Here is a 55,996-nt window from a genome sequence, read left to right as displayed (position 1 = left end):
GTTTGAGCTCAATGATGTGCGCAGCCTCAGCCGACCTCTCGGGAGCAAGCCCCCTCACCACAGGGTTGCTGGGCCGGTAAGGTGAAACAGCACTATCACCCTCTGTGGGATGCCAAATGGATTTGAGCTCAAAGATTTGCGTAGCCTCAGGCGGCCTCTCGGGAGCAAGCCCCCTCACCACAGGGTTCTGGGCCAGCAAGGTGAAACAGTTCTGCCCTCGGGGTCGTTAGTGCCCCGGCCAGGCACTCAGGAAGGGGATTAGCAATCACACCCGCCCCTCAACAGGATCGAACCGTATGGCAGGCAGCGCAGAAGTGCATACATCCCCGTAGTGAGGGGGCTTGCTCCCGAGGGTCATCACTGACGAAGCATCTCTCAACAACCACACACCGCCTGATCCAGCAGCGCGCGCAGCTCCAGGGGGTGATCCACCACCGCATCCGCACCCCAGTGGTTGGGGTTGTCATCCGGGTGGATATAGCCGTAGCGCACCGCCACGGTCTTGGTGCCGGCATCGCGGCCCGATTCGATATCGCGCAGGTCATCGCCGACGAACAGCACGGCGGCGGGATCGAGCTTCAGCAGCTTGCAGGCCAGCAGCAATGGCTCGGGATCCGGTTTGCTGCGGGTCACGTGATCCGGGCAGACCAGCACGGCCGAGCGTTCAGCCAGCCCCAACTGCTGCATGATCGGCTCGGCGAAACGCACTGGCTTGTTGGTCACCACGCCCCAGATCAGCCCGCCTTTTTCGATGTCCGCGAGCAGTTCGGCCATGCCGTCGTACAGATGACTGTGCACGGCGCAGCCGACCTGATAGCGCTCCAGGAACTCCAGGCGCAAGGCCTCGAACTCCGGCGCCGCATCGGTGATCTCGAAGCTGGCGCAGACCATCGCCTTGGCACCGCCCGACACCACGTCACGGATGCGCTTGTCATCGATGGGCGCCAGCCCGCGCTCGGCGCGCATGGCCTGGCAGATGGCGATGAAATCCGGCGCGGTGTCGAGCAGCGTGCCGTCCATGTCGAATAAAACCGCTCGTAACCGCATGCCGCTTACTCCTCGCGCAGGGTCTGGATCATGTAGTTGACGTCGACGTCGGACGCCAGCTTGTAGTGCTTGGTCAGCGGATTGTAGGTCAGGCCGATGATGTCCTTGACCTGCAGACCGGCTTGACGGCTCCAGGCACCCAGCTCCGAAGGGCGGATGAATTTCTTGAAGTCGTGAGTGCCGCGCGGCAGCAGCTTGAGCACGTACTCGGCGCCCAGGATCATCAACGCGTAAGCCTTGGGGTTACGGTTGATGGTGGAGAAGAACACCTGGCCGCCGGGCTTGACCATGGCGCAGCAGGCGCGGATTACCGAGGAAGGATCCGGCACGTGCTCAAGCATTTCGAGGCAGGTGACCACATCGAATTGCGCCGGCATCTCTTCGGCCAAGGCCTCGGCGGTGATCTGCCGGTATTCGACGCTCACGCCCGACTCCAGCTGGTGCAACCGAGCCACGGCCAGCGGTGCCTCACCCATGTCGATGCCCATGACCGTAGCGCCGCGCAAGGCCATGGCCTCGCTGAGGATGCCACCGCCGCAGCCTACGTCCAGGACCTTCTTGCCGGCCAGCTTGACACGCTCGTCGATCCAGTTGACGCGCAAAGGGTTGATATCGTGCAGTGGTTTGAACTCGCTCTCGCGGTCCCACCAGCGATGGGCCAGGGCCTCGAATTTGGCGATTTCCGCAGTGTCGACGTTGCTCATGTTGTTTCCTCTGAAGCTTGAAAATTCGGTGTTCTGTACTCAACCCTGTAGGGAGGGGGCTCGCCCCCGAGAGGCCTGAGCTGACCGGCTGCGGTATTTCAGCCCCGGCCTTTCGAGAGCAGCCCCTCTCACCACAGGGTTGGCCTTGACGGCTCGATATCGGCCAATCAATCAGCGGCCTCGCGGCGATGAGTCTTTGATACGTTGCCCCCACTGCACCGCGCTGGCATGCAGGCGGCTTTCGTCCAGGCTGGTCAGGCGACGATCGTCGAGCAATTGCCGGCCCTCCACCCAGACATGGCGCACGCAATCGCGGCCAGTGGCGTAAATCAGTTGCGAAACCGGATCGTAGATCGGCTGCTGCGCCAGCCCGGACAGGTCGAAGGCGGTGATGTCCGCCGCCTTGCCCAGTTGCAGCGAGCCGATCTGCTCTTCGAGGCCCATCGCCCGAGCACCATTGAGCGTAGCCATGCGCAACGCGCGGTGGGCGTCCAGCGCCGTAGCCGAGCCGGCCACGGCCTTGGCCAGCAGCGCGGCGGTGCGCGTCTCGCCGAGCAGATCGAGGTCGTTGTTGCTGGCGGCGCCATCGGTGCCCACCGCGACATTGACGCCTGCCTGCCAGAGCCGCTCCACCGGGCAGAAGCCGCTGGCCAGCTTGAGATTGGATTCGGGGCAATGCACCACGCTGCAGTTGTGCTCCACCAGCAGGGCGATGTCCGCGTCGGTGATCTGGGTCATGTGCACGGCCTGGAAGCGCGGGCCCAGCAAGCCGGCGCGGGCAAGACGAGCCAAGGGGCGCTCGCCGGTCTGCTCCAGGCCTTGCTGCACCTCGAAGGCTGTCTCGTGCACGTGCATGTGGATGGCCGCGTCCATTTCGTCGGCCAGCACGCGGATCTTCTGCAGATTCTCGTCGTTGACGGTGTAGGGTGCGTGGGGACCGAAGACGATGCTGATGCGCGGATGGTGGCGCATCTCGCCGAACAGCTCGACGCCCTGATGCAAGGCCTCGTCGGTGCTGCGCGCCCCCGGAATCTCGAAATCCAGCACCGGCACGGTGATCTGCGCGCGCATGCCGCTGAGGTTGACCCGCTCGCAGGCCACCCAGGGATAGAAGTACATGTCCGAGAAGCAGGTGATACCGCCCTGCAGCTGCTCGGCGATGGCCAGATCGGTGCCGTCGGCGACGAAGCTTTCGTCGACCCAGCGGCCTTCGGCGGGCCAGATGTGGTGTTCGAGCCAGGTCATGAGTGGCAGATCGTCGGCCATGCCGCGGAACAGGGTCATGGCCGCATGGCCGTGGGCGTTGACCAAACCGGGACTGAGCAGCATGCCGGGCAGCTCGCGCACCTCGGTCGCGGTTTGCCGCAAGGCTTCTTCGCGAGGGCCGATAAAGGCGATGCGGCCATCGCGGATGCCCAGGCCATGATCGTGCAGCACCACCCCGGCCGGCTCGACGGGCACCAGCCAGCTTGGCAGGAGCAACAGGTCGAGAGGGGCGGCGCGGTTGGGCATGGTCAGGTTTCCAGGGCATTTGATCGATGATGGCGAAGTATACCCGAGCGTCTGCGGCGGGGGCTCGCTATAATCGACGGCTTTTGATGTCCGAGTACGGGGTGTGGCATGCGCGATCGACTGTTGGCTGCAGAGAAAGTGAAAGCCATCGATTGGCGGGACGGCGCCTTGTACCTGCTCGATCAACGGGTTCTGCCGTTCCAGCAGATCTGGCTACGCCATGAAGATGCCGCCGCCGTGGCCGAAGCGATTCGGTCGATGGTGGTGCGTGGTGCTCCGGCCATCGCTATCAGTGCTGCCTATGGGCTGGTCCTGAGTGCCCGCCAGCGCGTGGCGGCCGGCGGCGATTGGCAGACGGCGCTGGAACAGGATTTCGCTGTGCTGCTGCGCTCGCGTCCGACTGGGGTCAATCTGTCCTGGGCCTTGAACCGCCTGCGTGAACGCCTCGAACGCCTGCGCCCGCAGGACGACCCGCTGGCGGTACTGGAGGCCGAGGCCGTCACCCTTCATGAAAGCGATCGCGAAGCCAACCTGACCATGGCCCAGTTGGGCGTCGACCTGATCCGCCGTCACCAGGGCAATGTGCAGGCATTGCTGACCCACTGCAATACTGGCGCTCTGGCCACGGGTGGCTTCGGAACTGCGCTGGGGGTGATTCGCGGCGCCTGGCTCGAAGGCATGGTCGAACGGGTGTATGCCGGTGAAACCCGACCTTGGCTGCAAGGCTCGCGCCTGACAGCCTGGGAGCTGGCCAACGAAGGCATCCCTGCGACCATCCATGCCGACTCGGCGGCGGCGCACTTGATGAAAACCAAGGGCATCACCTGGGTGATCGTCGGCGCCGACCGCATCAGCGCCAATGGTGATGTGGCCAGCAAGATCGGTACTTATCACCTGGCGGTCGCGGCCATGCACCACGGCGTGCGCTTCATGGTGGTCGCGTCCAGCTCGAGCATCGACATGAGCCTGGCCAGCGGTGAGGACATTCTGCTCGAGGAGCGTGACACCCGGGAGTTGCTGGATGTCGGCGGGCAGACGCTGGAGCTGGACGCCATCAATCCGGTATTCGACGTCACCCCGGCGGACCTGATCGATGTCATCGTCACCGAGAAGGGGATCGTCGAGCGGCCGGATACGGCAAAGTTGACCCAGTTGATGTGTCGCAAACGGTTGCATTGAGTTTGCCTGTAGCGAGGGGGCTTGCCCCCGATTGCGGTGTGTCAGCAAGAGCGGGGTCGCCGGCACTATTTTTCGGGGGCAAGCCCCCTCGCTACAGTATTGGCGGTGTGTCTTAATAATAGAGTGAGGATTCCCCATGTTCGATTACACCCCCCGCCCCCACCTGCTCAAGGACCGCATCATCCTGGTCACCGGTGCCGGCCGCGGTATCGGCGCGGCGGCGGCGTTGAGCTTTGCGGCCCATGGCGCCACGGTGTTGCTGCTGGGCAAGACCGAATCGCGCCTGAGCGCCGTCTATGACCAGATCGAGGCCGCAGGCTATCCGCGCCCCGCGGTGATTCCGTTCGACCTGGCCACGGCGCAGCCGGACCAGTACCAGGCCTTGGCGGCGATGCTCGAAACCGAATTCGGACGCCTCGACGGCCTGCTGCACAATGCCTCGATCATCGGCCCGCGCACGCCGCTGGAACAGCTGGGTGGTGAGCAGTTCATGGAGGTGATGCAGGTCAACGTCAACGCCATGTTCATGCTCACCAGCGCGCTGTTGCCGTTGCTCAAGCGCTCGCAGGACGGCTCGGTGGTGTTCACATCCAGCAGCGTCGGCCGCAAGGGGCGGGCCTACTGGGGTGCCTATGGCGTGTCGAAGTTTGCCACCGAAGGCCTGATGCAGACCCTCGCCGACGAATTGCAGGGTGTCGCGCCAGTACGCGCCAACAGCATCAACCCGGGAGCGACCCGAACCGATATGCGCGCGCAGGCTTATCCCGCGGAAGATCCGAGCAACAACCCGAGCCCGGAAGCGATCATGCCGGTGTATCTGTACCTGCTTGGGCCCGACAGCGCCGGGGTGTCCGGCCAGGCGTTCAATGCGCAGTAATCAGCGTTCGCCCCTCAACCTGTAGCGAGGGGGCTTGCCCCCGATCGGGGTGTCAGCCATTGCGATGCAGCCAGGAACATTTTCGGGGGCGAGCCCCTCGCTACAGGGCATCGGCAGTCGCGTTGACGTGCGCTACCTTGGCTCCGCCACGCTCGATCTCCATGCAGTGCTCCAGAAACAGGAACATGTAGTCATAGCTCTTGCACACCGCCTTGCGGATATCCGCCTGGATGATCCGCGACGGATTGCGGCCCGCCAGGGTGCAGACGATTTCCAGCGCTTCCCACGGGTGGGCGTCGTCATACTGGGCATGCATCTTCAGCCACTTCATGGCGCGCTTGCGGCCCTCCTCAGGAAAGGCGTTGGCATAGGTGTCCTGGCTGCAGACAATCGCCGCCCATTCACCGGTCGCCCCTTCGATGGCGTAGTTGGTGGCGGCCATGGCGATCATCAGAGGGTCCGTCGAACAACTCTGCCAGCACCAGTGGCTCAGCGCATGCAACTGCGGCGAGACTTTCTGCGCCTGCAAATCCTCCAGGCTGACACCATGAGCGTTGGCCCAGTGCACCCAGTAATCGGCATGGTTGAGTTCGACGCGAATGTTGCGCATCAGCCAGCGCCGCGCCATGTCCTCGCCCTGGTGGCGGGCAAAGCGCGTCTTGGTCAGGTTTTGCGCCATGTACAGGGCGAACTGCTCGACCACGGGCCAACCGCCGATCAAGTACTGACGCATCGTCCTCGGGCTGAGCGTGTTATCGCGCATGCGTCGGTAAAGCTCATGCTCGACCACCCGGCGCTTGCTCTCGGCACAATCGCTGATGAGCTGCTGCACCCACAGCGGGTAGCTGGCGGCTTCCATGAGTGGACCGGTTCGGGTGAAACCTTCAAAGACATCGTTCATCGACTACTTCCTTTGCGTTGGAAAAAACCCGCGCCATGGCAGTCTTCAACGGAAAGTACCCGGAGCCTTGAAAAGTAAGGGCCTGAGGCGTTCATCGATCCGTCGCAAACTGTCACAGGTAAAAGGTTGGGGCCGCTCGATAAGGTACCCCTGCGCATAATCGACCCCGATCTCCATCAGGGCTTGTTCAATCAATGGTGTCTCGACGAACTCGGCGATGGTGCGTTTGCCCATCACATGACCGATATGGTTGATCACCTCGACCATCGCACGGTTGATCGGGTCGTCGAGCATGTCCTTGACGAAGCTGCCATCGATCTTCAGGTAATCCACCGGCAAGTGCTTGAGATACGCAAAAGACGACATGCCCGCGCAGAAATCGTCGAGGGAAAACTGGCACCCCAGCGCCTTGAGCTCATTGATGAAACGGATGGCACTGCCCAGATTGGCGATGGCGCTGGTTTCAGTGATCTCGAAGCAGATCATGTTCGGTGGTATCGAGAAGCGACGGAACTGTTCCTGCAGGTAATCGAGGAATTCGTCATCGCCGATGCTGCTGCCCGACAGATTGATGGCACACAGTGCCAGCGGCGTGGCCGAATCGGAGGGCGTTTCACTGATGCACTGCGCAATGACCTTGAACACGTTGTGCACCACCCAGCGGTCCAGCGTGGTCATCAACCCGTAGCGCTCGGCCGCCGGAATGAAACTGTCCGGCAGGATGATCCGACCGCTTTCGTCCTGCAGCCGCAGCAGCACCTCGATGTGCCCGCCACGCTGCGCCGAGGGGTCAAGACCGGCGATCTCCTGACTGTAGAGGCAAAAACGGTTCTCTTCCAGTGCGATGTGCAAGCGCTGCACCCAGGCCATTTCGCCGAAACGCACCGACAGTTCGGTGTCATCGGCGTGATAGACCTGGACACGATTACGGCCCTTCTCCTTGGCCATGTAACACGCCATGTCGGCGGCGCGTAGCGAGGCTTCGAGGCTGGTCGGCATCTGCGTGATATGCACCAGGCCGATGCTGACCGAGGTCATGAACGGCCGGGTCTTCCATACGAAGTGCAGGTTCTGCACGGTTTCGCGCAGGCCCTCGGCGATCTTTTCGGCAGCATCCGGCGGACAGTTTTCCAGCAGGATGCCGAACTCATCGCCCCCCAGCCGCGCCAGGGTGTCGCCTTCGCGCAGGCCCGATTGCAGCAGTGCGCAGATGTGCCGCAGCAACTCGTCGCCGGCGGCATGGCCGCTGGTATCGTTGACCAGCTTGAACTGATCGAGATCCAGAAACATCAGGGAATGGCGGCTCGGCTGGCGCATCAGGCCATTGAGCGCCTGTTCGAGGCGGTATTCGAATTCGCGTCGGTTGGCCAGGCCAGTCAGGGCATCGTGGGTGGCCTGCCAGGACAGGTTGGCGATGTACTGACGCTCTTGGGTCATGTCGTGCAGCACCAGCACTGTGCCGCCGACCTTGCCCTCGGTCATGATCGGGGCGCCGACCAGGGTCACCGACACGGTGCTGCCGTCCAGGCGCTGGATCAGTTTGGCGTGCTCGCTGCCGCCGTTGAGCTGCCCACCGTAGATGCGTTCGATCAGGGTATAGGCGTCTTTTTCGGCGTTTTCGTCCAGCAGGTTGAACAGCGCCGCCAAGGGCAGACCGCTGGCCTGATTGGCGTTCCAGTGGGTCAGGTGCTCGGCGGCCGGGTTCATGTAGACGATCGAGCCTTCGACATCGGTGGCGATCACCCCGTCGCCGATCGAGGCCAGGGTAATCTGCGCCCGGTCCTTTTCGGCCTGCAGCGCCACGGCGAAGGCCTGGCGCTGCGTCAGCAGCTTGCTGGTACGCCACAACGCCAGGGCGATCAGCACCAGGGCGGTCCCGAGATTGACCGCCATCAGCAATTTGAGCATGAACCGCGAGCCCTGCCCCAGCGCATTACTGAAGGCCACGGCGGCAGGCGTGACGCCATCGTTGATCTCGAGAATCTGCTGCTTCCAGCGGGCCAGATCCTGCACCGAGGCCTCGCCCCCCTGCAGGCTGGTATGCATCTGCTGCGCCAAGCGATCGAGCTGCACCAGATAGCCGTCGCCGATGGTCCACAGGTCGATGGCCTGGGCGAAATAACTGAAATGGCGGAAATTGAGGAAGAACCAGATCACCCCGGAAAAGTCATCGGCATGATTGCCGCCCTGAGCCAGGCCGCGACGCGCCTTGTCGATATCGGGCACCGGTTGGTCGAGGGCGATGCGCAGGTCGTGGCTGCCCTGGGGAATGGCCATCGCCTGCTGGTACTTGGCGAAGATCTGCTCGTCGGGATGGTCGGCGTACAGGCTGAGGTAATAGATCGCGTCTTTCTGGCCCTTGGACCACAGGCTCTCGCCCGCCACGTACCCACGCACCGCCGACATGGCGTACAGACTCACGCAGCCCAGCAACGCCAACAGGATGACGACGGCGATAAATGGCCAGACGATACCCAACAGGTGCGGCTTTTCGAGAGTCCGATTTTGCTTCATGAGGTCCCTTGCATCAGCACAGTCAGACAGTGGCAGGTATAACGTCGCTCACATCAGCGTAGGCTATGGGTCAAAGCACATAGCCATCCTTTTGCCATCGGCGGTGATTTTTTTTACAACTCGCAGTGCAGCGGGAAATGAATATCACACCTGCTGCAAATGTCCATACAGCTTCGCGTAGAGCCCGCCATCGGCGATCAGTTGTTGATGGTCGCCGTCCTCGGCCACATGGCCACCGTCGAACACCACCACGCGATCGGCCTGCTTCACCGCCGACAGCCGATGGGCAATGATCACGGTGGTGCGCCCCTGCAGGAAGTGGGTCATGGCCCGATGCAGGTTGTATTCGGTGGCAGCGTCGAGGGCCGAAGTGGCCTCGTCGAGGATCACCACCTGGGGGTTGGCGAGGATCATCCGCGCAATGGCCAGACGCTGGCGCTGACCACCGGACAGGCGCACTCCGGAACGCCCCACTACGCTGTCCAGCCCTTGCGGCAGAGCCCGTACCGTGACGTCCAACTGGGCGATCTGCAGGGCGTTCCAACAGGCGTCGTCGGTGCGCTCGCGGCCCATGGTCAGGTTGGCGCGGATGCTGTCGTTAAACAGCGACGGATGTTGCAGCACCACCGCGACGTGTTCGCGCAGGGTGTCCAGGCCGATTTCCTGCATCGTCGCGCCGCCAAAGCGGATGGTCCCGGCGCTCGGCGTATAGAGCCCCAGCAGCAGCTGCACCAGGGTGCTCTTGCCACCGCCGCTGGCGCCGACGATGGCGACTTTCTCGCCCGGCAAGATCGACAGGTCGAGCTGGTCGAGCACCGGTTCGTCGCCGTAGCCGAAACACAGCCCGCGCACATCGATACCCACGGTGCGATGCTGGGCGAACGGGTCGATGCCGCCGGCGTACTGCGGCTCGTCGGCGCGGGCGAGCAGCTCGTTGATGCGGGTCATGGCGCCACCGGCGGCGTAGTAGGCGTACTGCAGGTTCAGCAATTGCTCGACCGGGGTGATCATGAACCACAGGTAGCTGAACACCGCCAGCATCTGCCCGATCGACAGGTCGGAGAACAGCACGGTGAGCATTGCCGCCGCGCGGAAGATGTCGATGCCGAACTGGAACAGCAAGCCACTGGCGCGCCCCGACGCGTCGCTTTTCCATTGCGAGGAAATGGCGTAATCGCGCACTTCCCGTGCCCGCAGGCCAAGGCGACCAAGGAAGAAACCCTGCCGGTTGCCGCCACGGATCTCCTGAATGGCATCGAGGGTTTCGGTCAGCGCCTGGGTGAATCGCGAGGTGCTGTCGTTTTCCAGTTTCTTCAGCGACTTGACCCGCTTGCCCAGCTGTACCGTGGCGTAGATCACCAGCGGGTTGAACAGCAGAATCAACAGCGCCAGCTGCCAGTGCATCCACATCAGGATGGTGGCGGTGCCGGCCAGGGTGAGCATGGCCACCAGAAACTTGCTCAGGGTTTCGCCGATGAATTTGTCCAGGGTGTCCAGGTCGGTGACCAGGTGGGTGGTCACGGTCCCGCTGCCCAGGCTTTCGTACTCGCGCAGGGAGATGCGCTTGAGGCGTTCGATCAGGCGCAGGCGCACGCGATAGACGATGTCCTTGGACAACCGCGCGAACTGCCGGGCCTGGATGACGTTGAATACCAGCGAGCACAGGCGCAGCCCGAGGGTGAACACCAGCATCAAGGCGATGTAGCCCACCGGCTTCTGCGCGCTGACGGGCAGCAGATGATTCATCCATTGCAGCGCCGCGTTACCGTGGCCGAGCAGCACCTCGTCGACCAGCAGGGGCAACAGCAGCGGCACCGGCACGGTACAGAGCGTCGCCAGCACCGCCACACCGTTGGCCAGCCACAAGGCCTTGCGATGGCGCAGCGCCAGACGGCGGATCTCGGCCCAGGTCAGGCGGTCGTTTCCCATCACGAATAACGGCTCCCGACCTGATTCCCTGTAGTGAGGGGGCTCGCCCCCGATAGCGGTGCGTCTGATGCGGCGATGTCACTGATGCGGTTTTTGGGGGCAAGCCCCCTCGCTACAGTGCACAGTGACGTGGCGGTATCGAAGTCACGCATCCTTGCCACGCTCCAGCCAGCGGCTGAGCAGCGCAGCAAGCGGCTCCAGAGGTTGATAGCCATTGGTCAGCAACGCCAGCTGGCCATCGCGCTCGACGAGCATGGTCGGGAAGCCGGCGATGCCCAGGTCCTGGACCCAGGCGAAATCCTGCGCCGTGGCCTCATGTATCGGCTTGGTATCGAAGGCCCCGGCAAATTCGATCCGCGGCACACCAGCGGCTTCAGCCAGCTCCACCAGCACATCGGCGCGGGTGGTGTCACGGCCTTGGGCATAAAACGCCTGCTGAATCTGCCGTACCATCGGCCAGGCACTCTCGGCGTCCAGTTCGCGCACCGCCACCACCGCCCGGCACGCGGGCTCGGTGTCATAGACAAAACCGTCAGGCAGCGGGTCATCGAGGCTGAAGGGCTGGCCGGTGGCTTCCTTGACCGCCTGCCAGTGCTCCAGGATATAGGCACGCTTGGCTGGGTCCAGCGCCGCGCCGGCGCCCGTGCGCAAGCCGCCGAGCACCAGGTGGGTGTTGACGCCTGCAGCCTGAGCCTGCTCGATCAGCGCCTGCGCGACAGGGGCGAACCCCCAGCACCATGAACACATGGGGTCCATCACGTAGAGCAGGCGGCTGGGCATGTCAGACCTCTGAGGCTTTGCGGTAGTTATGGCCGATGGGATGGGGCTGATTACGCGCCTTGGCGAGCTCGATCTGCTTCTGCCGATCGATGGCGCTGCGGCGGGTCTTCTCGCTCAGGGTATCCCAGCAATGCGGGCAGCTGATCCCGGGAGCGTAGTGCTGCGAGGCACGATCCTCGACGCTGATCGGCGTGCGGCAGGCATGACATTGATCATAGTCGCCCTCCGTCAGATCGTGACGAACGGTCACGCGGTTGTCGAACACGAAGCAGTCGCCCTGCCACTTGCTCTGTTCCTGGGGCACTTCTTCGAGGTATTTGAGGATGCCGCCCTTGAGGTGATAGACCTCGTCGAAGCCCTCGCCGAGCATGTAGCTGGAGGCCTTCTCGCAGCGGATACCGCCGGTGCAGAACATCGCCACCTTTTTGTGCACGGCGGGGTCGAAGTTGGCCTTGATGTAGTCCGGGAACTCACGAAACGAGGCGGTCTTGGGATCGATGGCGCCTTCGAAGGTACCGATCGACACTTCGTAGTCGTTGCGCGTATCGATCAACAGCACTTCAGGATCATTGATCAACGCGTTCCAGTCCTGAGGCTCGACGTAGGTGCCAACCTTGCGGTTGGGGTCGACGCCGGGCACACCGAGGGTGACGATCTCTTTTTTCAGCTTGACCTTGGTGCGGTAGAACGGCTGCTCGTCGCAGTATGATTCCTTGTGATCGATATCGACCATGCGTGGATCGTTGCGCAACCAGGCCAGCAGGCCGTCGATGCCTTCGCGGGTGCCGGAGACTGTGCCGTTGATGCCTTCTTTGGCGATCAGCAGGGTGCCTTTGACGCCGTTGGCGGTCATGGCTTGCAACAGCGGTTCACGCAGTTGCACGTAATCTTCAAGGGTGACGAACTTGTACAAGGCCGCCACGACTATGGGTCGAGTCATGGTTGGAACGCTCCTGGTGGTCACCCTCGCAAAGGGCGGACCGGGGTAGAAAGGCTGCTGTTTTTTCGGGGGCAAGCCCCCCTCGCTGCAGGGCGGCGGCGGGGGGATTGCCCCGATTGCACACCGCCATAAAAAATGCGCCGGCTGAAAGCGCGGCGCATATTCTAGCAAACAACAGCGGATCAAGGCGTGCCCTGGATCAATGTCCCCCACCGGCGCAGGTAGGCGAAGCCGGCGCGGCGCCGGTCTGCTCCCACTCCTGCGGGGTGTAGGTGTGCAAGGCCAGGGCATGGAACTCGCCCATCAGCTCGCCCAGCGTGCCATACACCAACTGGTGGCGCTTGACGCTATTGAGCCCGGCGAAGCGCTCACTGACCACCACGGCCTTGTAGTGCGTCTGCGTGCCCCGGCTGTGCATGTGGCTCTCATCGAGCACCTGCAGATGGCTGGGCTGCAGCAAGGCCAGGGTCTGTTCGATCCGTTGGTGCATGGACATGACCGGCTCCGTTACGGCTTTTTAGCCGGTGCAGCAGCGGCCGGTGCAGCTGGCTTGGCCGGGGTGATTTCGGTGGTCATGTCCTGCAGCAGCTTGTTGACCACAGGCACGGCGCTTTCCAGCTTGGCCTGAGTCAGCTGAGCCGACTGTTGGGTGACCTGGGGCATTTTTTCCAGGACCTTCTTGCCCAGTGGCGACTGGTAGAACTTGACCAGGTCCTTGAGCTCGGCCTCGGTGAAGTTGTCGGTATACAGCTTGATCATGTCCGGCTTGAGCTTCGGCCAGCCGATGGCCTGATCCAGGGCGGCGTTTGCTTTGGCCTGGTAGCTTTCAAGTACGGCTTTCTTGGAGTCGGGCGCGTTGGCCTGCTCGAAGCGTTGAGCGAACATCTGCTGGACCTGCATGTACACCGGGGTACCGAGTTTGTCGGCATGCGCCATCATCAGGAACGATTCAGCACTGGCGTTGTGGCTGGCGGTATCAGCGAGCACCTGGCCGCTGGCGCAGACGAAAAAGGCCGCGGTACAGAGGGCGCGAAGACGTGTCATCGAGTTTCCTTAAATTAGCAGCTGAGGCAAGAGCCCCGGAATCGACCATTCTGCGCCCAACCCGGCGTGTCGCTCAAGCCCGGTAGACGCACAACGTATGGACGGCTCATCGGCAGGGAATGGAACCCAGGTCGTCAATGAGCACCTAAACTGCTCAACCTCGGCAATTGGCAACCGCCAGCGCGAGACCTTGAAAGGACAATGCACGTCTCGAGGCCTTGGCCGCGAGCACGTCGACAGGAGAAGAGCAGCATGAGCCGCACGGAAACAGACAGCATCGGTCCGGTTGAAGTTCCGGAACAGGCCTACTGGGGGGCGCAGACCCAGCGCTCGCTGGTCAACTTCGCCATCGGCGACCAGCGCATGCCGCTGGCGGTGGTGCACGCCCTGGCGCTGATCAAGAAGGCCGCCGCCAGGGTCAATGATCGCAATGGCGACCTGCCCGCCGATATCGCGCGCTTGATCGAACAGGCCAGTAATGAAGTGCTCGCCGGCGAGCATGACGACCAATTCCCCTTGGTGGTATGGCAGACCGGCAGCGGCACCCAGAGCAACATGAACGTCAACGAAGTCATCGCCGGGCGTGCCAACGAGCTGGCCGGCAAGGGCCGCGGCGGCAAATCGCCGGTGCACCCCAACGACCACGTCAACTGCTCGCAAAGCTCCAACGACTGCTTCCCCACCGCCATGCACATCGCCACCGTGCAAGCGGTTCAGGGCGACTTGCTGCCGGCGATCGCCGAACTGAGCGCGGGCCTGGCCGAGCTCTCGGCCAAGCACATGCATCTGGTCAAGACTGGCCGTACGCACATGATGGACGCCACGCCCATCACCTTCGGCCAGGAAATCTCGGCGTTCGTGGCGCAACTCGACCACGCCCAGCGCGCCATCCGTGCGGCCCTGCCCGCCGTGTGCGAATTGGCCCAGGGCGGTACCGCCGTGGGCACCGGCTTGAACGCCCCCCATGGCTTTGGCGAGGCGATCGCCGGCGAACTGGCAGCGCTGTCAGGCCTGCCGTTCGTGACTGCGCCCAACAAGTTTGCCGCGCTGGCCGGGCATGAGCCGCTGACCACTCTGGCCGGCGCCTTGAAAACCCTGGCGCTGACCTTGATGAAACTGGCCAACGACTTGCGCCTGCTGGGCTCTGGCCCTCGCGGCGGCATCGCAGAAGTGCGTCTGCCGGCCAACGAACCGGGCAGCTCGATCATGCCCGGCAAGGTCAACCCGACCCAGTGCGAAGCGCTGTCGATGCTCGCCTGCCAGGTGCTGGGCAACGATCTGGCGATCAGCATGGCGGCCAGTCACGGGCACCTGCAACTGAACGTGTTCAAGCCGGTGATCATTCATAACCTGTTGCAATCGGTGCGGTTGCTCGCCGATGGCTGCAGCAACTTCCAGACCCACTGCATCGCCGGCCTGGAACCGGATGCCGAGAAGATGGCCGAGCACCTGGAGCGGGGCTTGATGCTGGTCACCGCGCTGAATCCCCACATCGGTTACGACAAGGCGGCGCAGATCGCCAAGAAGGCCTATGGCGAAGGCAAGACCTTGCGCGAAGCGGCGCTGGAACTGGGTTTCCTCACCGAAGCCGAGTTCGATGAGTGGGTGCGGCCGGAGAACATGCTGGGCTGAAAACCTGTAGCGAGGGGGCTTGCCCCCGATTGGATGTGTCTGACACCTAATTTCTTCCTGACACACCCCATCGGGAGCAAGCCCCCTAGCCACAGGGCTTGGCGTCAGGACGGTTGGGGCGACTCAGCCGCTGCCTGGCGCGTCCGCCAACTCGCCATCAGCGTTGGGCCGAGCGCCACCATGGCCGACCCGGCCACCACCACCAGCGCGCCGAAATACGCCAGGCCATTGGCCTCCTCGCTATGCACCAGGTCCGGCCACAAGCTCGACCCCAGTGCCGCTGAAGCGAAGGTCACCAAGGGCGTCAGCGCCAAAGTCGCACTCACCCGCGAGGCCTGCCAGTGCGCCAGCGCCTCGGCGAAGGCGCCATAGGCGACCAGCGTATTCAGGCAGCACGCCAGCAGAAGCCAGCCTTGCACCGGGGTCAGGCTCAAGGCCTCCAAGGGATGTGCCCAAGGCGTGATCACCAGCGCGCACCCCAGGTAGATCACCATCATCACCTGCAGCGAATTCCATTGGTTGAGCAGTTGCTTCTGGCTCATGGCATAGAAAGCCCACACCGCCGATGCCAGCAAGACCAGCAGCACCCCAGTGGTATAGGTGCCCATGGAGCCCAGCAGCTCACCGACACGCTGATTGAAAAACAGCCCGAAGCCGCTCAGCAGCACCACCATGCCAATGCACTGAGCCAGATTGAAACGCTCCTTGAACACGTAAAGGCTGCACAGGATCAAGAAGATCGGCCCGACCTGAATCATCAGCTGCGCGGTACCGGCGCTGATCAATTGCAGAGCGAACAGATACAGCACGTAGTTAGCCACCAACCCGACCACCGCCAGCCCCACCAGGCCGAAGCCTTTGCGGCCCAGCGGGCGAAACGACGGCAGGCGCCGGGTCAGGCTCAAATAGATGAACAGGACTCCGCCGGCACCCACCAGGCGAAACCAGGTCACCGTGATCGGGTCCATGGCTTGCAGGACTATCTTGAGTTTGATCGGCAGAACGCCCCAAAGCAGCGCGGTAACCAACGCCAGCAACAGCCCGTAGGCCCAGCGTCCGGAAGTGATATGCATGTAGAGCCTCATGCCCTGTGGCGGGGGGAGCGGCAAGTGTAGCCGCGCGACGAGCGCGCAGACAGCCACATTTATGCACTATGCTGGCGCAGTATTGCCCAGTGGTGACCGCTGGTCGGCCGGCCGGCACGGACTCCAGCGGCAGATACTCATATGCTCAAATCACTGAACCTCATTTGGGGAGCTGTCATGTTCGGTAAACGCACACAAGACGCCAACGCCGCGACTCACTTCCGCGCAGAGCGTTTCAGCCTGGTCAATGGCCAGTTCTACTTCAGCACCCGCGAGAATTCCCTGGAAGGCCCGTTCGCCACTCGCGAAGAAGCCGAAAAAGAGATGGCCGCATACGTAGAGCGGATCCAGCGCCGGCATTGAACCCCCTTTACTCGCTGCACCGCATGACCCTGTGGCGAGGGGGCTTGCCCCCGAAAGATTTAGTGCCACCGGAGTGTCTGGCGCAGCGCGATCGGGGGCAAGCTCCCTCGCTACAGGGGTATCAACGTTTCTTGTCCTTTTTGAAGGCCGCCTCGATCGCCTCATTGATCGTACGCAACACCTTTACCCGCGCCGAGCGCTTGTCGTTGGCGGCCACCAGCGTCCATGGCGCGATTTCCGTACTGGTACGGTCGACCATGTCCCCCACCGCATCCCGATAGAGCCCCCACTTGCCGCGATTGCGCCAATCGTCTTCGGTGATCTTGTAGCGTTTGAACGGGATCTTCTCGCGGGCCTTGAAGCGCTCCAGCTGGGTCTGCTCGTCGATCGCCAGCCAGAATTTGACGACGATGATGCCGGCCTCGCTCAACTGCTCCTCGAAGTCGTTGATCTCGCTATACGCACGCATCCAGTCGGCTTCCGAACAGAAGCCCTCGACCCGCTCCACCAGCACGCGGCCGTACCAGGAGCGATCGAACACGGTGAACTTGCCCCGCGCCGGAATCTGCCGCCAGAAGCGCCACAGGTACGGCTGGGCCAATTCGTCCTGAGTCGGCGCCGCCACCGGCACGATGGCGTACTGGCGCGGGTCGAGGGCGGCGGCCACGCGGCGGATCGCCCCGCCCTTGCCCGCGGCATCGTTGCCTTCGAACACCGCCACAAGGGCGTGGGACTTCATGCGCTTGTGGCGCAGCAAGGTCGCCAGGCGCGCTTGCTCCTCTATCAGTTGCTGGTGATAGTCGTCCTTCTCCAACTGCTGATTGAGGTCGAGGCTACCCAGCAGGCTGCGGCCATCGATGCTCTCGCCCACCGGCGCCATGGCCTGACGCACGGGCTCGACGGGCGCCTTGAGCGCTGCCTGCAGCCCTTCGAGGAGGATATTGCCCACCACCAGGCTGCGGTAATTCGGGTCCACGCCTTCGATCACATGCCAAGGCGCGTACTCGCGGCTGGTGCGCCGCAACACACGCTCGCCAAAGCGCACGAAGCGGTCGTAGGTGTCGGTCTGCTTCCAGTCCAGCGGGCTCAGACGCCAGCTGTGCAGCGGGTCGTCCTGCAAGGCCTTGAGCCGCGCTTTCATCTGCTTCTTGGACAGGTGAAACCAGAACTTGAAGATCAATGCGCCTTCGTCGACCAGCATCTGCTCCAGGCGCTCCGCCTCACCGATGGCCTGATCGAGCACCGCGTCGTCGAAGTCGCCGTGCACACGGCTTTGGATCATCTGGCTGTACCAGTTGCCGAAAAACACGCCCATGCGCCCCTTCGCCGGCAGCTGCCGCCAGTAGCGCCAGGCAGGCGGGCGGGCCAGCTCTTCATCGGTCTGCTTGTCGAAGGTGCGCACCTCGATCAGGCGCGGGTCCATCCACTCGTTGAGCAGCTTGACCGTCTCGCCCTTGCCCGCGCCTTCGATGCCGTTGATCAGGATGATGACCGGGAAGCGCGATTGCTGCTTGAGCTCGAACTGAGCGTCGAGCAGCGCTTCACGCAGGGCCGGCAGTTGTTTTTCGTAGGTATCGTCGTCGATGGCGTGGCCGATCTCGGCGGATTCGAACATTCCCTGCTCCTGTGATGTGAATGAACAACACTCGTGGGCATCTGGACCCTGCTATCTGGCAAAATGTTGCGTCTGGTGCGTGTTGCATCGCAAGTCTTCATGGAACCCTGCCGTCATGCCTGCCGATCGGCCCCCTGTGTCCCCCGCTCCTCACGCCGCTGTTGCCCACGCCGATCTGGATTGGGACGATGAAGGCCGCCCGCGCTCCAAGGCTTTCGACGACGTGTACTTTTCCCTCGCTTCGGGCCTGGATGAAACGCGCCACGTGTTCATCGAACAGAACTGCCTGCGCGAGCGTTTCAGCGAACTGGCGGCCGGCGAGCGTCTGGTGATCGGCGAGACCGGCTTTGGCACCGGGCTGAATTTTCTGTGTGCCTGGCAGCTGTTCGAGCAATGCGCCACCAGCGCGGCAAGGCTGCATTTCGTCAGTGTCGAGAAATACCCGCTGACCGCCGCCGACCTGCACCGCGCCCTGGCGCTATGGCCGCAACTGACGGCGCAGGCACAACCGCTGCTGCAACAGTACGTGGCGATCCATCCGGGTTTCCAGCGCCTGGTGTTCGCCGCCGGCCGCGTAACCCTGACGCTGCTGATCGGTGATGCCATGGAGCAGCTGCCGTTGCTCGACGCGGCGGTAGATGCCTGGTTCCTCGATGGTTTCGCGCCGTCGCGCAACCCTGAGATGTGGACCCCGGAGTTGTTCGCGCAACTGGCCAGGCTGTCGGCGCCGGGGGCGACGCTGGGCACCTTCACCAGTACCGGCTGGGTGCGGCGCAGTCTCAAGGCGGCCGGTTTCAAGATGAAGCGGGTGCCGGGGATCGGGCACAAGTGGGAGGTATTGCGTGGGGTGTTGGTGGGGCCCGATGCACTCACCGCGCCACTGGAAAACGACCCTGTGGTGAGGGGGCTCGCTCCCGATACGCCGGTGCCGACAAGCCGCAAACCGAAGGCCAGCCCACTCGGGAGCGAGCCTCCTAACCACCGGGTTGCGCCAGACCACGATGCTGCAAAGGCAAACTCGATCAAACCCTGGTACGCGCGGCCGCTGCGGCCCAGCGGCAAACACGCGTTGGTCATCGGCGCCGGCCTTGCCGGTTGCGCCACCGCCGCCAGCCTGGCCGCCCGCGGCTGGCAGGTCAGCCTGCTGGAGCGCCACGCCGGCGTCGCCGAGGAAGCCTCGGGCAACCCGCAAGGCGTTCTGTACCTGAAATTGTCCGCCCATGGCACCGCCCTGTCGCAACTGATCGTCGCCGGCTTCGGCTACACCCGGCGCCTGCTGGAGCAACTGCAGCGTGGCGTCGACTGGGATGCCTGCGGCGTGCTGCAGCTGGCCTTCGATGCCAAGGAAGCCACCCGCCAGCAGCAACTGGCCGACGCCTTCCCTGCCGACCTGCTGCACCTGGTGGATCGGCCCACGGCCGAGGCCCGTGCAGGCATCTCGCTGCCCTCGGGCGGGCTGTTTTTCCCCGAAGGCGGCTGGGTCCATCCCCCGGCGCTGTGCCAGTGGCAAGCCGGCCACGCCAATATCACCCTGGTGCCCCATCGGCAGATCGTCACCCTGCAGCGCTGCCCCGACAGCGGCCAATGGCAAGCCTGGGACGCACAGCGCTGCATCGCCACCGCCCCGGTGGTGGTGCTGGCGGGGGCAGCCGAGGTCAGGGCTTTCAACCCGGCCGCCGGCTTGCCGCTCAAGCGTATCCGCGGGCAGATCACCCGCCTGCCGGCCACCGTCGCCAGCCGCTCGCTGAGCACCGTGGTGTGCGCCGAAGGCTATGTGGCCCCGGCGCGCCTGGGCGAGCACACCCTGGGTGCCAGTTTCGACTTCAGCAACGACGACCTGACGCCCACGATCGCCGAACACCAAGGCAACCTGGCGCTGCTGAGCGAGATTTCCCCTGCCCTGAGCGCGGCCTTGCACACTGCGGACATGGCGCCGGAACACCTTCAGGGCCGCGCGGCCTTTCGCTGCACCAGCCCGGATTACCTGCCCATCGTCGGCCCGCTGGCCGACCCCGAGGCGTTCGCCGTGACTTACTCGGCACTGGCCCGCGATGCCCGCCAGGTCCCCGACCTGCCGTGCCCCTGGCTCGACGGCCTGTACGTCAACAGCGGCCATGGCTCGCGCGGTCTGATCACCGCGCCGCTGGCAGGTGAGCTGATCGCCGCCTGGCTGGAAGACGAACCCCTGCCGGTGCCGCGTGCCATCGCCGAGGCCTGTCACCCCAATCGCTTCGCCTTGCGCCAGTTGATTCGCGGCGGCCAGGCGAAACCTGCTACAACTGCTGTTCCGCCCAACGAGCCACGCTGATGCTGAACGTCCACGACCTGCACAAAAGCTACCCCACGCCGCAAGGCCCTTTGCCGGTGCTGCAGGGTGTGGAGCTACAGGTCGAACGTGGCGCCAGCCTGGCCCTGATGGGCGAGTCGGGCAGTGGCAAAAGCACCCTGTTGCACCTGCTGGCCGGGCTCGACCGGATCGATCGTGGCAGCCTGGACATCGACGGCCATGCCCTGCACCGCCTCAGCGAGCCGCAACTGGCCGACTGGCGCCGCACACACATCGGTCTGATCTTCCAGCAGTTCAACCTGATCGGCAGTCTGTCGGTAGCGGACAATCTGGCATTCCAGGCGCGCCTGGCCGGGCGCCACGATCCCCACTGGCAGGCCGAACTGGTCCAGCGCCTCGGCCTGGGCGACCTGCTGCAGCGCTATCCCGAGCAACTCTCCGGCGGCCAGCAACAACGGGTGGCGCTGGGCCGTGCGCTGGCCTCGAAGCCAGCGTTGTTACTGGCCGACGAGCCCACCGGCAACCTTGACGAAGCCACCGCCGCTGAAGTCCTCGACCTGTTGCTCGAACTGCAACGCAGCAGCGGCTGCACCCTGTTGATGGTCACCCACAGCCCGCTGATCGCTGCCCGCCTGCAGCGCAGCGTGGTGTTGCGGGCCGGGCGCGTGGCGGATCCGACATGGTGATGCGCTGGGCCCTGGTCGCCCTGCTCAGCCACTGGCGCAAGCATCCGATCCAACTGCTCAGCGTCCTCACCGGGCTGTGGCTGGCCACCGCCTTGCTCACCGGTGTGCAGGCGCTCAACAGTCAGGCCCGGGAGAGCTACGCGCTGGCCAGTCGAACACTCGGCAGCCAGGCCGCCACCCGCATCGAAGCGCACAACGCCGGGCGCTTCGAGCAGCAGGCGTTCGTCGACCTGCGGCGCCAGGGCTGGCCCGTCTCGCCGCTGCTCGAAGGCCGCGTACAGCTGCGCGATGCCGGCACCAGCAGCAATGAACCACGGCGCCTGCAGGTACTGGGCCTGGAGCCGATCACCCTGCCCCAGGACACCGCCGTGGCCGGGCGAACCCTGCAAGCCGCCGACATCGGCGACTTCATCGGCACCCCCGGGCGTACCTGGATCGCCGCCAGCACCCTGCGCGAACAGCATTGGCACGAGGGCGAGCAGCCGCAACTGAGCAATGGCGAATCCCTGCCGCCCCTGCAGATCCAGCCACGTATGGCCCCGGGTCTGCTGATCCTCGACATCGGCGCCGCTCAACGGGTGTTGCAAGCCGAGCAACAGATCAGCGCACTGGTGTTGCCCGGCGGCTTCGATCAGACCCTGCCTGCGCCCTGGGCCGAACGCCTGCACATCGTTCAGCACGCAGCGGACAGCGACCTGCAACGGCTGACCGCGAGCTTTCATCTCAATCTCGACGCCCTCGGCCTGCTGGCGTTTGCCGTCGGCCTGTTTATCGTGCACGCCGCCATCGGCCTGGCCCTCGAGCAGCGCCGCAGCCTGCTGCGTACCTTGCGGGCCTGCGGCGTCAGCGCGCGGACCTTGATCTTCACGCTAGTGCTGGAACTGCTGGCCATGGCCTTGCTTGGCGGCCTGGCGGGTGTGGTCAGTGGCTACGGGTTGGCCAGTGTGCTGCTGCCCGATGTCGCCGCCAGCTTGCGCGGGCTGTACGGCGCCGAAGTCGCCGGGCAACTGAGCCTGAGCCCGAGTTGGTGGCTGGCCGGGCTGGGCTTGAGCCTGGGTGGCGCGGTACTGGCCGGCGCCAGCAGCCTGTGGCGGGCGGCGCGTCTGCCGTTGCTGGCCTTGGCCGGTAACGACAGCTGGTACCGTGCGCACCGTGACTGGCTGCAGCGCCAGGCCTGGGTGGCCGGCGCTGCAGCGTTGATTGCGGCGGCCGCCGCCCTCTGGGGCAACAGCCTGGCGCTTGGTTTCGTGCTCATGGGCGCACTCTTGCTGGCGGCCGCCTTGGGCTTGCCGCTGCTGCTCAGCGGCTTGCTGAGGCTCGGCGCCAAGCGGGTTCGCTCGGCATTGGGACAGTGGTTTCTGGCGGACTGCCGGCAGCAGCTGCCCGTGTTGAGCCTGGCGCTGATGGCTCTGCTGCTGGCGGTCGCCGCCAATATCGGTGCGGCCAGCATGACCGAGGGCTTTCGCCAGACCTTCCTGCAGTGGCTGGATCAGCGCCTGTCGGCAGAGTTGTATGTACGTCCAACCTCGGCCAGCCAGGCAGACGCCATCGCCCAGTGGCTGGCGACCCAGGCCGATGTGCGCACGACGCTGCCGGTGCGCGATGTCGAACTGCGTCTGCAAGGCTGGCCGGCCAGCATCAGCGGCGTACTCGATGACCCCCTGTACCGCCAGCACTGGCCGCTGCTGGAGCAAACGCCTGACGCCTGGGAGCGTTTGTTCGCCGCTGACAGCGACGGCCTGATGCTCAGCGAACAGTTGGCGCGCCATCTACAGGTCAGGCTCGGCGAGCGCCTGACGCTGACCACCGAGACAGGCCCATGGTCGCCGACCATCGTTGGCATCTACGCCGACTATGGCAACCCCAAGGGTCATCTGCTGGTAGCCGGTGATCGTCTGCATCGCTACTGGCCGAGTGCACCGATTGCCCGCCTCAATGTGCGCAGCGATCCCGCTCACGTGCCGGCGCTCAAGGAGCAGCTGCAGCAAGCCTTCAGCCTGGATGACGGGCGCCTGGTCGATCAGGCCCAGCTTAAGCAGTGGGCTACCCAAGTGTTCGAACGCACCTTCACCGCCACGGCCGCACTCAACAGCCTGACGTTGGGTGTCGCCGGGGTCGCGCTGTTCATCGCGCTGCTGACCCAGAGCCAGAGCCGCCTCGGGCAACTGGCCCCGCTATGGGCTCTGGGCGTCGGCCGCCGCCAGTTGATGCTGCTCAACCTCGGCCAGACCTGGCTGTTGGCGGCGCTGACGCTGGTGTGCGCCGTGCCGCTGGGCATGCTGCTGGCCTGGTGTCTGGTGGCGGTCATCAACGTGCAGGCGTTCGGCTGGCGCCTGCCTTTGCATGTGTTCCCGCTGCAAGTGGCGCGCCTGCTGGGGCTGGCGGCGCTGGCCACGGCCCTGGCTTCGGCCTGGCCGCTATGGCGATTGCGTCAGAGCCAGCCTACGGATCTGCTGCGGGTATTTGCCGATGAGCGTTAGTTTTCTGCAGGCCATCGCGGCCTCTTCGCGGGCAAGCCCTGCTCCCACCCCCTGTGGGAGCCTTGTTCCTACCTCCAATGGGGGCCTTGCTCCTACCCCCTGTGGGAGCCGGGCTTGCCCGCGAAGAGGCCTGCGGCAATGGCTGATCGGCTTGGTCCTGACCACATTCGGCCTGCTCAGCGCATGCGACAACAGCGCACCGCCGAGCAGCGGCTTTGCCGGACTGGCCAAACCCAGCCAGGACTACGCCCAGGTCAGCCGCGGCCGGCCGTTCGTGTTCCCGCTGGACCACGGCGCGCACCCGGACTTTCGCATCGAATGGTGGTACGTGACCGCCAATCTCAAGGACGCTCAGGGCCAGTCGTTCGGTATCCAATGGACGCTGTTTCGCAACGCTCTGCGTGCCCACGGCAGCGGCGCGGGTTGGGCCGACAGCAATCTGTGGCTGGGCCACATCGGCCTCACCAGCGCCGATCAGCAACGTTCGGCGCAGTACGTCGGCCGCGGTGGCGTCGGCCAGGCCGGGGTCAGCCTGCAACCGTTCGCCGCCTGGATCGACAACAACTCGCTGCGCAGCCTGACCGCCCAAGGCAGCCCCGATCCGCTGGCGCACATGGCCCTGGAGGGCGGCGGCAAGGACTTCAGCTATCACCTGCAACTCGTCACCGAGCACGCCCCCGTGCTGCAAGGCGACGGTGGCTTCAGTCAGAAATCCACCCAGGGCCAGGCCTCGTATTACTACAGCCAGCCGTTCTTTCAAGCCAGTGGCGACATCGAGCTGGACGGCAAGACCTACCAGGTCTCCGGCCCCGCTTGGCTCGACCGCGAGTGGAGCAGTCAGCCACTGGCCGATGATCAGCCCGGCTGGGACTGGCTGGCCCTGCATCTGCAGGATGGCAGCCAATTGATGCTCTATCGCTTAAGACAAAACGATGGCAACCATTACCTCACTGCCAACTGGATCGACCCCCACGGCCACAATCAGCAGCTGGGCGCTGATGCCCTGCAACTGGCGCCGCAGGACCACACCCAGGTGCAAGGCCATAGCGTGCCGACGCGGTGGACCTTGAGCATCCCCGGCAAGGGCCTGAAAATCGATATCGAGGCGCTCAACCCCAACGCCTGGATGGCGCTGAGCACTGGCTACTGGGAAGGACCGGTGCACTTCAGCGGTAGCCAGCAGGGCGTCGGCTATCTGGAAATGACCGGCTACTGATCGCGCCGGTCGCGCCTATCGATCCCGGCCCGGCACAGGCCAGGCAATCAACTCCAGGAGAATTGCCTGAGCCACGGCGGCCGTCTTGTTGGGCACGTCGAGCTTGGTGATCGCGCTGGAAATATGAAACTGCACAGTGCGCTCGGACAAAAACATTTCGGCGGCGATGTGTCCTGCGGTATGCCCTGCTGCGGTCTTTTCCAGCACGGTGATTTCCCGCGGCGTCAGCAGTTTCTCCACTTCTGCGATCGTCAAGCCGAGCGTCTCGTCATTGGCAATGCGCTCGACGGTGGCAACGGTAAGCTGATTGGTCAGCGACAACACAATGTCGGCTTTGCTTTGAAACTCGTCGATTTCCAGTTCCGGGCGCGAGCGTCCAAGACAGAGCAACGCCACCAGACCGCTGACGTGGTGGCAGGCTTGACTCATGCCATGAGTTACGTCGACCTCGCGCATCATCTGCCACAACTCAGGCGCCTCGCGGAATAAAGCCGGCTCCCAACGCAAGGGCTGCAGCGATGTCAGACCGTGCTGGTGACGCGGATCCTGGCTATATAGCCGCTGCCCGGCATATTGACTGACGAAAGAGTTCGCCAAGGTGGTCTTGAGTAAAAGCGGCGCTTCCATCGGATTGTGATCAAGGACCACGAAACGCCACGAGTCGAAACCTAGATCGCGCACAACAGGTGACAGGTTGCTGAATAACGGCTCCAGACGCATCCCTAGCGCAGCCAGCGCTTTGCGTCTTGCATCGCTCCAATGCCGCATTGAATCTACTCCCTCGATTCACTCATGGCAGTGCCTGAAAAAACATCACCCCTCCGGGCCGGCGGCAAAGAATGGAAACATTATATGCAGCGGATAATACAAGCGATATAAATAAAACATATTAACTTCCCTCTAAGGATAGAAGCAGGCGTTGAGAGAAGGAAAAAACAGTACATGTCATGACGCTAGCCGCAGAAGTTGTATCAATATATTAACCATATAAATCAGAAGGTTAGCAAGATATTGCACAGAAACTCCGGAGACGCTTTCCAGTCAAAATACATACAACCTGGCATATCGAATCGATTCAGGACAAACATTCCGCAATCCCCCAACAAAGTTTCCGCACTGATTTCGTAACGTGGGTTACAACCCATTAGTTGGCTACTGGTTATTTTTCATATTCCAGAACATATGCAAGTTGTAACTAAATATTTATCGGCTTGACGCCTATATTTCATCGTAACGGCGCCTGACCTGAGGTGCCGCCCGTCCTTATAACTTAATGATCTAAAACTCAGCCATCAGCCACCGGTCACTTCATAGGGTGCACAACGCACCCGACGCCGCCTCAACGCTGAGCGCAGGCCTCTCCCCAACGGAACGACCGGTAAGGACTTATGTGCGGATTAGCTGGAGAATTACGCTTCGATCAACAACCACCGGACCTCGCGGCGGTTGAACGAATTACCCACCACCTGGCCCCCCGCGGCCCAGATGCCTGGGGATTCCACAGCCAAGGGCCGATTGCCCTTGGCCATCGTCGGCTGAAGATCATGGACCTGTCCGACGGGTCCGCGCAGCCGATGGTCGATAACAACCTAGGCTTGTCGCTGGCCTTCAACGGCGCCATCTATAACTTCCCCGAGCTGCGCAGCGAGCTCGAAGCGCTGGGTTACAGCTTCTATTCCGGTGGCGACACCGAGGTGCTGCTCAAGGGCTATCACGCCTGGGGCGCCGATCTGCTGCCCAAGTTAAACGGCATGTTCGCCTTCGCCATCTGGGAGCGTGACAGCCGTCGACTGTTCCTGGCCCGCGACCGCCTGGGCGTCAAGCCGCTGTATCTGTCGCGCACTGGCAGCCGCCTGCGGTTCGCCTCGGCCCTGCCGGCGTTGCTCAAAGGTGGTGACATCAATCCGGTGCTCGACCCGATTGCGCTCAACCACTACCTGAATTTTCACGCCGTGGTGCCGGCTCCGCGCACTCTGCTGGCCAATATCGAGAAACTGCCACCGGCGACCTGGATGCGCATCGACGCCGACGGCCGCACCGAGCAGAAAACCTGGTGGACCTTGCCCTACGGCCCCAACCCGGATGAGCAGAATCTGGGGCTGGAAGACTGGGTCGACCGCGTACTCGACAGCACCCGCGAAGCCGTCGCCATACGCCAGCGCGCTGCCGTGGATGTCGGCGTGCTGCTGTCCGGCGGTGTCGACTCGAGCATGCTCGTGGGTCTGTTGCGTGAGGTCGGGGTCGAGGACCTGTCGACCTTCTCCATCGGCTTCCAGGATGCCGGCGGCGAGCGCGGCGACGAGTTTCAGTATTCGGACCTGATCGCCAAGCACTACAACACCAAGCACCATCAACTGCGCATCGACGAGCGCGAGATCATCGAGCAACTGCCGGCGGCATTCCGCGCCATGAGCGAGCCGATGGTCAGCCATGACTGCATCGCCTTCTACCTGCTGTCTCGGGAAGTGGCCAAACATTGCAAAGTGGTACAGAGCGGTCAGGGCGCCGATGAGTTGTTCGCCGGCTATCACTGGTACCCGCAGGTAGACGGCGCGGCGGACCCGTACAGCGCCTATCGCGACGCGTTTTTCGATCGCAGCTATGCCGATTACGCCGACACTGTCATGCCTGAATGGCTGACCGCCAATGATGCAGCGGGCGATTTCGTCCGCGAGCACTTCGCCCAGCCCGGCGCCGATGCCGCGGTGGACAAGGCTCTGCGTCTGGACAGCACCATCATGCTGGTCGACGACCCGGTCAAGCGCGTCGACAACATGACCATGGCCTGGGGCCTGGAAGCGCGCACGCCGTTCCTCGACTACCGCCTGGTGGAGCTCTCGGCGCGCGTTCCGGGGCGCTTCAAGCTGCCCGACGGCGGCAAGCAAGTGCTCAAGGAGGCGGCGCGCAGAGTCATCCCTAGCGAGGTCATCGACCGCAAGAAGGGCTATTTCCCCGTGCCCGGCCTCAAGCATCTGCAAGGCGATACCCTGAACTGGGTGCGCGAGCTGTTGCTCGATCCGAGCCAGGACCGCGGCCTGTTCAACCCTACCATGCTCGATCGCCTGCTCACTGACCCCCAGGGCCAGCTGACGCCGTTGCGCGGCTCGAAACTCTGGCAACTGGCGGCCCTCAACTTGTGGCTCAGTGAACAAGGAATCTGATCGATGAAAGCTTCTGCGACCGCTTACAGCCAGCGCTGGCTGCGCGGCCAATCACCGTCCTACGAGCGCCTGCAGGCACGTCTGGCCGAGGACGGCAGCGAGCAGGCGCAACCGCGGCAGCTGCACTGCGGGTGGGGCCGGCTGCTGATCGGTCATACCTACCCGACGCCCGAGGCCCTCGCTCAGGAACTGCTCAACGAGCAACCGGGCGAACGCGATATCGCCCTGTACGTGGCGGCGCCGCAAAACGTGCTGGCGCACTCCCCCCAGCAGCTGTTTCTGGACCCCTCGGATACGCTGCGGTTGTGGTTCAGCGATTACCGCCCAGCCCAGCGGGTGTTTCGCGGCTTCCGTATTCGCCGCGCCCACACCGAGGGCGACTGGCAGGCGATCAATTCGCTGTACCTCAAGCGCCGCATGCTGCCGATCGACCCGACGCTACTGACCCCGCGCCACCAGGGCGGCCCGGTGTACTGGCTGGCCGAAGACGAAGACAGCGGCCAGGTGATCGGCAGTGTGATGGGCCTCAACCACCGCACGGCTTTCGACGACCCGGAACACGGCAGCAGCCTGTGGTGCCTGGCCGTGGACCCGCGCTGCACTCGCCCCGGTGTCGGCGAGGTGCTGGTGCGCCACCTGGTGGAGCACTTCATGAGCCGCGGGCTGGCGTATTTGGACTTGTCCGTGCTGCACGATAATCGCCTGGCCAAGAACCTCTACAGCAAACTGGGTTTTCGCAACCTGCCGACCTTCGCCATCAAGCGCAAGAACGGCATCAACCAGAAATTGTTCCTTGGCCCGGGCCCGCAGGGTGAATTCAATCCCTATGCGCGCATCATCATCGACGAGGCGTTCCGCCGTGGCATCGATGTGCAGGTCGACGATGCCGAAGCCGGGATGTTCACCCTCAGCCACGGCGGTCGGCGGGTACGCTGCCGTGAGTCGCTGAGCGACCTGACCAGTTCCATCAGCGTGGTCCTGTGCCAGGACAAGAGCCTGACCCACAAGACCCTCAAGGCCGCAGGCTTGAAGCTGCCTGCGCAGCAACTGGCCGGCAGCGCCGATGACAACCAGGACTTTCTCGACGAACACCGACACGTGGTGGTCAAGCCGTTGGACGGCGAGCAAGGCCTGGGCGTGGCAGTGGATCTGTCGACGCTGGAAGAAGTCCAGCAGGCGGTGGAGGCGGCGCGGCAGTTCGATAGCCGTGTGCTGCTCGAAAGCTTCCATGAAGGCCTGGACCTGCGCATTGTGGTCATTGGTTTCGAAGTGGTAGCGGCAGCCATTCGCCGACCCGCCCAGGTGGTAGGTGATGGCCAGAACACCGTGGGCTTTCTGATCGAGGCGCAAAGCCGACGTCGCCAGGCGGCCACCGGAGGCGAGAGCCGGATCCCGGTGGATCAGGAAACCCTGCGTACCGTGCAGGCAGCCGGTTACGACTACGATTCAGTGCTGCCAAGCGGCGAGGTATTGCCCGTCAGGCGCGCCGCCAATCTGCATACCGGTGGGCATCTGGAAGACGTCACCGACATTCTCCATCCGACCCTGGCAGACGCCGCTGTGCGTGCCGCCCGGGCACTGGACATTCCGGTGGTGGGCCTGGACCTCATGGTGCCGGCCGCCGACCAGCCCGAGTATGTGTTCATTGAGGCCAACGAACGCGTGGGCCTGGCCAACCACGAACCGCAGCCGACCGCCGAGCGTTTCGTCGATCTGCTGTTTCCCCATAGTGCGCCGCGCTGAGCGGCGCATCGCCCCTGTAGCGAGGGGGCTTGCCCCCGAAAACAATGTCCGCGCCCCCATGTCGGCCGAATCATTTTCGCGGGCCAGTTCCCTCGCAACTGTCACCGTAGTTATCCAAATCAGGAGTTGCCATGACTGACAAAATTCCCGAACCGGATATTCATTATCTGCAGAAAGTCCTGCTGGAAATGCTCGCCATTCCCAGCCCCACGGGCTTTACCGACACCATCGTGCGCTACGTGGCCGAACGCCTCGAAGAGCTGGGTATTCCCTTCGAACTCACCCGTCGCGGGACCATTCGCGCCACCCTCAAGGGCCGCAAGAATTCCCCTGACCGCGCCGTCTCGGCGCATCTGGACACCATCGGCGCCAGCGTGCGGGCGTTCCAGGACAACGGCCGGCTGTCGCTGGCACCAGTGGGCTGCTGGTCCAGCCGTTTCGCCGAAGGCAGCCGCGTCAGCGTGTTCACCGACACCGGTGTGGTGCGTGGCAGCGTGCTGCCGCTGATGGCATCCGGGCACGCCTTCAATACCGCCGTGGATCAGATGCCGATCAGTTGGGACCATGTCGAACTGCGTCTGGACGCCTACTGCGCGACCAAAGCCGATTGCGAATCGATCGGGGTCAACATCGGCGACTTCGTGGCCTTCGACCCGCTGCCCGAATTCACCGAGAGCGGCCATATCAGCGCCCGCCATCTGGACGACAAGGCCGGCGTGGCAGCGCTGCTGGCGTCGCTCAAGGCCATCGTCGACAGCGGTGTGGAGCCGCCCATCGACTGCCACCCGCTGTTTACCATTACCGAGGAAATCGGTTCCGGCGCAGCGGCGGCGATCCCTTGGGACGTCAGCGAATTCGTCGGTATCGACATCGCGCCGGTCGCTCCCGGTCAGCAATCCAGCGAGCACGCGGTGAGCGTGGCCATGCAGGACTCGGGCGGGCCATACGATTATCACCTGTCCCGCCACCTGCTCAAGCTGGCGGCCGAGCATGAACTGCCGGTACGTCGCGACCTGTTTCGCTACTACTTCAGCGATGCCCATTCGGCTATCACCGCCGGGCATGACAGCCGCACCGCGCTGCTGGCCTTCGGTTGCGACGCCACCCATGGCTACGAGCGCACCCATATCGACAGCCTCAACGCCCTGAGCCGCTTGTTGGTGGCTTACGTGCTGAGCCCGCCCGTGTTTGCCAGCGATGCCAAACCGGGTAGCGCGTCGCTGGAGAAATTCAGCCACCAGATCGAGCACGATGCGCAGATGGAAAGTGATACGCGGGTGCCGACGGTGGATTCGTTGGTCGGTAAATAGCGGTAATCCCCGCTAGGGTGTATCAGTTGCCATTCAGGTAGCTGACAGACCGTATCGGGGGCAAGCCCTCGCCACAGGGGGCCAATCGTCACGCAACCTTGCCTTTGCGGTAGCATGCGCCCTTTACCCTGCGAGACGCCCCTCATGCTCATCCCCTACGATCAACTGGCCCCCGATACCCTCACCGGTCTGATCGAGGATTTCGTCACCCGGGACGGTACCGACAATGGCGACGACACGCCGCTGCAGACCCGTGTGCTGAGGGTCCGCCAGGCGCTGACCAAGGCCCAGGCCTTTATCGTCTTCGATCCCGACAGCCAACAATGCCAGCTGATGCTCAAACACGACATTCCGAAAGAGCTGTTCGATTGAGCGCAGCCCTCATCGCCCTGCCCTTGCGAATCCGCTGATAGATCTCGCCGCGATAGACTTCGACATCCTTGGGCGCGTCGATGCCCAAGCGCACGATGCCCCCGCGCACCTCCAGCACCTCGATCCAGATGTCATCGCCCAGATGGATGCGTTCGCCTGTTTTTCGTGTCAGTACCAGCATGTCCTTGCCCCCGTCAAAACCGATAAGAGCCCCAGATTGAAGGGGCTCGGGGTGGTTTTCAACCGGGTAGCGGCGAATCAGGCGGCTCCTACAGGGGCGTGGGAAATGCCCGTCAGAACGGTCCTACAACTTGTATTTCAGCCTTGGCTCAAGCGTGGGCCGAGCAAGATTATCGTGGCGCCAAGCACGCACAACAACGCGCCCCAGCCATCGCTCGCCGTCGGCCGCACGCCCTCGACCACGGCCAGCCAGGCCAGCGATGTGACGATGTAGATGCCGCCATAGGCAGCATAGGCACGTCCGGCATAGCCGGCCTCGACGCGGGTCAGCAGCAGCGCGAAGCAGGTCAGGCTGAGCAGGGCCGGCAGCACCCAGAGGGCGCTCTTGCCCAGGCGCAGCCACATGTAAAAGGCGTAGCAACCGGCAATCTCGAACACGGCGGCCAGAAAAAACCATAGATAATTCAGCACTAGCGTTGTCTCATGAGGGCAATGCCAGCAGCATACTGGGTCGCGCAGACGCTGTGGCACCCTGTAGCGAGGGGGCTTGCCCCCGAAAAATGCCCGTTCGACACATTTGTGTCGACTGACACATTTTTCGGGGGCAAGCCCCCCCGCTACAGCGGACGGATCTGCCATTGTCATTCTACTGCCAAAGAAGCCAAACACATGGGTCGAGTCGTTGCAGCAGCGGTGTACACCGCCGGGAAGAAAGTCGCCGATATCAGCCTCGAAGAAGGCAGCGAATGGGCCAGCAAGCCCAAGCATTTCGTGTGGATCGGCCTGGAGCAACCTGACTCGCAAGAGCTGGCCAATCTGCAATGCCAGTTTCACCTGCACGAACTGGCCATCGAAGACGCCCTGGAAAAACACAGCCGACCGAAACTTGAAACATTCGGTGACGCCCTGTTCATCGTCACCTATTCCCCCGTGCGCCAGGACGGCAAGCTGGAGTTCATCGAGACCCATATCTTTGCCGGTCGTGGCTACGTGATCACCGCACGCAACGGGCATTCACGCTCCTACGCCCAGGTGCGTCAGCGCTGCGAGGCGCGGCCGCTGCTGCTCGAGCACGGCGAGGACTTCGTGCTGTACGCGTTGCTCGACTTCGTCACCGAGAGCTACCAGCCGGTCACCGAATCCATCCATGCCGATATCGAACGCCTGGAGGCCAATGTGCTCGGCGGGGCGCTGCATGAGTCCGACATCCAGCACATTCACAGCCTGCGTGGTGATCTGCTGCGCCTGCGCCGCTATCTGGCGCCGATGGTGGAAATCAGCGAAGAGTTGCAACGCCTGGACTTCCCCTTTATCGACAAGAACATGCGGCCATACTTTCGCGACGTGCAGATTCACGTCAATCGGCAGATGGAAGACCTGACCACCATGCGCGAGATCGCTAGCCAGACCATCGAGATCGGCCTGCTGCTGGAGTCTTCCCGGCAGAGCATCACCCAGCGCAAGTTCGCCGCCTGGGCGGCGATCCTGGCGTTTCCCACGGCAGTGGCCGGGATCTACGGGATGAACTTCCACAACATGCCGGAGCTGGAATGGCGCTACGGGTACTTTGTGGTGCTGGGGACCATTGCTACGGTGTGTACTGGGCTGTACATCAGCTTCCGGCGTTCCGGCTGGCTTTAGCAACGGGCTGATCATACGGGTTGTCAGTCATGTCCCTGTGGCGAGGGGGCTTGCTCCCGATAGGCCGGGACTGGCACTAATCGGAGTGTCAGTCCCGGCCTCTCGGGGGCAAGCCCCCTCACCACAGGATTGATTCCATCTACCTAGTTGGCCCTTCAAGCCTGGTGCGCAACGAAGCGCATCATCCATTCGGCGACCGTGGTGCCGTGGTGCGGGCGATCGAGGCTGGCGATGCCGGCGTTGTAGATCGCCTCGCCCAGATGCTGCTGGCGCAGGTCCAGCAGCGCGCGGGAGTAGTCGTGAATGAACTCCGGATGGCCCTGGAAGCACAGCACCTGATCGTTGAGCTGGTACGCCGCAAACGGGCAGAACTCGCTGGACGCCACCACCACCGCTTCGGGCGGCAATTTCGTCACCTGGTCCTGATGGCTGATCAGCATGGTTAGGTCGTCCACCGGCGGGCTCATCCAGGGCGCATGGGCCGCGACCTGGTAGTCATGGATACCGACACCCCAGCCCTGGGTCGCGCGCTCGGCCTTGCCGCCCAGCAGCAGCGCCAGCAATTGGTGGCCGAAGCAGATGCCCAGCAGCTTGTCGCCGCGCTGGTAGCGATCCAGCAGGTAGACCTTGAGGGTCTGAATCCAGGGGTCGGTGCCGAACGAATCAGCCTTGCTGCCAGTCACCAGATACGCATCGAATTTTTCATTATCGTCCGGGTATTGCCCCTCGACGACGTTGTAGCGGGTGAATTCGGCGGGGATCGGTTGCTGTGCGAACAGACGCTCGAACATCTGACCGTAGCCTTGGTATTGATCGATCAGCTCCGGGCGCAGAAAGTCGGTTTCCAGGATGCAGATGCGTAACGACATAAGAATTCTCGACACTGGGAAGAAGGTGAAGGCGCTGGCCAAACCTTGCCTCGAAAGCTCGCCCCGTGGCAAGAGGAGCCCGGAAAAATCACCTCTGACGAACGGCAACCGGGTGCTGAATCGTTACCAGTGCCCCGCAGAGCCTCTAGGTGGCGGCTCAAGACGGTCAGCCCCGCAGGTATATTCCCTTGAAAGATTAAAATTGGAGCCATTCATACAAAATGGTTCTAAACCATAGCCCGCGTGGCTTCTACTGTTAACCCTGTACCTTCGCTGCCGGGTTTTGCCGGGGCCGGAGGTCAACGATCGATTTTGCAGTTCTGGCCGTAGCCCGGGCTATGCGGGGCAAGCAGTCGGCACATCGCTATAACAACAAAGGCACCGAGCCATGTTCAGACATCCCAAGATTCGCCAGGCCGGACTCATAGTGGTAGCAACCACGCTGCTGCTGATCATTCCCAATTTGACCAAATTGATTGGCTGACGCCTTGTAGCGAGGGGGCTTGCCCCCGAAAAATATAGCCTCCAACACATTTACCTGGGCTGACATATCTTTCGGGGGCAAGCCCCCTCGCTACAGGCTCGGCGCTACTGGCGCTGCACCTGAATCATCGGCGTCGACACCACCTTGGCGTGCATCTGCTCGAAACCACCGCCACGGCGCATGCCGCGTACCGGGCAGGCATCCAGATAATCCAGGCCCACCGCCAGCTTGAGATGACGCTCCGGCTTCGCCAGCCCGTTGGTCACGTCGAAGCTGTACCAGGCGTCGTCGATCCAGGCTTCCGCCCAGGCATGACTGGCCAGGTGTTCGCTGTTCTCGCCGAACAGATAGCCGGACACATAACGTGCTGGCACACCCAAGCTGCGAGCGCACGCCAGGAAAGCATGAGTGTGGTCCTGGCAGACGCCAGCCTTGGCCTCGAAGGCCTGGGCCGCGCTGGTATCGACCTTGGTGACGCCAGGGGTGTAGGCGATGTGCTGGTTGAGCCCGTGCATCAGGTCGATCAGCGCGTTGCGATCCCGGCGCTGATTGCACTGCAGGGCTGCGAACTCGCGCAGCGCAGCATCCGGTTCGGTCAGCCGCGTCATCCGCAAAAACGGATACGCCGACCGGCTTTCGTGTTCCGACTCGCTGTTTTCATCGATATCCACCTGACCGCGGGCCTTGATGACGATGCTCTCGTGGGGCTCGTCGAGGGTCAGCACATGGAAGATATTGCCGAACGGGTCGATCTGCGCGCGTACCTGGCGCGGCAGGTCCAGCTCCCAGCTGAGCACGTGCTGGCGATCGCTGTCGTGGGGTGTCAAGCGCAGGTACTGGATGCTGGCACGTACTTCGTCGTCATAGTGATAAGCGGTTTCGTGACTGATCGAAAGCCTCATAGAGCCTCCAGGTAAGAACTGTGAATTTCGTTGCCCAACTGAGCCATCAGCGGGATGGATTCGTTCAGCCACTCGTGCAGACCTTCTTCGAGGATCTCGTCGATCCCGGTATAGCGCAGGCGGGCATCGAGCTCTGCAGCCAGACGCTGAGCCGGCCGACCATTGGTCCCTGGCAATTGCGACAGGGTCTGATCGATCTCTTCAGTGCAGGCGCGCAGCGAACGTGGTACATCGGCACGCAACAGCAGCATCTGCGCGACGTTGTGCGCCGAGGGCGCGTCGCGGTAGATCTCGGTGTACGCCTCGAACGACGACAAAGACCGCAGCAGGGCACTCCACTGGTAGTACCCGCGGGCGGAACTGTCGCTGACGGCGTCGGCTTCATCACCGAGCATTTCGTATCGGGCATCGAGCAGGCGCAAGGTGTTGTCGGCGCGCTCGATAAAGGTCCCCAGGCGGATGAAGCGAAACGCATCGTTGCGCATCAGGGTGCCGTAGGTGGCGCCGCGGAACAGGTGCGAACGCTCTTTCAACCACTCGCAGAAACGACTCATGCCATAGCGGCTCAGGCCTTGCTCGGCGATCCCGCGAATCTCCAGCCAGGTGGAGTTGATGTTCTCCCACATGTCGGCGGTAATCCGCCCGCGCACGGCATGGGCGCTGGAGCGCGCTGCGCCCAGGCAACTGTAGATACTCGCCGGATTGGACGCATCCAGGGCAAAGAAGTGCAGCAGGCGATCGGCGTGCAGCTTGCCGTGGCGCTCCAGGTAATCGTCCAGCGTGCCGGTGATCAGCAACGGCATGGCCATCTCGTCGAGGCCTTCACGGCCATCCTGCGGCATCAGCGACAACGAATAACTGACATCGAGCATGCGCGCGAGGTTTTCGGCACGCTCAAGGTAACGCGACATCCAGTACAAATCCGAGGCGGTTCTACTTAGCATTGGCAGGCTTCCTTAATCTTCAACCACCCAGGTGTCCTTGGTTCCGCCGCCCTGTGAGGAGTTGACCACCAGGGAGCCTTCGCGCAGCGCCACTCGGGTCAGGCCACCAGGGACCACGCGGGTTTCACGACCGGACAGCACGAACGGGCGAAGATCGATGTGACGTGGAGCGATGCCGTTCTCGACAAAGGTCGGGCAGGTCGACAGGGACAACGTCGGTTGAGCGATATAGGCGTGGGGCTTGGCCTTCAAGCGGGCTCGGAAGGATTCGATCTCGGCAGCGCTGGCCGCCGGGCCCACGAGCATGCCGTAGCCGCCGGAGCCTTGAGTTTCCTTGACCACCAACTCCGGCAGATGGGCCAGCACGTGAGACAGCTCGTCGGGCTTGCGGCACTGCCAGGTGGGCACGTTCTTGAGGATGGCCTCTTCGTCCAGATAGAAACGAATCATGTCGGTGACGTACGGGTAGATGGACTTGTCGTCCGCCACCCCGGTACCGATGGCGTTGGCCAGCACCACATTGCCCGAACGGTAGGCCGACAGCAGGCCCGGTACGCCCAGCGCCGAGTCCGGATTGAACGCCAACGGGTCGAGATAGGCATCGTCGAGCCGCCGGTAGATCACATCCACTGGCCTAGGCCCGGACGTGGTGCGCATGAAGACCCGGTCGTCACGCACGAACAGATCCGCGCCTTCCACCAGTTCGACGCCCATCTCCCGCGCCAGGAACGCGTGTTCGAAGAAGGCGCTGTTGAAGCGCCCAGGCGTCATCACCACGACGCTGGGGTTATCCAGCTGGCTGGAGCTCTTGAGGGTATCGAGCAGCAGGTTGGGGTAATGATCGATGGGGGCGATGCGCTGGGCCGAGAACAGCTCCGGGAACAGACGCATCATCATCTTGCGGTCTTCGAGCATGTAGCTGACGCCGCTCGGGGTACGCAAGTTGTCTTCCAGCACATAGTAGGTGCCGTCGCCATCGCGAACCAGGTCAACCCCGGAGATGTGCGAATAGATGTCGCGGTGCAGGTTGAGGCCCTGCATCGCCAGTTGGTATTGCTCGTTGGCCAGTACCTGTTCGGCAGGCACGACACCCGCCTTGATGATGCGTTGATCGTGGTACAGGTCGGCGAGGAACATGTTCAACGCCTTGACCCGCTGAATGCAGCCCTTCTCGACGACGCGCCATTCGCTGGCAGGAATGCTGCGCGGGATAGTGTCGAAAGGAATCAGCCGTTCGGTGCCCTGCTCGTCCCCGTAAAGGGTGAAGGTGATACCGGCGCGATGGAACAGCAGGTCGGCTTCGCGCCGCCGTTGAGCCAGCAGCTCTTCGGGCGTATCGGCCAGCCAGCGGGCGAACTCGCGATAATGCGGGCGGACATTGCCGTCGGCATCGTACATCTCATCATAATTGGTGCGGCTCATGCCGTACTCCTTGTCACCCGGACACAGGAACCATCGCAAGGCCCGTGCCATCGGCATAAACGCTTGAAAATCAACCCTTTGGAGACAAGCGCCAAATCCCTCGCACCAAAGCTGTGCGGCAAACGCCCCAACGGAATCGCCAACGCTTCATCACGAAGCAGCGCCTCGATTATGACCAGCTTAGCCGGAGTAGAATTCACTGGCATAACGGGGACTGTTTTACTGGGTGTAACGGGCAATCCTTGCAGGCAATTGCACTTAGCCGAACTGCCGGCTGCAGTGCTGTATTTTTTGACGCCGATGATGTCGCCTCATGGCAAAAGGGGCGAACGTCGCCGCCCGCCCCTTTTCGAGGATTTGCCTGGGTCAAGCCTGTTGCCGCTTGATTTCGTGCTTGACGCCCCAGCCTTCCACTTCGCCCCCCAGGGGCTCTATCAGCGATTCGAGTTCCTGTTCGAATTCGCCAATCCCGCCGTAAGTCGCGTACATCACCTTGCTCAGCTCCAAGCCCCAGCCGCCGTCGTCACGCTCACAGACCTGAGCGTTGAGCGACTCACCCTGAAACTTGCCGGCGGCCACCCGCGCGCCGTCTTCGTCGGGGAAGACCGCATAGAACTCGATGGGATGGATACGGGCAAAATCGAAGCCGCCTTCTTTCATGCGGCGCAGCACGGTAATGCTGATGTCTTCTTGATAGGCTGTGCTCATGGATCGTCCTCCTCAGATTGATGGATAGACTTTCAGTGTTCCAGGACCTCCCTTCTCGAAAAGCGGGTTGGACAGCAACTCAATGGTCACCTGGGAACAGCATGCAGCGAACAGACAGACCGCAGCGAACAGAACATTCGCCAGGGCCTGACTTGCAGAGTAACGCGAAGGGCAGCGGTGTGCCAGTGGGTCTTTTCAGGCCGCCGCGGTGATGGAAATGATCTTCACGCCGCCGTGTTCCTCGAGCGACTTTTCGGTGGGTTTTTCAACCCGACCTTCGAAATCGTTGAGGTCGGCCTGGCCGATCACCGGAAACAACTTCGCGCGGATCAGTACCGCAGCATCTTCTGTGCTGGGCTCGTGATCCTTGCTCACCGTAATGCTGGTGGGCATGCCGGTTTGATCGATGAAGTTGATCACCCACTCTTTCATTGGTATCTCCTCAGCTGATGGCACAAGAAGCTGTGTGATACGTGCTTGTGGAGCAGTAGACCAAACGCGTCCGGCAATCGTTCAGCGCGATTGTGCCGGGCATAAAACAAATGTAGCGAGGGGGCTTGCCCCCGAAAAATGTATCAGGCGACGTGAATGTGTCGACTGGGCTTTTTTCGGGGGCAAGCCCCCCCGCTACAGGTGCCGCGGTGGATCAGTTGTCCTTCGCGGCCTTCTCGGCGCCGGCGCGGTTGTCGATCAGCGCTTGGGTGGCGGTCTGGATAAAGGCATCCAGGCGCTGGCGCAGGTCGGCCTTGTCGGCGGCGTCAGGATCGCCATCCGGAATCGCCTCGGCACTGAACTGACGGCCCAGTTGGTAGTGATACAGCTTGGCCGGCATGTCCTTCTCGGCAGGCTCGATGAAGATGCGGTTGCCCGTGACCAAGGCCACTTCCAGTTCGCCGCCCGACGGCTTGATCATACCGAAACCAGGGTCTCCCGCTGGCAGGTTGAGCAGGTCACGCCCCCAGCATTGGGTGCGGCTGGTGCCACCGAGACGGCCCATGATGGTCGGCACGATGTCGACCTGAGTGCCCACGGTGTGGTTGACCGCACCGAACTTCTGCTGGATGCCCGGGCCGATCAGCAGCAACGGCACGTTGAAGCGCCCCAGGTCCATTTCGGTGACCTGGTTGTTGTTGGCAAACCCATGGTCACCGACGATGACGAACAGCGTCTGGTTGAAATATGGCGATTTGCGCGCCTTCTCGAAGAACTGCCCCAGCGACCAGTCGGCGTAGCGCATGGCGGTCAGGTGCAGGTCGAGGCTGCCCTGGCCGGTGACCGGCTCGACCGGCAGTTTTTTCGGCAGGGCGTACGGCACGTGGTTGGACAAGCTCTGCAACAGCGCGTAGAACGGCCGGCCCTTGTCGCCGCGGGCAGCCAGTTCCTCGTTGCCGCGGTCGAACATGTCCTGGTCGGACACGCCCCAGGTCGGGTCCGAGAACACCGGATTGACGAAGTCGTTACGGCCGATGAAGGTGGTCATGCCCTGGTTGCCGAAGAAGCCCGACTGGTTGTCCCAGGCGAAGTCGCCGTTATAGACATACACGTCGTCGTACTTGCGCGCGCTCAACTGAGCTGGCAGGCCCGACAGCTTGTGCGAACCTTCCGGTGTCTGCATCAGGTATTCGAAGCCCGGCAGGTTGGGGAAGCAGCCCATGGTCGCGAACATGCCCTGGTGGGTGTGGGTACCGTTGGAGAAGAAGTGGTCGAACAGCACGCCCTCTTTCGCCAGTTTGTCGAAGTTCGGCGTGATGTTGGTGTCCGCCCCCAGAGCGCCCACCGAGTGACCGGCGAAGCTTTCCATGAGGATGACCACGACGTTCTTGATCGGCAGGGTGTTCTCGGCAGGTGGTGTGTTGTCACGGCGCACCGGCGCGAGATCTGGCTCGACCAGGGTATCGTTGGGCGTCAGCAGCATCTTGCGGACCACGTCGCGGGCCACATCGGGCGGCATCGTCGACTTCCAGATGTTGCTGCGCTGCTCGGAGAACTCGCTCTTGGCCGCTTCGATCAGACTCAGGGTGGAGTTGAGGCCCAATTGGTTGGCGAAGTTGGAATCGGTGGTGTAGGCATCGCCCCAACGCAGCGGCGGCCCCTGACGCAGAGTGCCACGGGCGGCCAGCACCAGTACCGCAGCGCAGATCACCAGCACACCCAGACGCTTGAACCACTGGGCGGGTACCCGCGGCGCATGGGGCCGGGTCAGACGATCGATGCCCTTGAACACCAGGCTCAGCAGCCAGGTCACCAGCGCCCAGGCCAGCAGGTAGCGGACCACCGGGTAGCCGTACCAGATCATGCTCAGTACGGTCTTCGGGTCTTCCTTGACGTACTGAAACACCAGGCCGTTCAGGCGCTGGTGGAATTCACGGTAGAAGTCCATGTCCATCAGGCCCAGGAACAGGGCAATGCTGGACGTGACCGTCAGCCAGAAACGCCACAGGCCACGCATTGCCACCAGGCGCTGGAATAGCAGGCCCAGAGTCACCGGCACGAGGATGTAGGCGGTGAGACGCAAATCGAAGCGCACGCCATTGCCGAAGGCTTCGAGGAAGGTCGACGCCGGCGTGGTGAGAATCATCTCGCGGTTGTAGGCCAGCAGCGCCAGACGCAGCAGGCTGAGCATGACCATGATGGCCAGGCCGCTGAGGAGCATATAGGCGATGTGTGACCTGACGGTCGGTTGCGGCAGCCGAGGCTTGGCAAGCGGTGGGCTGGAGGCGTCCGGGGTGGCCATAGCGTGTGATGATCCCTTGATTTTCGATTGGATTTGTAGGGCGCGGATTGTCAGCAACGGGGTGTCAAAATTGCGTTGGCAAGCTCATGCGCTTCACCGGCGATGCCCGTCGCCACATCAGGCATCAAACCCAATGGAGACGGGCTCATGCCGTGAATGCCAGACGTCGGGGCCGGGCTACTTGCTTACACTCTGCAACATATTAAGACACGGCAAATGCGCCCAGTAACGGCGCGCATTCTACGTGGAGGAAGAGGAAGGGTCGAACATTGCGGATGAAACCTGAGGGAATCAACGAGTGATTCCCTCGCTGCGAGCTAGACGCGGACGTTGCCACGCGGTCCGGCGATCGCCCAGATGATCAGGCCGAGGACCGGCAACAGGATGATCAAGAGGATCCACAGCACCTTGGCGCCGATTTCGGCACCGCTTTTGATCACGTTGAGGATCGCCCAGATATCCAGAGCGAGAATGATCAGGCCGACCAGGCTATTGAAGGTAGAACCCATGTGATGCTCCTAAAGGATAGTGTCGCTATGGGTAGGAGCGTTGGCCGGGTGCATAGGTTCCGTAGTGGCCGTTAGGTAGTGGCCTTTAGACGTGAATGGCCACTTTCAGCGCTTCCAGCGAGGGCGTAGCGGCGATGCCGGCCGCGCTGCACAGCTCGAGCACCCGCGGCACATCGTTCGCGTAGACCAGCACCACCTGCAGCTCGTCATCGAGTAACTGGCTGAAGTTGATCAACACGTAGCCGCCGTCTTCCTTGGCCATCGCGCTCATTTGCAGCTGGATGCGGTTGAGGGCGGTCAGCGCTTCGGTCTTGGCCAACTGCTTGGGCTTGAGGTTGAACGCCAAGCCCGGGCCGAACGAGGCGACGATCTGCGCGAACAGGTCGGCGTAGGTGTCGGCCTGAAACAGCACGGTGTCCGGCAGGCTGCCGACAATGATCCATTCGCCCAGGGGGATGGGAAAGGTGTCGTCGTAGTTGATGTCCGGGTTGGCGGCCAAGAAGCCTGCGGGATCGGCATAGGCCGCCGCAGCTTCGTCGGCGATACGTTGGATGTCCTGCGCCGTCATGCACCCCGAGCTGATTTTGCCGATGAGTTCAACGAGGGAGGCAGTGGTGAGAGCGGACATGGACGGCGACCTGCGCAGAGGGATCGAAAAAGGGCGCAGAGAATAGCCGGATTTGTAGGGTCCGGCTACCTGTCCAGCCGCAGGATCAGCCCAGCAGCTTGTGCAACTGCGCAGTGGTTTCAGCAGCGCCCATGGCCTGCGCGGCGCCCAGCGCGGTCACGCCCTTGGCATCCTGGGCCCGGGGATTGGCGCCTTTGCCCAGCAGGTAATCGACGATTTCTACACGGTTGAACATCGCCGCCATCATCAGCGCGGTACGGCCGTCGGCGGCAGCACCTTCGATATCGGCACCGTGCTCGATGAGCGCCTGCACCACGCCCAGGTCACCCTTGAACGCCGCACCCGCCACAGGGCTCTGGCCATTGTCGTTACGGATTTCGGGATCGGCGCCGTGCTTGAGCAGGACCTTGACCGCATCGGCGTGGCAGTAATAGCTGGCCAGCATCAGCAAGGTGTCGCCCTTGTGATTGCGCAGATTCACCGGCAGGCCCTTCTCCAACAAGCGGCCAAGCATCTCGGCATCGCCCTGGCGCGCCACATCGAATACCTGGGCGGCAAACTCGGCGGCTTCGTCGGGGGTCATCTGCGGGCCTTGGGGTTGGTCGGACATGCGAAGCAGCTCCTGTAGCAAAGGGATAGGGGACGGAGTGTGTGCACCACCGCGCCGTTGGTCAACAGACTGAGGCTATCGGCAGGTGCAAGGGAATTTATTGGCGAATCATGGTCATAGATTGTGTACGTGCGTACAAATTCCCTTCTCGCGTCATCCCCCACCGCTCAATTTGCATCCCCCCTGCGCTGACGATCTTGCAAATTGCACGAAAGCAAAAATTCCTGATCTATTCAAACCATTGATTTTAAAGGGAATTTTTATTCAGCCAAATGTGGCACAGTCACTGCACTCCTTACTTGCAAAGCCTGCCGACGCAAGACCTGAGGAGCTGACATGAACTTTATCCAAGAGAAATTCACCTCGCTGTTTTCCGAGTACGAAGTCACTGCACAAGCGCGTCCGGATGGCGCCGTGCTGCTGACCCTGCGCGATCAGGCCGGGAAACAGATCCGTCGTTCGATCTCCTATGCCCAACTGAACACGCCGGAACAGCTGTCCTGGGTGATCAGTGCGATTCGCCGCGACCTGGCTGCCGAAGCCAGCGACCTGCCAGCAATCAACATGCTGCAAAGCCAGAATCGCTTCGCCCTGCCGACTTACCATTCGGCTTGATGGCTGTATAAAAGCGCACCATCAGTACGACACTATGATGAGGGGGCTTGCCCCCGAGAGATCCGTTCACAGACATCTGTAACGTCTGTTGTGGCGAGCTCCCGGGAGCAAGTCCCCTTAGCGCATCTGCTCATCCTACCTAGATAGCGTCTTCCAGCCGGGGGAAGCGTTCAGCGATCGAATCACCGGTGAAGTTGGCCGGCGCGTCCCCCTCATTGTTGTACAAGCGAATCGCCACGATGTAAGGATTCTCGCCCAGATCGAACCAGTGGCGGGTACCCGCCGGTATCGCAATCAGGTCATCCTTCTCGCACAGCACCGCATATACGTAATCCTCGATATGCAGGTAGAACAGCACCCTCCCCGCGACGAAAAATCTGACTTCGTCTTCGCCATGGCGGTATTCGCGCAGGTACTTTTCCCGCAGCTCGGCCTTGCGTGGATGATCGTTGTCGAGGCTGATGACGTCGACCGTCATGTAGCCCCCTGCGCTCTTCAGCTCATCGATTCGCTGTTGATAAGCACCGAGGACATCTTCCTCGCTGGCCCCCGGACGTATCGAGGTGCTGGCGGTCCAGCGCTCGAAGCGCACGTTATGCGCTGCCAGAGTGCTGGTGATGTCTTCGGCGTGGGTCAACACCTTGTTGGGGGCATCGGGACTGTCAACGTGGTACAGGGTCAAACTGCTCATCGGGCCACTCCTTGAGGGTCGGCGATCGGCGGGGATCGCGCGTTCAGCACAATTGTTCAGCACGCAATTGGAGGTTGGACGCCTGGGGGTCAGGCGCGTTCCTCGTTCATCTTGATCAGAATCAACAGGGTAGCGGCCAGGGCCGCAGCGCTGGCGATGCCGAAGGTGGCGCTGGCGCCCAGGCTGTTCCAGCTATAGCCCGCGTACAGCGCACCCAAGGCACCGCCGATGCCGGACAGCGCTGCGTACAACGCCTGGCCCTGGCCTTGCTGGCGCGCACCAAAGCTACTTTGCACGAAGTGAATCGCCGCTGCATGAAAGCTGCCGAACGTAGCGGCATGCATCACCTGGGCAATCAGCAGTATCCACAAGTGATCGGCAAAACTGCCCAGCAGGCACCAGCGCAGCGCCGCCAGGGCGAAACTGACCGCCAGCACTCGGCGCACCGAGAACCGCGCCAATACCCGGCTCATGACCATGAACATCAGCACTTCGGCGGCCACACCCACGGCCCAGAGCACGCCAATGACCGCACTGCTGTAGCCCAGCGCCGCCAGGTGCAGGGTCAAAAAGGTGTAGTACGGACCGTGGCTCAGCTGCATCAACCCCACGCACAGATAAAAGGCCATGACCCCCGGCTGGCGCAATTGCGCGACAAAGCCGCCGGCCAGCAGCGATTTACCGGCGCTGGTAGGTTGTGCCATGGGGATCCGGAAGCTGGCCAGCAGGATGCCCGAGAGGATCACCACCACCGCGTAGGGATAAATATCCAGGCCGAACCAGCCGAACAGACGCCCGAACAGCACCACCGCGAGGATGAAACCGATCGAGCCCCACAGGCGGATCTGGCTGTAGCGCTGGGGTTCGTGGCGCAAATGCGCGAGGACGATGGTTTCGAATTGCGGCAGCACCGCGTGCCAGAAGAACGCATGCAAGGCCATGACCAACGCCAGCGCCGCGTAACTTTTATCGAAAAAGATCAGGGTGAAGCTGAGCAGCGCGCAGGCCGCGCCAAAGCGCATGATGGCCAGACGCCGACCGCTGCGATCCGCCAGCCAGCCCCACAGATTGGGCGCCACACAGCGGGTCAGCATGGGGATGGCCACCAGCTCGCCGATACGCGCGCTGCTGAAGCCCAGATGATCGAAGTACAGCGCCAGGAACGGCGCCGTGGCACCGAGCAAGGCGAAGTAGAACAGATAGAAGGTCGACAGGCGCCAGTAGGGAATTGACGCCGGGTCGGTCACGCAGCCCTCACGCCTGGCCGAGCACTGGCGTGGTCACGCGCACATCGGCGTTCTGTCCGCGGTGACGCAGCAGGTGATCGAGCAGCACGATGGCCATCATGGCTTCAGCGATCGGCGTGGCGCGGATGCCGACGCACGGGTCGTGGCGGCCTTTGGTGATCATCTCCACCGCCGCGCCGTGGACGTCGATCGATTGCCCCGGCGTGGTGATGCTCGAGGTCGGCTTGAGCGCCAGGTGCGCGACGATTGGCTGGCCCGAGGAAATACCGCCGAGGATGCCACCCGCGTTGTTGCTCAGGAAGCCTTGCGGCGTCAACTCGTCACGATGCTCGGTACCGCGTTGGCCGACGCTGTCGAAGCCGGCACCGATCTCGACGCCTTTGACCGCGTTGATGCTCATCAGCGCGTGGGCGAGGTCAGCGTCCAGACGGTCGAAGATTGGCTCGCCCAGGCCCGGCATCACACCGTCGGCGATCACGGTGATCTTCGCGCCCACGGAATCCTGGTCGCGACGCAACTGGTCCATGTAGGCCTCCAGCTCCGGGACCTTGTCCGGATCGGGGCAGAAAAACGCGTTCTGCTCCACCGAATCCCACGTCTTGAAGGGGATTTCGATAGGGCCGAGCTGGCTCATGTAGCCGCGTACCTGGATACCCAGACCCGCGAGGTATTTTTTCGCGATGGCACCGGCCGCCACCCGCATGGCGGTCTCGCGCGCCGAGCTGCGGCCGCCGCCACGGTAGTCGCGCACCCCGTACTTGTGATGGTAGGTGTAGTCGGCGTGGGCCGGGCGGAACAGGTCCTTGATGGTCGAGTAGTCCTTGGACTTCTGGTCGGTGTTGCGGATCAGCAGGCCGATCGAGGTGCCCGTGGTGCGGCCCTCGAACACCCCGGAGAGGATTTCGACTTCGTCGGCTTCCTGGCGCTGGGTGGTGTGGCGGCTGGTGCCTGGCTTGCGGCGATCGAGGTCGCGCTGCAGGTCGTCCAAAGACAGTTCGAGGCCCGGCGGGCAACCGTCGACAATGGCGACCAGGGCCGGGCCGTGGCTCTCGCCGGCGGTGGTGACAGTGAACAGCTTGCCGAAGGTATTGCCGGACATGCGTGGGGCTCCGCGAATCAACCTGAGAAACGATGCGCCAGTATACGCAGGGTGCGCGCGCAGATCACCCACAATGAAGACCAGCATACCCCTGTGGTTAGGGAGCTTGCCCCAAAGACGAGCATACCCCTGTAGTGAGGGGGCTTGCCCCCGAGAGGCCTGGCCTGCCCTATACAGGGTTGTCAGTGGCCACCTATCGGGAGTAAGCCCCCTGGTATCAATCACCGATGTCGCCTGCATTAGTGACAAGAGGTTTCATCACTCGAACGTTGCGACCGGGGTAGAGTCCAACCGAAACCTTTCCCCATACCGGCTTGATGATGTTACGGCGTTTTCCGATGTTCCGGGCCCTGACCCTGCTTGTAGTGTTCTGCAGTTCCCTGGCGCAAGCCTCCAGCCCCGTGGTGCTGCAACGGCCCATCGATCTGGACGTCCCTGGCGGTCAGTTGCATGGCAGCCTGTTGCTGCCGCAATCGAAACAGCCAGTGCCCGTGGTGCTGATCATTCCCGGCTCCGGGCCCACTGACCGCGACGGCAACAACACCGACGGCGGCCATAACGATTACCTGCGACGGCTGGCCTTGCTGCTGGCCGCCAACGACATCGCCAGCGTGCGCTACGACAAGCGCGGCGTGGCCTCGGGGCTGGCGCTGGCGCCGGATGAACGCATGCTCAATGTCGAGTCCTATGTGGCGGACGCAGTGGCCTGGGGGCAAAAGCTCAGCAAGGACCCGCGCTTCAGCAAGCTGATCATCCTCGGCCACAGCGAAGGCTCATTGGTGGGCAGCCTGGCCGCGCCCGCTGCGGGCGCCCAGGCGATGATCTCGGTGGCCGGCAGCGGTCGCCCGGTGGATCAGGTGCTGCGCGAGCAATTGCAGGAGCGAGTGCCGGCGAGCTTGCTGCCCCGCAGCGAGCAGATCATCAGCAACCTCAAGGCCGGCCATCTGGATACCGATGTGCCCACGCCGCTGCAGGTGGTGTTTCGCCCCAGCGTGCAGCCGTACCTGATCAGCCTGTTCCGTCAGGACCCGGCCAAGGCCTACGCCGCCTTGCGCATGCCGGTGCTGATCGTGCAGGGGCGCAACGATATTCAGGTGGGGGTCAAGGATGCCGAAGCGCTGCACGCCGCCCAGCCCAAGGCCGAGCTGGCGCTGATCGGCGGCATGAACCACGTGCTGCGCATCGTGCCAATGGACATGAAGGCCCAGGTGGCTTCGTACCGTAATCCCAACCTGCCGCTGGCGGATGCGCTGGGCAAGCGAGTGGTGACCTTTATCGAGCAACAGCGGTAAGCATTGACGTTATGGCTGATGGCCTCTTCGCGGGCAAGCCTTGCTCCCACAAGTGTGTGCCCTGGGAGTAAGAGTTGCTCTCACAAGTGTATGCCTGTGGGAGCATGGGTTGCTCTCACAAAGGTATGCCCTTGTGGGCATGGTTTGCTCTCAAGTGTATGCCTGTGGGAGCAAGGCTTGCCCGCGAAGAGGCCCGCACGGTCACCTATAAATTAACCACATTCACAAACCGCGAAGCCGCCGTCTCGTCGATCTTCAAACTGGTGAAGTCGAACAGATTACGATCCGCCAACTGCGATGGCACAACGTTCTGCAGGCCGCGGAAGATGCTGTCGACACGCCCCGGCGTCTTGCGCTCCCAATCCTGCAGCATCTCCTTGACCACCTGACGCTGCAGGTTTTCCTGCGAACCGCAGAGGTTGCACGGGATGATCGGGAACTGCTTGAAGTCCGAGTAGGCCTGGATGTCCTTCTCGATGCAGTACGCCAGGGGCCGGATCACCACATTACGGCCATCGTCGGCGCGCAGCTTGGGCGGCATGGCCTTGATGCTGCCGTTGAAGAACATGTTGAGGAAAAACGTCTCGACGATATCGTCGCGGTGATGCCCCAGGGCCATCTTGGTCGCGCCGATCTCGTCGGCGAAGGTGTACAGCGTGCCGCGGCGCAGGCGCGAGCACAGCGAGCAAGTGGTCTTGCCTTCCGGGATCAGCTCCTTGACCACCGAATAGGTGTCCTTCTCGACGATGTGATACTCGACCCCCAGCTCCTTGAGGTAGGCCGGCAACACGTGCTCGGGGAAGCCTGGCTGCTTCTGGTCCATGTTGACCGCGACGATGTCGAACTTGATCGGCGCTACCTTCTGCAAGTGCATGAGCACGTCGAGCATGGTGTAGCTGTCCTTGCCGCCGGACAGGCAGACCATGACCTTGTCGCCGTCTTCGATCATGTTGAAGTCGGCGACAGCCTCACCGGCCAGGCGGCGAAGACGTTTTTGCAATTTGTTCTGACTGACCGAAAGGGTGCCCATAGCGCTAGCAGATCCGCGAGGTATGACGAAAAGGCGGCTATTTTACGCATAAATGTCGGCGCGGTGCAGACGTCCTGTCCGTTGCCGAGCGCCTGCGAGGAGTGATCTACACTGCAAGGACAGGTCGCATGACCGCATACGGAGTTTCGGCAATGATGCACCACGTCGTCGGGCTGTTCACTCACCCCGACCAGGAATGGCGACAGATTCGCGGCGAAGACGAATCGCTCCGTCATCTTTACCTCACCCATACCCTGATATTGGCGGCGATCCCCGCGGTTTCCGCCTTTATCGGCACCACTCAGGTCGGCTGGGTGATCGGCAATCGAGCACCCGTCGTACTCACCCAGCACGCCGCAGCCTGGATGGCGCTGATGTCCTACGCGGCGATGCTTGGCGCGGTTGCGGTCATGGGCTCCTTCATCCATTGGATGGCCCGCACCTACGACAAGATGCCCAACATGGCCCGCAGCGTCGCCTTCGCTACCCATACCGCGACGCCGCTGTTCGTCGGCGGGGTAGCCGCGCTCTATCCGCATCTATGGCTGGGCATGCTGGTGGGCCTGGCTGCCGTGGCCTACACGGTTTACCTGCTATATGTCGGGCTGCCGACCTTCATGGGCCTGGGCGAGGATGAAGGGTTTCTGTTCTCCAGCGCGGTACTGGCGGTGGGGTTGATCGTGCTGGTGGCGATCATTGCGCTTTGCGTGATCATCTGGGGCCTGGGCATCGGACCGGTCTACGCCCTGGGCTAAACCCGGTAGCGAGACGACGAGCGGCTCGGCAAGGGCTCTGGCTTGGGGCATAATCGCCCCATCTGGAGTGTCATCACGAATGTCCGAGCTGCTCAATACCCGCGTCGAATCCTGTTTTCAACAAGCCGAATCCTTCTTCAAGCGCTCATTCAAACGCCCCGTGGTCAGCCTCAAGCTGCGCGGTCAGAAGGCCGGCGTCGCTCACCTTCACGAAAACATGCTGCGCTTCAATCCGCAGCTGATGAGTGAAAACACCGAAGACTTCCTCAAGCAGACCGTCCCCCACGAGGTCGCGCACCTGGTCGCCCATCAGATCTTCGGCGACAGCATTCAGCCCCATGGCGAAGAGTGGCAGTTGATCATGCGTGGGGTGTACGAACTGCCACCCCATCGCTGCCACAACTATGAGGTCAAGCGCCGGCGCGTGACTCGGTATATCTATCGCTGCCCTTGCGCCGACAGTGATTTCCCGTTCTCGGCGCAGCGCCATGGGTTTGTGCGCCAAGGGCGGCGTTATCTGTGTCGGCGGTGCCGGAATATCCTCATATTCAGTGGCGAGACGCGGGTCGAATAATATTCACCTGTAGCGAGGGGGCTTGCCCCCGAAAAATCACGCACCGCCGCCATTCGGTTGGAATAGACGCCTTTTTCGGGGGCAAGCCCCCTCGCTACAGAAAGCAAAAAGCCCATCCGAAGATGGGCTTTTGCTGTCACGGCTGACGCTTAGTGGCGTTCAGTGACCACTGCCTGGCCTTCAGCAACACCCAGGTCGTCTTCGACACGGGTTTCGATCAGCGGCGAACCGCCCGAAGCCAGTTCTTCGTGCATGACTTTCTCGTCCAGCTCGCCGACCCACTTGGCAACCACCAGAGTGGCGACGGCGTTACCGACCAGATTGGTCAGGGCGCGGGCTTCGGACATGAAGCGGTCGATACCGAGGATCAGCGCCAGGCCGGCCACCGGCAGGTGACCGACTGCCGACAAGGTCGCCGCCAGTACGATGAAACCGCTGCCGGTCACGCCAGCGGCGCCTTTGGAGGACAGCAACAGCACCAGCAGCAGAGTGATCTGATGGGTGACGTCCATGGTGGTGTCCGTTGCCTGAGCGATGAACACTGCGGCCATGGTCAGGTAGATCGCGGTACCGTCCAGGTTGAACGAGTAACCGGTCGGGATCACCAGGCCGACGACCGACTTCTTGGCCCCCAGGCGTTCCAGTTTCAGCAGCATGCGTGGCAGCGCCGACTCGGAAGACGAGGTCCCCAGGACGATCAGCAGCTCTTCGCGGATGTAGCGGATCACACGCAGCACGCTGAAACCGTGGATACGGGCGATCAGGCCCAGCACGATGACCACGAACGCCACGCAAGTGATGTAGAAGCACATCATCAGTTGGCCCAGTTGCACCAGCGAGCTGACGCCATAGGCACCGATGGTGAACGCCATCGCACCGAAGGCACCCAACGGCGCGAGCTTCATGATCATGTTGATGATGTTGAACATCGCGTGAGCGAAGCGATCGATCAGGTCCAGCAGCGGCTTGCCGTAGCTGCCCAGGCGGTGCAGGGCGAAACCGAAGATCACCGAGAACATCAGCACCTGCAGCACATCACCGGTGGCGAAAGCGCTGAAAATGGTCGATGGAATGATGTTCAGGATAAAGCCGATGACGCTCTGATCCGCACCTTGACTGACATAGGTGGCGACCTTGGAGGCGTCGAGGGTGGCCGGATCGATGTGCATGCCGGCGCCGGGCTGCACGACGTTGACCACGATCAGGCCGAAAATCAGGGCGATGGTCGAGACCACTTCGAAGTACAGCAGCGCATAACCGCCGGTCTTGCCGACCGATTTCATGCTCTGCATACCGGCGATACCGCTGACCACGGTGCAGAAGATGATCGGCGCGATGACCATTTTGATCAGTTTGATGAAGCCATCACCCAGCGGCTTCATGGCCTTTGCGGTGTCTGGGTAGAAATGACCGAGAAGGACTCCGATGATGATCGCGACGACCACCTGAAAATACAGCGATTTGTAGAGCGGCTGACGAGTCGTCATAGCAGGTTCCTCAAGCGCGTCGTCCGGCATCCATCCTCGGACGCTCACGACACAACACCACGAACCCTCCTGTAAGCGGAGGGATTTGTTTTAGGCGGCTGCACAGTGGCAGTCCTGCTCGCTTCATCGCAAACCCCGTGCCACATCCGCGTTTTTGCTTCACAAGGCGTGGTGACGGGGCTGGCGGATCGGCAAAGAGTCGTGATGAGCTTGTAAACCTGGCGAGAATCCGCCATCAAATGACCTCAGGCGCTAAAGGGGGGCGGAAATCCGCCACTCCCCTCCCCATCACGCTGGCCTGAAGCGCACCCTGAATGCCGCCCCACCCAAGCTCGAATCCTCCAGCCTGAGCTGCGCGTCATAGCTGTCAATGATGTCCTTGACCACCGCCAGACCGATCCCCTGCCCCGGATTCTGCCGATCGAGGCGTTCGCCCCGCTGCAGAATCCGCGCGCGCTGGTCAGGCGGCACGCCGGGGCCGTCGTCCTCGATGCACAGCTCCAGCCCCTGGTCACCGTCGCGCAAACTGACTCGTACCTGACTCAAGCATAGACGATAGGCGTTCTCCATGAGGTTGCCGAGCATCTCCAGCAGCGCGTTTCGCTCCATGGGCACCTGGGCATCGGTGGCGATTTCCAGTGTCACGCGCACGCGCTTGTCGCGGTAGACCTTGTCCAGCGTGCTGGCCAGGCTGTCGACCACCGGCCATAGCGCCTCGCGATGCCGCACCAGGCCGCTCTTGCGCAAGCTGGCGCGTTGCAGCTGATAGCTGATCTGCTGGCTCATCCGCTCGATCTGCGCTTGCAACACCCGAGCCTGCTCCAGATCCTGCGGACGTTGGGCGATCACTTCGCTGACACCCTGCAACACCGCCAGCGGCGTCTTCAGGCTGTGGGCCAGATCGCCCAAGGAGTCGCGATAACGCTGACGGTGTTCGCGCTCGCTGCTCAGCAGGCGGTTGAGCGACCCTGTGAGGCGCAGCAATTCTCGGGGGTGCTGTTCGCTGAGGCTTTCGCGTGCGCCGGTTTCGATCTCGTCCAGCTCGACACTCAATAGCCGCAACGAGCGAAAGCCCCATGTCAGTCCACCCCATAGCAACAGCAGCAGCACTACCAGCGCCGCGCCGAAGCCCAACAGCAGGCGCTCACGCAGGCCATGGATAGTGCGTTTGTAGTCTTCCACCGGCTGCACCGCGACGAAGCTGAAGGCGGCATCCTTGCCGGCCAGCAGCTTGACCTCGACGTCATAGACGAAGTACTCGACGCCGTCGACTTCATGAATATGGGTGAACACCGTGCCCATGCCGTCGTAACGCGGGGTGTAGTGGATGTCACTCTGCTGGGTCGCGCGCGACTGCCACACCAGATTGCTGTTGCGATCGTAGATGAAGCCAAGCAAACGACTGTCCGGCAGGTTGAATTCCTCGTCGGGCAGCAGCTTGGGCATGCGCAACTGATCGCCTTCGACCTGGGCGGCGGAGATCAGGGTGGTCACGTCCGAGGCCAGGCGCTGCTCGATGGCCTCGCGCAGTGCCAGACTGAAAGCGCTCTGCAGCGCTGGCAGCAAGCCGATCATGAACAGCAGCGACAAGGTGCCGCCCGCCAGGATCAAGCGTACCCGTAACGATCGAATCATCGGCAACGCTCAGTGAACAGGTAGCCCAAGCCGCGCACCGTGTCGATCGGCTTGAAGCCATTGGCCGCCTCCAGCTTGCGCCGCAAGCGCCCCACCAGCACTTCGATGACATTCGGGTCGCGCTCGTCGTCATCGGGGTAGAGCTGTTCCATCAAGCGATCCTTGGACACCACCTGCTGGTGATGGCGCATGAGGTATTCAAGGATGCGGTATTCATAGGCAGTCAGCGCCAGCGGCTCTTCATCCAGCTGCGCCTGCTTGCGGTTGATGTCCAGGGTCAACGGCCCGGCAACGATGGTCGATTGGGTAAAGCCGCTGGAGCGACGCAACAGGGCATTGAGCCGAGCTTCGAGCTCTTCGAACTGAAACGGCTTGACCACATAGTCGTCGGCACCGGCGGCCAGGCCTTCGACCTTGTCCTGCCAGTTGCCCCGGGCGGTGAGAATCAATATGGGAAAGCTCTTGCCCAGAGTGCGCAATTCGCGGATCAGCTCCAGGCCACCCATACCGGGCAGGCCCAGGTCGATGATCGCCAGGTCATGATTGAACTGGCCGACCTGGTACAACGCCTCTTCGGCGTTGGCGACGGCTTCGATCACATGGCCGCTGTCGGTCAGGCGGGTAAACAGGTGATGGCGCAACAGCGCCTCGTCTTCAACCACCAGCAGTTTCATCAAGCACTCCGGATCGGATACAACAAAAAACCTGTAGCGAGGGGGCTTGCCCCCGATAGCGGTGTGTCAGCACCCAAGACTGACCTGACACTTACCTATCGGGGGCAAGCCCCCTCGCTACACGGGCAGATTAAGTTCAGAACCCGTAGTTGGCTGACACGTACAGCTGACCAGCGCTCTTCAGGCTCAGGGAGCCCTGTTTGCTACCACCGGTGGACATCTCGGTGCCAGCGTTGCTGCGTAGATAGCGATAGCCCGCCTCCACTTGAGTATTCTGCGTGACCTGCTGCAGCACGCCGCCCTGGAAGCCGACAGCATAGCCGGTATCGCTGTTGCGGCTGAAGCCTGCGGACTTCTGGGTCATGCGGGTAATACCTGCGGAAACGCCACCGAACAGTTTGGTCTGCCTGGCCACTGGCACGAACACGTCATAGCTGCCCAACAGGTTTTGCTGGCGCAGTTTGATGCCGTCGTGGCTGCCGGAGGTGTAGTCATAAGTGGCGTAGTAGCGGCCGGACTCGTTCTGCTGGCCGGCGCGAATGCCCCAGGTGCCTTCGCGGGTAATGACCGCATCGGCGTCAGGGTGACCCAGATTGCGATTGAGGGAGCTGGATTTGCTGATGTTGGTGCTGGTCTTGCCGTAGCTGAGGCCGATGAAGTCGCTGTCGGCGGCATGGGCCACGGAGCCCAGGCTGAGGAGGCTGACGGCGACGATCAATTTGCTGAAATTTTCCATTTTCTTTATCTCCAGTGTTGCGTTTTGTGTGTGGGATGAAGCATACCGGGCGGGTCCTGAACCTCCCCTGAACCCACACTGAACCTAGGCTGAACCGTTCGTCGCCGGGCGGTGAGCGAAATTTGCATCAATGCCGGCGGGCAAGCCTTGGCCCCACAGGGACGGCCAACCCTGAGCCGTGCACCTCTGCGAACAAGGCTTGCACGCGAAGAGACGCGCATCGCCTGCACAAAACCGTGGAATCTGCCCCCGCGCCACGGCAATATGCGCGCCTATGAACACCTCACTTCCAGCCTGCTGCACCGCCCCCACACGCCATTGGCCGTTCCCCGTGGACGTGCCCGGCGCCGTGTTGATCAGCACGAGCTTCGATCCCGGCCGACTAAGCCCCACGGATTTCACCACCTGCGCCATCGACGCCCCGGCGTCGATCCAGCGCTCGGTGGCCAAGCGCCAGGCCGAGTACCTCGCAGGCCGCCTGTGCGCCCGTACCGCGTTGCGTCTGGTCAATGCCGACCTGGGCGTGCAGGCCGCGAGCATCGCGCCCGTTCTCGGCGAAGATCGCGCGCCGATCTGGCCCACGCATATCACCGGCTCGATCACCCATAGCGACGGCTGGGCCGCGGCCATCGTCGCGCCGAACAGCACCTCTCGCGGATTGGGCCTGGATGCGGAAACCCTGCTCGAAGCGACCCGCGCCGAACGCCTGGCCGGCGAGATCCTCATCCCTGCCGAAATGCAGCGCCTGGCACTGCTACCTACCGATCAGCGCGCGCAACTCATCACCCTGACGTTCTCTATAAAGGAGAGCTTGTTCAAGGCGCTGTATCCGCTGGTATTGAAACGCTTCTACTTCGAACACGCCGAAGTGCTCGATTGGACGCCCGCCGGCCAGGTCCGCCTGCGCTTGCTGACGGACCTGTCAGAAGCGTTTCACCATGGTGTGGAGTTGACCGGGCAGTTCAACGTTGCTGACGGACGCGTCCTGACGCTGGTTCAGATCTGAGCCTTAGGCCAGCACGACTGACCTCTTCGCGGGCAAGCCCGGTTCCCACAGTGGACCGCAGGAGTTGAGGCTGTGGGAGATTCTATGGTTTTCAACAAGCCAGAATCGGTGCTTTGGATTGGTATTCGCTCTGGTTTTTCAACAGGG

General features: G+C 62.6%; 52 protein-coding genes (1 of these 52 cut by a window edge). 19 read left to right on the top strand and 33 right to left on the bottom strand.

The features are described 5' to 3' along the window. Positions 1-6, top strand: the 3' end of a protein-coding gene (locus AC3WJP_RS17720; RefSeq protein ID WP_493723268.1) for an REP-associated tyrosine transposase. It extends 450 nt beyond the left edge of the window; only the last 6 of its 456 coding nucleotides appear in the window; its start codon lies off the left edge, out of view; it ends in the stop codon at positions 4-6. 369 nt (positions 7-375) lie between these two features. On the opposite strand, the gene mupP is transcribed toward AC3WJP_RS17720, so the two are convergent. The 3 genes from mupP to AC3WJP_RS17705 all read right to left on the bottom strand — a co-directional run bounded on the left by mupP (position 376) and on the right by AC3WJP_RS17705 (position 3,263). Beyond that, positions 376-1,047 (bottom strand): N-acetylmuramic acid 6-phosphate phosphatase MupP, encoded by a 672-nt coding sequence (mupP, locus tag AC3WJP_RS17715; RefSeq protein WP_493723269.1) that lies wholly within the window; start codon positions 1,045-1,047, stop codon positions 376-378. 5 nt (positions 1,048-1,052) lie between these two features. Then, positions 1,053-1,751, bottom strand: coding sequence for a bifunctional 2-polyprenyl-6-hydroxyphenol methylase/3-demethylubiquinol 3-O-methyltransferase UbiG (gene ubiG, locus AC3WJP_RS17710; RefSeq protein WP_493723270.1), 699 nt, complete (start codon positions 1,749-1,751; stop codon positions 1,053-1,055). 171 nt (positions 1,752-1,922) lie between these two features. After that, entirely contained in the window at positions 1,923-3,263 is a 1,341-nt protein-coding gene (locus tag AC3WJP_RS17705) for a TRZ/ATZ family hydrolase (protein ID WP_493723271.1), read from the bottom strand. Positions 3,264-3,371: 108 nt separating this feature from the next. On the opposite strand from AC3WJP_RS17705, the gene mtnA reads away from it, so the two are divergent. Next, a complete protein-coding gene (mtnA, locus tag AC3WJP_RS17700) occupies positions 3,372-4,442 on the top strand; it encodes an S-methyl-5-thioribose-1-phosphate isomerase (RefSeq protein WP_493723272.1) in 1,071 nt (356 codons plus the stop codon). A 136-nt stretch (positions 4,443-4,578) separates the two neighbouring features. Then, on the top strand, positions 4,579-5,319 hold the full coding sequence (locus AC3WJP_RS17695) for a YciK family oxidoreductase (protein ID WP_493723273.1): 741 nt from the start codon (positions 4,579-4,581) through the stop codon (positions 5,317-5,319). A gap of 100 nt (positions 5,320-5,419) precedes the next feature. Here AC3WJP_RS17695 and AC3WJP_RS17690 read toward each other — a convergent pair whose 3' ends face one another. From AC3WJP_RS17690 to AC3WJP_RS17660, 7 genes are all read right to left on the bottom strand, one after another. Continuing rightward, positions 5,420-6,220 (bottom strand): iron-containing redox enzyme family protein, encoded by an 801-nt coding sequence (locus AC3WJP_RS17690; protein ID WP_493723274.1) that lies wholly within the window; start codon positions 6,218-6,220, stop codon positions 5,420-5,422. A gap of 45 nt (positions 6,221-6,265) precedes the next feature. Continuing rightward, positions 6,266-8,734, bottom strand: coding sequence for an EAL domain-containing protein (locus AC3WJP_RS17685; protein ID WP_493723275.1), 2,469 nt, complete (start codon positions 8,732-8,734; stop codon positions 6,266-6,268). 144 nt (positions 8,735-8,878) lie between these two features. Then, on the bottom strand, positions 8,879-10,663 hold the full coding sequence (locus tag AC3WJP_RS17680; protein WP_493723293.1) for an ABC transporter ATP-binding protein: 1,785 nt from the start codon (positions 10,661-10,663) through the stop codon (positions 8,879-8,881). Between the two features lie 144 nt (positions 10,664-10,807). Beyond that, positions 10,808-11,443: a DsbA family protein gene (locus AC3WJP_RS17675; RefSeq protein ID WP_493723276.1), complete on the bottom strand. Its 636-nt coding sequence runs from the start codon at positions 11,441-11,443 to the stop codon at positions 10,808-10,810. A gap of 1 nt (position 11,444) precedes the next feature. Then, the gene (gene trhO / locus AC3WJP_RS17670) at positions 11,445-12,383 is read right to left on the bottom strand and encodes an oxygen-dependent tRNA uridine(34) hydroxylase TrhO (RefSeq protein ID WP_493723277.1); all 939 of its coding nucleotides are present in this window, start codon (positions 12,381-12,383) and stop codon (positions 11,445-11,447) included. A gap of 199 nt (positions 12,384-12,582) precedes the next feature. Continuing rightward, positions 12,583-12,879 (bottom strand): BolA family protein, encoded by a 297-nt coding sequence (locus tag AC3WJP_RS17665; protein ID WP_226505225.1) that lies wholly within the window; start codon positions 12,877-12,879, stop codon positions 12,583-12,585. A gap of 11 nt (positions 12,880-12,890) precedes the next feature. Beyond that, positions 12,891-13,427 carry a DUF2059 domain-containing protein gene (locus AC3WJP_RS17660; RefSeq protein WP_493723278.1) on the bottom strand — a complete coding sequence of 179 codons (537 nt, stop codon included), beginning with the start codon at positions 13,425-13,427 and terminating at the stop codon, positions 12,891-12,893. Between the two features lie 252 nt (positions 13,428-13,679). On the opposite strand from AC3WJP_RS17660, the gene AC3WJP_RS17655 reads away from it, so the two are divergent. Next, entirely contained in the window at positions 13,680-15,059 is a 1,380-nt protein-coding gene (locus AC3WJP_RS17655; RefSeq protein WP_493723279.1) for a class II fumarate hydratase, read from the top strand. 104 nt (positions 15,060-15,163) lie between these two features. Here AC3WJP_RS17655 and AC3WJP_RS17650 read toward each other — a convergent pair whose 3' ends face one another. Beyond that, positions 15,164-16,132, bottom strand: a complete 969-nt coding sequence (locus AC3WJP_RS17650) for a DMT family transporter (protein ID WP_493723280.1) — start codon at positions 16,130-16,132, stop codon at positions 15,164-15,166. Between the two features lie 189 nt (positions 16,133-16,321). On the opposite strand from AC3WJP_RS17650, the gene AC3WJP_RS17645 reads away from it, so the two are divergent. Further along, positions 16,322-16,507, top strand: coding sequence for a DUF6316 family protein (locus AC3WJP_RS17645; protein ID WP_493723281.1), 186 nt, complete (start codon positions 16,322-16,324; stop codon positions 16,505-16,507). 121 nt (positions 16,508-16,628) lie between these two features. On the opposite strand, the gene pap is transcribed toward AC3WJP_RS17645, so the two are convergent. Next, a complete protein-coding gene (gene pap, locus AC3WJP_RS17640; protein ID WP_493723282.1) occupies positions 16,629-18,122 on the bottom strand; it encodes a polyphosphate:AMP phosphotransferase in 1,494 nt (497 codons plus the stop codon). Positions 18,123-18,237: 115 nt separating this feature from the next. On the opposite strand from pap, the gene mnmC1 reads away from it, so the two are divergent. The 4 genes from mnmC1 to AC3WJP_RS17620 all read left to right on the top strand — a co-directional run bounded on the left by mnmC1 (position 18,238) and on the right by AC3WJP_RS17620 (position 24,791). Continuing rightward, positions 18,238-20,430 (top strand): FAD-dependent 5-carboxymethylaminomethyl-2-thiouridine(34) oxidoreductase MnmC1, encoded by a 2,193-nt coding sequence (mnmC1, locus tag AC3WJP_RS17635; protein ID WP_493723283.1) that lies wholly within the window; start codon positions 18,238-18,240, stop codon positions 20,428-20,430. Continuing rightward, positions 20,430-21,095, top strand: a complete 666-nt coding sequence (locus tag AC3WJP_RS17630) for an ABC transporter ATP-binding protein (protein WP_493723284.1) — start codon at positions 20,430-20,432, stop codon at positions 21,093-21,095. Before mnmC1 ends, AC3WJP_RS17630 begins: the two co-directional genes overlap by 1 nt. Then, a complete protein-coding gene (locus tag AC3WJP_RS17625) occupies positions 21,089-23,575 on the top strand; it encodes an ABC transporter permease (protein ID WP_493723285.1) in 2,487 nt (828 codons plus the stop codon). Before AC3WJP_RS17630 ends, AC3WJP_RS17625 begins: the two co-directional genes overlap by 7 nt. A 142-nt stretch (positions 23,576-23,717) precedes the next feature. Next, entirely contained in the window at positions 23,718-24,791 is a 1,074-nt protein-coding gene (locus tag AC3WJP_RS17620; protein WP_493723294.1) for a lipocalin-like domain-containing protein, read from the top strand. A 15-nt stretch (positions 24,792-24,806) separates the two neighbouring features. Here AC3WJP_RS17620 and AC3WJP_RS17615 read toward each other — a convergent pair whose 3' ends face one another. Next, entirely contained in the window at positions 24,807-25,559 is a 753-nt protein-coding gene (locus tag AC3WJP_RS17615; protein ID WP_493723286.1) for an autoinducer binding domain-containing protein, read from the bottom strand. Between the two features lie 620 nt (positions 25,560-26,179). Between AC3WJP_RS17615 and AC3WJP_RS17610 the strand changes: the two genes are divergently transcribed. The 4 genes from AC3WJP_RS17610 to AC3WJP_RS17595 all read left to right on the top strand — a co-directional run bounded on the left by AC3WJP_RS17610 (position 26,180) and on the right by AC3WJP_RS17595 (position 31,377). Next, complete coding sequence (locus AC3WJP_RS17610; RefSeq protein WP_493723287.1) at positions 26,180-27,952, top strand: N-acetylglutaminylglutamine amidotransferase; 1,773 nt, start codon at positions 26,180-26,182, stop codon at positions 27,950-27,952. 3 nt (positions 27,953-27,955) lie between these two features. After that, a complete protein-coding gene (ngg, locus tag AC3WJP_RS17605; protein WP_493723288.1) occupies positions 27,956-29,695 on the top strand; it encodes an N-acetylglutaminylglutamine synthetase in 1,740 nt (579 codons plus the stop codon). A gap of 131 nt (positions 29,696-29,826) precedes the next feature. After that, positions 29,827-31,005 (top strand): osmoprotectant NAGGN system M42 family peptidase, encoded by a 1,179-nt coding sequence (locus AC3WJP_RS17600; protein ID WP_493723289.1) that lies wholly within the window; start codon positions 29,827-29,829, stop codon positions 31,003-31,005. A 144-nt stretch (positions 31,006-31,149) separates the two neighbouring features. Beyond that, positions 31,150-31,377, top strand: a complete 228-nt coding sequence (locus AC3WJP_RS17595) for a YheU family protein (protein WP_493723290.1) — start codon at positions 31,150-31,152, stop codon at positions 31,375-31,377. Here AC3WJP_RS17595 and csrA read toward each other — a convergent pair. Both csrA and AC3WJP_RS17585 read right to left on the bottom strand, forming a co-directional pair. Next, positions 31,343-31,558, bottom strand: coding sequence for a carbon storage regulator CsrA (gene csrA / locus AC3WJP_RS17590; RefSeq protein ID WP_493723291.1), 216 nt, complete (start codon positions 31,556-31,558; stop codon positions 31,343-31,345). The genes AC3WJP_RS17595 and csrA overlap by 35 nt on opposite strands. A 137-nt stretch (positions 31,559-31,695) precedes the next feature. Beyond that, a complete protein-coding gene (locus AC3WJP_RS17585) occupies positions 31,696-32,028 on the bottom strand; it encodes a YnfA family protein (RefSeq protein ID WP_493723292.1) in 333 nt (110 codons plus the stop codon). 198 nt (positions 32,029-32,226) lie between these two features. Here AC3WJP_RS17585 and AC3WJP_RS17580 point away from each other — a divergent pair, with 198 nt between their 5' ends. Then, positions 32,227-33,198 (top strand): magnesium and cobalt transport protein CorA, encoded by a 972-nt coding sequence (locus AC3WJP_RS17580; protein ID WP_493724352.1) that lies wholly within the window; start codon positions 32,227-32,229, stop codon positions 33,196-33,198. Between the two features lie 155 nt (positions 33,199-33,353). On the opposite strand, the gene AC3WJP_RS17575 is transcribed toward AC3WJP_RS17580, so the two are convergent. The 10 genes from AC3WJP_RS17575 to AC3WJP_RS17530 all read right to left on the bottom strand — a co-directional run bounded on the left by AC3WJP_RS17575 (position 33,354) and on the right by AC3WJP_RS17530 (position 43,008). Further along, positions 33,354-34,067 (bottom strand): amidotransferase, encoded by a 714-nt coding sequence (locus AC3WJP_RS17575; protein ID WP_493724353.1) that lies wholly within the window; start codon positions 34,065-34,067, stop codon positions 33,354-33,356. A gap of 588 nt (positions 34,068-34,655) precedes the next feature. After that, positions 34,656-35,453: a transglutaminase family protein gene (locus AC3WJP_RS17570; protein WP_493724354.1), complete on the bottom strand. Its 798-nt coding sequence runs from the start codon at positions 35,451-35,453 to the stop codon at positions 34,656-34,658. Further along, positions 35,450-36,397 (bottom strand): alpha-E domain-containing protein, encoded by a 948-nt coding sequence (locus tag AC3WJP_RS17565; RefSeq protein WP_493724355.1) that lies wholly within the window; start codon positions 36,395-36,397, stop codon positions 35,450-35,452. Before AC3WJP_RS17565 ends, AC3WJP_RS17570 begins: the two co-directional genes overlap by 4 nt. 12 nt (positions 36,398-36,409) lie before the next feature. Further along, complete coding sequence (locus tag AC3WJP_RS17560; protein ID WP_493724356.1) at positions 36,410-37,819, bottom strand: circularly permuted type 2 ATP-grasp protein; 1,410 nt, start codon at positions 37,817-37,819, stop codon at positions 36,410-36,412. 366 nt (positions 37,820-38,185) lie between these two features. Further along, positions 38,186-38,527 (bottom strand): ribonuclease E inhibitor RraB, encoded by a 342-nt coding sequence (locus AC3WJP_RS17555; RefSeq protein WP_493724357.1) that lies wholly within the window; start codon positions 38,525-38,527, stop codon positions 38,186-38,188. 195 nt (positions 38,528-38,722) lie between these two features. Next, positions 38,723-38,959 carry a hypothetical protein gene (locus AC3WJP_RS17550; protein WP_493724358.1) on the bottom strand — a complete coding sequence of 79 codons (237 nt, stop codon included), beginning with the start codon at positions 38,957-38,959 and terminating at the stop codon, positions 38,723-38,725. 214 nt (positions 38,960-39,173) lie between these two features. After that, the gene (locus AC3WJP_RS17545; RefSeq protein WP_493724359.1) at positions 39,174-41,261 is read right to left on the bottom strand and encodes an LTA synthase family protein; all 2,088 of its coding nucleotides are present in this window, start codon (positions 41,259-41,261) and stop codon (positions 39,174-39,176) included. A 317-nt stretch (positions 41,262-41,578) separates the two neighbouring features. Beyond that, a complete protein-coding gene (locus tag AC3WJP_RS17540; RefSeq protein ID WP_493724360.1) occupies positions 41,579-41,770 on the bottom strand; it encodes a PLDc N-terminal domain-containing protein in 192 nt (63 codons plus the stop codon). Positions 41,771-41,855: 85 nt separating this feature from the next. Further along, positions 41,856-42,398, bottom strand: coding sequence for a hypothetical protein (locus AC3WJP_RS17535; protein ID WP_493724361.1), 543 nt, complete (start codon positions 42,396-42,398; stop codon positions 41,856-41,858). An 85-nt stretch (positions 42,399-42,483) separates the two neighbouring features. Next, positions 42,484-43,008, bottom strand: coding sequence for an ankyrin repeat domain-containing protein (locus AC3WJP_RS17530; RefSeq protein ID WP_493724362.1), 525 nt, complete (start codon positions 43,006-43,008; stop codon positions 42,484-42,486). A gap of 336 nt (positions 43,009-43,344) precedes the next feature. Between AC3WJP_RS17530 and AC3WJP_RS17525 the strand changes: the two genes are divergently transcribed. Next, complete coding sequence (locus tag AC3WJP_RS17525; protein WP_493724363.1) at positions 43,345-43,623, top strand: DUF3509 domain-containing protein; 279 nt, start codon at positions 43,345-43,347, stop codon at positions 43,621-43,623. A gap of 139 nt (positions 43,624-43,762) precedes the next feature. Here AC3WJP_RS17525 and AC3WJP_RS17520 read toward each other — a convergent pair whose 3' ends face one another. From AC3WJP_RS17520 to aroC, 3 genes are all read right to left on the bottom strand, one after another. Continuing rightward, positions 43,763-44,314 (bottom strand): 1,2-dihydroxy-3-keto-5-methylthiopentene dioxygenase, encoded by a 552-nt coding sequence (locus tag AC3WJP_RS17520; protein WP_493724364.1) that lies wholly within the window; start codon positions 44,312-44,314, stop codon positions 43,763-43,765. Positions 44,315-44,403: 89 nt separating this feature from the next. Further along, positions 44,404-45,561 (bottom strand): MFS transporter, encoded by a 1,158-nt coding sequence (locus AC3WJP_RS17515; RefSeq protein WP_493724365.1) that lies wholly within the window; start codon positions 45,559-45,561, stop codon positions 44,404-44,406. A 7-nt stretch (positions 45,562-45,568) separates the two neighbouring features. Further along, positions 45,569-46,660 (bottom strand): chorismate synthase, encoded by a 1,092-nt coding sequence (aroC, locus tag AC3WJP_RS17510; protein WP_493724366.1) that lies wholly within the window; start codon positions 46,658-46,660, stop codon positions 45,569-45,571. Positions 46,661-46,998: 338 nt separating this feature from the next. Here aroC and AC3WJP_RS17505 point away from each other — a divergent pair, with 338 nt between their 5' ends. Continuing rightward, positions 46,999-47,952 (top strand): alpha/beta hydrolase, encoded by a 954-nt coding sequence (locus AC3WJP_RS17505; protein ID WP_493724367.1) that lies wholly within the window; start codon positions 46,999-47,001, stop codon positions 47,950-47,952. Between the two features lie 205 nt (positions 47,953-48,157). On the opposite strand, the gene ttcA is transcribed toward AC3WJP_RS17505, so the two are convergent. Further along, the gene (gene ttcA, locus AC3WJP_RS17500) at positions 48,158-48,982 is read right to left on the bottom strand and encodes a tRNA 2-thiocytidine(32) synthetase TtcA (RefSeq protein WP_493724368.1); all 825 of its coding nucleotides are present in this window, start codon (positions 48,980-48,982) and stop codon (positions 48,158-48,160) included. 152 nt (positions 48,983-49,134) lie between these two features. Between ttcA and AC3WJP_RS17495 the strand changes: the two genes are divergently transcribed. Together AC3WJP_RS17495 and AC3WJP_RS17490 are read left to right on the top strand one after the other, a co-directional pair. Then, on the top strand, positions 49,135-49,737 hold the full coding sequence (locus AC3WJP_RS17495; RefSeq protein ID WP_493724375.1) for a Yip1 family protein: 603 nt from the start codon (positions 49,135-49,137) through the stop codon (positions 49,735-49,737). Positions 49,738-49,816: 79 nt separating this feature from the next. After that, positions 49,817-50,311, top strand: coding sequence for a SprT family zinc-dependent metalloprotease (locus AC3WJP_RS17490; protein ID WP_493724369.1), 495 nt, complete (start codon positions 49,817-49,819; stop codon positions 50,309-50,311). Positions 50,312-50,460: 149 nt separating this feature from the next. Here the strand turns inward: AC3WJP_RS17490 and AC3WJP_RS17485 are convergent, their stop codons facing one another. From AC3WJP_RS17485 to AC3WJP_RS17470, 4 genes are all read right to left on the bottom strand, one after another. Next, the gene (locus tag AC3WJP_RS17485) at positions 50,461-51,798 is read right to left on the bottom strand and encodes a dicarboxylate/amino acid:cation symporter (protein ID WP_493724370.1); all 1,338 of its coding nucleotides are present in this window, start codon (positions 51,796-51,798) and stop codon (positions 50,461-50,463) included. Positions 51,799-52,086: 288 nt separating this feature from the next. Next, positions 52,087-53,433, bottom strand: coding sequence for an ATP-binding protein (locus AC3WJP_RS17480; RefSeq protein WP_493724371.1), 1,347 nt, complete (start codon positions 53,431-53,433; stop codon positions 52,087-52,089). Then, entirely contained in the window at positions 53,430-54,107 is a 678-nt protein-coding gene (locus AC3WJP_RS17475; RefSeq protein WP_493724372.1) for a response regulator, read from the bottom strand. The genes AC3WJP_RS17480 and AC3WJP_RS17475 overlap by 4 nt, the downstream gene beginning before the upstream one ends. A 136-nt stretch (positions 54,108-54,243) precedes the next feature. Next, entirely contained in the window at positions 54,244-54,843 is a 600-nt protein-coding gene (locus AC3WJP_RS17470) for a hypothetical protein (RefSeq protein WP_493724373.1), read from the bottom strand. Positions 54,844-55,117: 274 nt separating this feature from the next. On the opposite strand from AC3WJP_RS17470, the gene AC3WJP_RS17465 reads away from it, so the two are divergent. Next, on the top strand, positions 55,118-55,849 hold the full coding sequence (locus AC3WJP_RS17465; RefSeq protein ID WP_493724374.1) for a 4'-phosphopantetheinyl transferase family protein: 732 nt from the start codon (positions 55,118-55,120) through the stop codon (positions 55,847-55,849). Positions 55,850-55,996: the final 147 nt, after the last annotated feature.

Source organism: Pseudomonas sp. GW821-FHT01A09, assembly GCF_058986725.1.
This window is presented reverse-complemented; position numbering and strand designations above follow the sequence as displayed.

Excerpts from the sequence above, each read along its gene's own strand:
- mupP (WP_493723269.1), bottom strand. The coding sequence starts at position 1,047 with ATGCGGTTACGAGCGGTTTTATTCGACATGGACGGCACGCTGCTCGAC.
- ubiG (WP_493723270.1), bottom strand. The coding sequence starts at position 1,751 with ATGAGCAACGTCGACACTGCGGAAATCGCCAAATTCGAGGCCCTGGCC.
- AC3WJP_RS17705 (WP_493723271.1), bottom strand. The coding sequence starts at position 3,263 with ATGCCCAACCGCGCCGCCCCTCTCGACCTGTTGCTCCTGCCAAGCTGG.
- mtnA (WP_493723272.1), top strand. The coding sequence starts at position 3,372 with ATGCGCGATCGACTGTTGGCTGCAGAGAAAGTGAAAGCCATCGATTGG.
- AC3WJP_RS17695 (WP_493723273.1), top strand. The coding sequence starts at position 4,579 with ATGTTCGATTACACCCCCCGCCCCCACCTGCTCAAGGACCGCATCATC.
- AC3WJP_RS17690 (WP_493723274.1), bottom strand. The coding sequence starts at position 6,220 with ATGAACGATGTCTTTGAAGGTTTCACCCGAACCGGTCCACTCATGGAA.
- AC3WJP_RS17685 (WP_493723275.1), bottom strand. The coding sequence starts at position 8,734 with ATGAAGCAAAATCGGACTCTCGAAAAGCCGCACCTGTTGGGTATCGTC.
- AC3WJP_RS17680 (WP_493723293.1), bottom strand. The coding sequence starts at position 10,663 with ATGGGAAACGACCGCCTGACCTGGGCCGAGATCCGCCGTCTGGCGCTG.
- AC3WJP_RS17675 (WP_493723276.1), bottom strand. The coding sequence starts at position 11,443 with ATGCCCAGCCGCCTGCTCTACGTGATGGACCCCATGTGTTCATGGTGC.
- trhO (WP_493723277.1), bottom strand. The coding sequence starts at position 12,383 with ATGACTCGACCCATAGTCGTGGCGGCCTTGTACAAGTTCGTCACCCTT.
- AC3WJP_RS17665 (WP_226505225.1), bottom strand. The coding sequence starts at position 12,879 with ATGTCCATGCACCAACGGATCGAACAGACCCTGGCCTTGCTGCAGCCC.
- AC3WJP_RS17660 (WP_493723278.1), bottom strand. The coding sequence starts at position 13,427 with ATGACACGTCTTCGCGCCCTCTGTACCGCGGCCTTTTTCGTCTGCGCC.
- AC3WJP_RS17655 (WP_493723279.1), top strand. The coding sequence starts at position 13,680 with ATGAGCCGCACGGAAACAGACAGCATCGGTCCGGTTGAAGTTCCGGAA.
- AC3WJP_RS17650 (WP_493723280.1), bottom strand. The coding sequence starts at position 16,132 with ATGCATATCACTTCCGGACGCTGGGCCTACGGGCTGTTGCTGGCGTTG.
- AC3WJP_RS17645 (WP_493723281.1), top strand. The coding sequence starts at position 16,322 with ATGTTCGGTAAACGCACACAAGACGCCAACGCCGCGACTCACTTCCGC.
- pap (WP_493723282.1), bottom strand. The coding sequence starts at position 18,122 with ATGTTCGAATCCGCCGAGATCGGCCACGCCATCGACGACGATACCTAC.
- mnmC1 (WP_493723283.1), top strand. The coding sequence starts at position 18,238 with ATGCCTGCCGATCGGCCCCCTGTGTCCCCCGCTCCTCACGCCGCTGTT.
- AC3WJP_RS17630 (WP_493723284.1), top strand. The coding sequence starts at position 20,430 with ATGCTGAACGTCCACGACCTGCACAAAAGCTACCCCACGCCGCAAGGC.
- AC3WJP_RS17625 (WP_493723285.1), top strand. The coding sequence starts at position 21,089 with ATGGTGATGCGCTGGGCCCTGGTCGCCCTGCTCAGCCACTGGCGCAAG.
- AC3WJP_RS17615 (WP_493723286.1), bottom strand. The coding sequence starts at position 25,559 with ATGCGGCATTGGAGCGATGCAAGACGCAAAGCGCTGGCTGCGCTAGGG.
- AC3WJP_RS17610 (WP_493723287.1), top strand. The coding sequence starts at position 26,180 with ATGTGCGGATTAGCTGGAGAATTACGCTTCGATCAACAACCACCGGAC.
- ngg (WP_493723288.1), top strand. The coding sequence starts at position 27,956 with ATGAAAGCTTCTGCGACCGCTTACAGCCAGCGCTGGCTGCGCGGCCAA.
- AC3WJP_RS17600 (WP_493723289.1), top strand. The coding sequence starts at position 29,827 with ATGACTGACAAAATTCCCGAACCGGATATTCATTATCTGCAGAAAGTC.
- AC3WJP_RS17595 (WP_493723290.1), top strand. The coding sequence starts at position 31,150 with ATGCTCATCCCCTACGATCAACTGGCCCCCGATACCCTCACCGGTCTG.
- csrA (WP_493723291.1), bottom strand. The coding sequence starts at position 31,558 with ATGCTGGTACTGACACGAAAAACAGGCGAACGCATCCATCTGGGCGAT.
- AC3WJP_RS17580 (WP_493724352.1), top strand. The coding sequence starts at position 32,227 with ATGGGTCGAGTCGTTGCAGCAGCGGTGTACACCGCCGGGAAGAAAGTC.
- AC3WJP_RS17575 (WP_493724353.1), bottom strand. The coding sequence starts at position 34,067 with ATGTCGTTACGCATCTGCATCCTGGAAACCGACTTTCTGCGCCCGGAG.
- AC3WJP_RS17570 (WP_493724354.1), bottom strand. The coding sequence starts at position 35,453 with ATGAGGCTTTCGATCAGTCACGAAACCGCTTATCACTATGACGACGAA.
- AC3WJP_RS17565 (WP_493724355.1), bottom strand. The coding sequence starts at position 36,397 with ATGCTAAGTAGAACCGCCTCGGATTTGTACTGGATGTCGCGTTACCTT.
- AC3WJP_RS17560 (WP_493724356.1), bottom strand. The coding sequence starts at position 37,819 with ATGAGCCGCACCAATTATGATGAGATGTACGATGCCGACGGCAATGTC.
- AC3WJP_RS17555 (WP_493724357.1), bottom strand. The coding sequence starts at position 38,527 with ATGAGCACAGCCTATCAAGAAGACATCAGCATTACCGTGCTGCGCCGC.
- AC3WJP_RS17550 (WP_493724358.1), bottom strand. The coding sequence starts at position 38,959 with ATGAAAGAGTGGGTGATCAACTTCATCGATCAAACCGGCATGCCCACC.
- AC3WJP_RS17545 (WP_493724359.1), bottom strand. The coding sequence starts at position 41,261 with ATGGCCACCCCGGACGCCTCCAGCCCACCGCTTGCCAAGCCTCGGCTG.
- AC3WJP_RS17540 (WP_493724360.1), bottom strand. The coding sequence starts at position 41,770 with ATGGGTTCTACCTTCAATAGCCTGGTCGGCCTGATCATTCTCGCTCTG.
- AC3WJP_RS17535 (WP_493724361.1), bottom strand. The coding sequence starts at position 42,398 with ATGTCCGCTCTCACCACTGCCTCCCTCGTTGAACTCATCGGCAAAATC.
- AC3WJP_RS17530 (WP_493724362.1), bottom strand. The coding sequence starts at position 43,008 with ATGTCCGACCAACCCCAAGGCCCGCAGATGACCCCCGACGAAGCCGCC.
- AC3WJP_RS17525 (WP_493724363.1), top strand. The coding sequence starts at position 43,345 with ATGAACTTTATCCAAGAGAAATTCACCTCGCTGTTTTCCGAGTACGAA.
- AC3WJP_RS17520 (WP_493724364.1), bottom strand. The coding sequence starts at position 44,314 with ATGAGCAGTTTGACCCTGTACCACGTTGACAGTCCCGATGCCCCCAAC.
- aroC (WP_493724366.1), bottom strand. The coding sequence starts at position 46,660 with ATGTCCGGCAATACCTTCGGCAAGCTGTTCACTGTCACCACCGCCGGC.
- AC3WJP_RS17505 (WP_493724367.1), top strand. The coding sequence starts at position 46,999 with ATGTTCCGGGCCCTGACCCTGCTTGTAGTGTTCTGCAGTTCCCTGGCG.
- ttcA (WP_493724368.1), bottom strand. The coding sequence starts at position 48,982 with ATGGGCACCCTTTCGGTCAGTCAGAACAAATTGCAAAAACGTCTTCGC.
- AC3WJP_RS17495 (WP_493724375.1), top strand. The coding sequence starts at position 49,135 with ATGATGCACCACGTCGTCGGGCTGTTCACTCACCCCGACCAGGAATGG.
- AC3WJP_RS17490 (WP_493724369.1), top strand. The coding sequence starts at position 49,817 with ATGTCCGAGCTGCTCAATACCCGCGTCGAATCCTGTTTTCAACAAGCC.
- AC3WJP_RS17485 (WP_493724370.1), bottom strand. The coding sequence starts at position 51,798 with ATGACGACTCGTCAGCCGCTCTACAAATCGCTGTATTTTCAGGTGGTC.
- AC3WJP_RS17480 (WP_493724371.1), bottom strand. The coding sequence starts at position 53,433 with ATGATTCGATCGTTACGGGTACGCTTGATCCTGGCGGGCGGCACCTTG.
- AC3WJP_RS17475 (WP_493724372.1), bottom strand. The coding sequence starts at position 54,107 with ATGAAACTGCTGGTGGTTGAAGACGAGGCGCTGTTGCGCCATCACCTG.
- AC3WJP_RS17470 (WP_493724373.1), bottom strand. The coding sequence starts at position 54,843 with ATGGAAAATTTCAGCAAATTGATCGTCGCCGTCAGCCTCCTCAGCCTG.
- AC3WJP_RS17465 (WP_493724374.1), top strand. The coding sequence starts at position 55,118 with ATGAACACCTCACTTCCAGCCTGCTGCACCGCCCCCACACGCCATTGG.